The organism is Desulfobacterales bacterium, from assembly GCA_030066985.1.
GTDB lineage: Bacteria > Desulfobacterota > Desulfobacteria > Desulfobacterales > JAHEIW01 > JAHEIW01.
In genome coordinates, this window is record JASJAN010000029.1 from 1 (window position 1) to 43,663 (window position 43,663).

Annotated in this window: 30 protein-coding genes, 2 tRNA genes and 1 pseudogene; 22 read left to right on the forward strand and 11 right to left on the reverse strand. The window is 49.6% G+C overall.

Going from position 1 to position 43,663, the window contains the following annotated elements:
- Window positions 1–557 precede the first annotated feature (557 nt).
- Window positions 558–2,450 carry a response regulator gene (locus QNJ26_15140; protein ID MDJ0986875.1) on the reverse strand — a complete coding sequence of 631 codons (1,893 nt, stop codon included), beginning with the start codon at window positions 2,448–2,450 and terminating at the stop codon, window positions 558–560.
- Between the two features lie 434 nt (window positions 2,451–2,884).
- Entirely contained in the window at window positions 2,885–5,506 is a 2,622-nt protein-coding gene (locus QNJ26_15145) for a response regulator (protein MDJ0986876.1), read from the reverse strand.
- Between the two features lie 510 nt (window positions 5,507–6,016).
- On the opposite strand from QNJ26_15145, the gene QNJ26_15150 reads away from it, so the two are divergent.
- The 15 genes from QNJ26_15150 to QNJ26_15220 all read left to right on the forward strand — a co-directional run bounded on the left by QNJ26_15150 (window position 6,017) and on the right by QNJ26_15220 (window position 26,539).
- On the forward strand, window positions 6,017–6,670 hold the full coding sequence (locus QNJ26_15150) for a response regulator transcription factor (protein MDJ0986877.1): 654 nt from the start codon (window positions 6,017–6,019) through the stop codon (window positions 6,668–6,670).
- 788 nt (window positions 6,671–7,458) lie between these two features.
- Entirely contained in the window at window positions 7,459–7,788 is a 330-nt protein-coding gene (locus tag QNJ26_15155) for a PilZ domain-containing protein (GenBank protein ID MDJ0986878.1), read from the forward strand.
- Window positions 7,789–7,896: 108 nt separating this feature from the next.
- Window positions 7,897–8,937, forward strand: a complete 1,041-nt coding sequence (locus tag QNJ26_15160) for a sigma-54 dependent transcriptional regulator (protein MDJ0986879.1) — start codon at window positions 7,897–7,899, stop codon at window positions 8,935–8,937.
- A gap of 1,680 nt (window positions 8,938–10,617) precedes the next feature.
- The gene (locus tag QNJ26_15165; GenBank protein MDJ0986880.1) at window positions 10,618–12,528 is read left to right on the forward strand and encodes a hypothetical protein; all 1,911 of its coding nucleotides are present in this window, start codon (window positions 10,618–10,620) and stop codon (window positions 12,526–12,528) included.
- Window positions 12,529–12,576: 48 nt separating this feature from the next.
- The gene (locus QNJ26_15170) at window positions 12,577–13,101 is read left to right on the forward strand and encodes a hypothetical protein (GenBank protein ID MDJ0986881.1); all 525 of its coding nucleotides are present in this window, start codon (window positions 12,577–12,579) and stop codon (window positions 13,099–13,101) included.
- A 136-nt stretch (window positions 13,102–13,237) separates the two neighbouring features.
- The gene (locus tag QNJ26_15175) at window positions 13,238–13,756 is read left to right on the forward strand and encodes a hypothetical protein (GenBank protein MDJ0986882.1); all 519 of its coding nucleotides are present in this window, start codon (window positions 13,238–13,240) and stop codon (window positions 13,754–13,756) included.
- A gap of 18 nt (window positions 13,757–13,774) precedes the next feature.
- Window positions 13,775–15,301, forward strand: a complete 1,527-nt coding sequence (pilQ, locus tag QNJ26_15180; GenBank protein MDJ0986883.1) for a type IV pilus secretin PilQ — start codon at window positions 13,775–13,777, stop codon at window positions 15,299–15,301.
- 359 nt (window positions 15,302–15,660) lie between these two features.
- Window positions 15,661–17,442, forward strand: a complete 1,782-nt coding sequence (locus QNJ26_15185) for an AAA family ATPase (protein MDJ0986884.1) — start codon at window positions 15,661–15,663, stop codon at window positions 17,440–17,442.
- A gap of 78 nt (window positions 17,443–17,520) precedes the next feature.
- Window positions 17,521–19,224 (forward strand): GspE/PulE family protein, encoded by a 1,704-nt coding sequence (locus tag QNJ26_15190; protein MDJ0986885.1) that lies wholly within the window; start codon window positions 17,521–17,523, stop codon window positions 19,222–19,224.
- 311 nt (window positions 19,225–19,535) lie between these two features.
- Window positions 19,536–20,756, forward strand: coding sequence for a type II secretion system F family protein (locus QNJ26_15195; GenBank protein MDJ0986886.1), 1,221 nt, complete (start codon window positions 19,536–19,538; stop codon window positions 20,754–20,756).
- A gap of 170 nt (window positions 20,757–20,926) precedes the next feature.
- Complete coding sequence (locus QNJ26_15200; GenBank protein MDJ0986887.1) at window positions 20,927–22,264, forward strand: sigma-54 dependent transcriptional regulator; 1,338 nt, start codon at window positions 20,927–20,929, stop codon at window positions 22,262–22,264.
- A 279-nt stretch (window positions 22,265–22,543) separates the two neighbouring features.
- Window positions 22,544–22,930 (forward strand): prepilin-type N-terminal cleavage/methylation domain-containing protein, encoded by a 387-nt coding sequence (locus QNJ26_15205; GenBank protein ID MDJ0986888.1) that lies wholly within the window; start codon window positions 22,544–22,546, stop codon window positions 22,928–22,930.
- A 41-nt stretch (window positions 22,931–22,971) separates the two neighbouring features.
- Entirely contained in the window at window positions 22,972–23,352 is a 381-nt protein-coding gene (locus tag QNJ26_15210; protein MDJ0986889.1) for a prepilin-type N-terminal cleavage/methylation domain-containing protein, read from the forward strand.
- Between the two features lie 332 nt (window positions 23,353–23,684).
- Complete coding sequence (locus QNJ26_15215) at window positions 23,685–24,440, forward strand: carbon monoxide dehydrogenase accessory protein CooC (protein MDJ0986890.1); 756 nt, start codon at window positions 23,685–23,687, stop codon at window positions 24,438–24,440.
- Window positions 24,440–26,539 (forward strand): DEAD/DEAH box helicase, encoded by a 2,100-nt coding sequence (locus tag QNJ26_15220; protein ID MDJ0986891.1) that lies wholly within the window; start codon window positions 24,440–24,442, stop codon window positions 26,537–26,539. Before QNJ26_15215 ends, QNJ26_15220 begins: the two co-directional genes overlap by 1 nt.
- A 208-nt stretch (window positions 26,540–26,747) precedes the next feature.
- Here QNJ26_15220 and QNJ26_15225 read toward each other — a convergent pair whose 3' ends face one another.
- Complete coding sequence (locus QNJ26_15225; GenBank protein ID MDJ0986892.1) at window positions 26,748–28,541, reverse strand: PAS domain S-box protein; 1,794 nt, start codon at window positions 28,539–28,541, stop codon at window positions 26,748–26,750.
- 569 nt (window positions 28,542–29,110) lie between these two features.
- Here QNJ26_15225 and QNJ26_15230 point away from each other — a divergent pair.
- From QNJ26_15230 to QNJ26_15255, 6 genes are all read left to right on the forward strand, one after another.
- On the forward strand, window positions 29,111–30,616 hold the full coding sequence (locus tag QNJ26_15230; protein ID MDJ0986893.1) for an SPOR domain-containing protein: 1,506 nt from the start codon (window positions 29,111–29,113) through the stop codon (window positions 30,614–30,616).
- 16 nt (window positions 30,617–30,632) lie between these two features.
- On the forward strand, window positions 30,633–32,471 hold the full coding sequence (locus tag QNJ26_15235; GenBank protein ID MDJ0986894.1) for a tetratricopeptide repeat protein: 1,839 nt from the start codon (window positions 30,633–30,635) through the stop codon (window positions 32,469–32,471).
- Between the two features lie 153 nt (window positions 32,472–32,624).
- Window positions 32,625–33,134, forward strand: coding sequence for a NifB/NifX family molybdenum-iron cluster-binding protein (locus tag QNJ26_15240; protein MDJ0986895.1), 510 nt, complete (start codon window positions 32,625–32,627; stop codon window positions 33,132–33,134).
- A 30-nt stretch (window positions 33,135–33,164) separates the two neighbouring features.
- A complete protein-coding gene (locus QNJ26_15245) occupies window positions 33,165–34,025 on the forward strand; it encodes an ATP-binding protein (protein MDJ0986896.1) in 861 nt (286 codons plus the stop codon).
- A gap of 16 nt (window positions 34,026–34,041) precedes the next feature.
- Window positions 34,042–34,908 (forward strand): 4Fe-4S binding protein, encoded by an 867-nt coding sequence (locus QNJ26_15250; GenBank protein ID MDJ0986897.1) that lies wholly within the window; start codon window positions 34,042–34,044, stop codon window positions 34,906–34,908.
- Between the two features lie 25 nt (window positions 34,909–34,933).
- The gene (locus QNJ26_15255) at window positions 34,934–35,266 is read left to right on the forward strand and encodes a NifB/NifX family molybdenum-iron cluster-binding protein (protein MDJ0986898.1); all 333 of its coding nucleotides are present in this window, start codon (window positions 34,934–34,936) and stop codon (window positions 35,264–35,266) included.
- Between the two features lie 52 nt (window positions 35,267–35,318).
- Here the strand turns inward: QNJ26_15255 and QNJ26_15260 are convergent.
- The 6 genes and pseudogenes from QNJ26_15260 to QNJ26_15285 all read right to left on the reverse strand — a co-directional run bounded on the left by QNJ26_15260 (window position 35,319) and on the right by QNJ26_15285 (window position 39,694).
- Window positions 35,319–35,406 (reverse strand) — tRNA-Leu (locus QNJ26_15260).
- A gap of 390 nt (window positions 35,407–35,796) precedes the next feature.
- Window positions 35,797–36,441 (reverse strand): L-threonylcarbamoyladenylate synthase, encoded by a 645-nt coding sequence (locus tag QNJ26_15265; protein MDJ0986899.1) that lies wholly within the window; start codon window positions 36,439–36,441, stop codon window positions 35,797–35,799.
- 303 nt (window positions 36,442–36,744) lie between these two features.
- Window positions 36,745–37,236 (reverse strand): annotated as a pseudogene (purE, locus tag QNJ26_15270) (5-(carboxyamino)imidazole ribonucleotide mutase).
- A gap of 139 nt (window positions 37,237–37,375) precedes the next feature.
- The gene (locus QNJ26_15275; GenBank protein ID MDJ0986900.1) at window positions 37,376–38,131 is read right to left on the reverse strand and encodes a hypothetical protein; all 756 of its coding nucleotides are present in this window, start codon (window positions 38,129–38,131) and stop codon (window positions 37,376–37,378) included.
- Between the two features lie 4 nt (window positions 38,132–38,135).
- Entirely contained in the window at window positions 38,136–39,080 is a 945-nt protein-coding gene (locus QNJ26_15280; GenBank protein MDJ0986901.1) for a D-alanine--D-alanine ligase, read from the reverse strand.
- Window positions 39,081–39,295: 215 nt separating this feature from the next.
- Window positions 39,296–39,694, reverse strand: coding sequence for a DUF1992 domain-containing protein (locus QNJ26_15285; protein ID MDJ0986902.1), 399 nt, complete (start codon window positions 39,692–39,694; stop codon window positions 39,296–39,298).
- A 367-nt stretch (window positions 39,695–40,061) separates the two neighbouring features.
- On the opposite strand from QNJ26_15285, the gene QNJ26_15290 reads away from it, so the two are divergent.
- Entirely contained in the window at window positions 40,062–41,567 is a 1,506-nt protein-coding gene (locus tag QNJ26_15290) for a hypothetical protein (protein ID MDJ0986903.1), read from the forward strand.
- A gap of 100 nt (window positions 41,568–41,667) precedes the next feature.
- Here the strand turns inward: QNJ26_15290 and QNJ26_15295 are convergent.
- Both QNJ26_15295 and QNJ26_15300 read right to left on the reverse strand, forming a co-directional pair.
- Window positions 41,668–41,744, reverse strand: a tRNA-Met gene (locus QNJ26_15295).
- 89 nt (window positions 41,745–41,833) lie between these two features.
- The coding region (locus QNJ26_15300; protein ID MDJ0986904.1) for a DUF3426 domain-containing protein at window positions 41,834–43,663 on the reverse strand (1,830 nt) is incomplete at its 5' end.

The following is a 43,663-nucleotide window of genomic DNA, read 5'->3' on the forward strand; positions in this document are numbered from 1 at the left end:
TACGGCCCAGCGGGTTGTTAATTCTATCAAAGGTTTTTTGGGATAGCCGCCACAATTTTTTATTAACCGCGACTAAAATACCCTTTTGTCTTTTGACAGGATTAACAGGATTTTCAGGATTATATTTTTCTTTCTCACTTTCCGGATGGAAGTGAGAATACTCAATCCGCCTGCGGCGGAAATCTACCCATTTATCTCCGGGCCAGTAGTATAATTTTCCTAAACATTATCACTTTCACACCGCGTTTTTATATTTCAAAATAGATGAAGCTATTGGATTACTGAAATTACTATGTTTCATTACTACACAGCTTGTTTTACTTTAGCTGTATGTTGTGATTCCTTTTTTATTCGCCGCAGGCGATTGGGGTTTGGTCGCTCTCATCCGGAGAGCGACCAAAAGGAAAAATCCAATTTATCCTGTAAATCCTGTCTAAAAAAATCCTAACATCTACACTCTGTTTGCCTCTGGTATATTGTTACTTTGTTTATGCTCAGTCCACAGTCCTCAGCACTCAGTCCTTTTTTCCCTGACACCTGAACACCGAAACCTAGTCTTATTGTTTGAGCATCTGAGATAGCGTGCTGCTGAGGTTGGCAAGCTCCACCGGCTTGGTGAGAAAGGTTGACACCGCATTTTTTACACGGTCGCCGAATTCATTCAGACTCGTGACTTCATATCCGGTAACAAAGGCGATCCGGGCATCCGGATTCAGATCCAGAATCTTTTCGGCACAGCTGCCCCCATCCATTTCCGGCATATTGATATCCAGCAGGACGATATCCGGTTTGTTTGCGCTGTACTGTCTAATGGCTTCCTGGCCGCTGATGGCAATTGCCGATTGATATCCCAGGCTGTCGAGCAAATTCTGCATGGCCCTTAAAATTTCTTCTTCGTCATCGACCACCAGAATGGTCTCACCGTTGCCGTAGGCAATTTCTTGCGTCCGATACGGCATGTCCGCAATTTCAGCACCGGCGTCCACCAGAGGAAATGTCATCACAATGCGTGTGCCCTTTTTGGGTTTGGAATCAATATGAATCAGGCCGTCATGGCTTTTGATGATACCGTATGTGGTTGACAGCCCCAGACCTGTTCCCTTGCCGATGGGTTTCGTCGTAAAAAAGGGATCAAAGCATTGCTCGACAGTTTTGCGGTTCATCCCCTGCCCGTTGTCGGATACGATCAATTCAGCGTGCTTGCCTATCTGCCGGGCCTGGAGGAGCAACTGCCCTCCGGCAGGCATAGCATCGCGAGCGTTGTTGCAAAGATTCATCAACGCCTGGCTCAGACCGGAATAATCGCCGCGTATCGGTAGGGAATCGGGTAAATCAATTTGAATATCAATTTTCTTTTCAAATGATTTTTTGATGAGCTCATAGGTTTCCTCGGTCACCTTGACCAAATCCACCGTGCTGAATTCTTTGGCCATTTGTTTGCGTGAAAATTGCAGCAAACCGTCGACCAGACCGGCGCCGCGCCTGACAGATTGGCTGATGCGCTCGGTGATCTCAGTGATATCCTTATTTTCCTTGTTGTTCATCTGAATCACCTGCGTGTTGACCAATACCTCGGTTAGGGTGTTTCTGAAATTGTGGGCCACGCCGGCAGCGATGGTGCCGATGGCCTCCATTTTCTGAACATGCTGCAGACGCATTTCCAGCTGTTTGCGCTCGGTCACATCGGTGATCAGCAGAATGGTGGTCAGGGGCTCCCCCTTTACAGGTATGCATGAGATGGCCACCAGACGACCGCCCAGTTCAATCGGATTTTTGGCACCGATTTCAATTCGTTTTTCGTCTCCGGACTTTAAAACGGCAGCCAGTTTATCCCGAATGCTGCTATCAAATAAATCCGGTGGGTAGGAAGCCAGCAGATCCCCTTTATCCAACCCGAACATCTCGACCGCACTGGCATTGGCGTACACCACCTTGCCCGAAAACACCTCCAGGATACCTTCGGACATGCTCTCCAGAATGGTTTCCAGGTGGTGGTTGCGAGACAGCAGCTCTTTGGTCAGCTGCCGGGCATAGACGTTTTCAAGACCCTTGATGGGTTTGGATTCATCATCCTGGCTTGGCGTTTCCGAGGCTTCGATGGCGGCCAGCACATGCTTGCCCATTTTGTCAAAAGGCCCTTTGGCGATGTAAGCATCAGCGCCGATTTCGGTGTGGTCAAAATCGAGCTCGGCTACCGCAGCCGACAAAATCACCAGATAGCAGTCTTTCAGGTGGGGCATTTTTCGGACAATATGGCACAACTTGTCCCCATCGATCTTGGGCATGATCAGGTCAAAGAACATGATATCCGGATAAAAGGACGTCAGCAGGTTCAAGGCGGCAAACCCGTCCTGGGCCGTCGCCACTTCGTGACCTTCTTTTTCCAGCAAATCACTTGCAAATTTTAACAGCACCCGATCATCATCAACCAGCAAAATCTTCTTCTTCATAAGCTCAAAACCTTATTGTCTTTGACAAGAACAAATGTTTGTTTTTAGACAGGATCAACAGGATTTTCAGGATTATATTTTTCTTTCTCACTTCCCGGATGGAAGTGAGAAAACTCAATCCGCCTCCGGCGGAAATCTACCCATTTATCTCCAGGCCAGTAGTATGATTTTCCTGAACATTATCCCTTTCACACCGCGTTTTTATATTTCAAAATGGATGAAGTTATTGGATTACCGTAATTACTATGTTTCATTACTACACAGCTTGTTTTATCTTAGCTGTATGTTGTGATTCCTTTTTTATTCGCCGTAGGCGATTGAGTATTTTCAGTTTCTTCTGGAAACTGAAAATAAAAAAAATCAAATCTTGTTAATCCTGTTAATCCTGTCAAAAGAACATCATTTCGTCGTTACTTTGAGCAGTTTGCAGCGCGCTAGCCGCTTCGAGCTATCTCCCGCGCCAGCTGCTGCAGCTTTTGCGCGACCCGCTCCAGCTGGTCGGCCAGGCTGTTGACGATCTGATCGGCATCGTCCAGTGTCTCCTCACGACCCATTTTTTCAAGGGTGTAAGCTGTATCGGCGGCAGCTTCGGCCTGGAAATTACGCAGCATTCCCTTTAGGGAATGTGCGGTGCGGGTCAGGGTTTTGGCGTCACTGTTCTTGAGAGTATCGCGCAACGTATCGAGCATTTGCGGATAGTCGTTCATGAAGATGTCAACCAGCTCTCCAAAAAGGCTATGATCGTTTTCAAATGACTTCAGCAACCCATCGAGCTCGGGGCTGCCTGATTTTTGCCCATCGCCGGCCGGGTCAGATTCTTCTTCAGGTGCAGGCGGCACCAGGGCTTCAATGGCTTTAAAAAGCTTGTTGGCCGAAATGGGTTTGGACACATAGCTATCCATACCGGCTTCAAGGCAGCGCTCGCGGTCTCCCTCGGTTGCGTATGCTGTCATAGCGATAATCGGTATGTGACTGCCGGTCTCAGCTTCAATTTTGCGTATTTCCCTCGTGGCCTCAAAACCGTCCATTTCAGGCATCTGGACATCCATCAGGATAACATCAAACATATCCGGGTCAAATGCGTCCACGGCCTGACGCCCGTTTTCAACCAGAATCGGCTGGAAATTGTTTTTCTCAAGCAGCCGCAAGATAAAGGTTTGGTTAAAAGGGGTGTCTTCAGCCACCAGAATTTTTAGGTTCTGCATGAGCGCTCTGATTTTGGATACAGGCGCTTTTGGCGGCTGCGGCTGCGCTGCCGGTTTCAGATTCAGGGCAACCTGCAACAAATTCAGCATCTCCGGCGGATTGAGCGGTTTTGTGGCACTGGCTTTAATGCCAAGTTCCCCGAACTCCGCTTTGCGCTTAAGGTGCGGAAAGGTTAGCATCATGGCCACCCGCAGATCCTCCATATGACGGTTTTTTATCCAGCGTGCCAGGCTGAAGCCATCTGAGCCGGGCATATCCGAATCAAGAATCACCAGATCAAAGGGCTCCTCGGCAGCGCTGCTTTCCGAAATGATCTGGCGAGCCTCCTCAGCATTGGTGGCAAATTGTGCTGTCAGCTGCCAGCTTTCGAGCATCTCTTTGATCAACCGCCTGGCGGCCGCATTGTCATCGACGACAAGGATGCTCGCCCGGTTGAGCCCGTCGACCGTCGGCCCTACCGTTGCCAGCGGCTGCTCGGGCAGCCGGCTTAAGGCGGCGGCAAATTCAAAACGGCTCCCTTGTCGGGGCTCACTGGCCACAGTTAGCTCACCGCCCATTAATTTGACCAGCTGGGACGATACCGCCAGACCCAGTCCGGTTCCGCCATATTGATTGGTTGTTTTGGCGTCCACCTGTTTAAATGCGCTGAAGATGTCCTTGTGCTTCTCTTTGGGAATACCGATGCCGGTGTCTTCGACCGAAAAATTCAGAACCGCTTTTTTATCGGTGTGCTGCGCGGAGCCTACATTGACAAAGATCTCTCCCTCCTCTGTGAATTTTACGGCATTTTCAATCAGGTTGAGCAGGATCTGGCGCAAACGGTCCGGGTCTCCCACAAGGCGATCGGGAACATCCGCTGCCACGCGATATGCCAGTTCAAGCCCTTTTGTCTGCGTGCGCATACCCATCATACTGAGCGTATCTTTCATAAAATCCCGCAGTTCAAAGGGTGCATTTTCCAATTCGAATTTGTCGGCTTCGATTTTGGAAAAATCAAGCAGATTGTTGATCAGCGATAAGAGCGCATAAGCAGAAGAAATAACCACATCAAGATCTTCGCGCTGGTCCGAGCGCAGGTCTGTTTCCAGCATCAGCTCAATGAGACCGATGATCGAATTGAGCGGCGTTCGAATTTCGTGGCTCATATTCGCCAAAAAACGGCTTTTTTCGCGATTGGCCGCTTCGGCTGCCATTTTGGCCTGTTTAAGGGCCTCCGCCTCTCTGCGCTCAGTAACATCGCGCAAAAAGCCGCCAAATCCGGTCAGTTCCCCCTTGGCATCGGTTATGGCAACGATGGAAGTCTCCGCAAAGCGGCGTGAATCGTCCCGTCTGATGAAAATGAGATCCAATGCTTTAACCGCATCCCTTGTGCGATAAACCTGATTAATGCCATTGAGCAGTTTCTGGGAACTGTCTTCATCCAGATAGGCGCTATGACTCATATCCGTCATTTCGACCCGGGAATATCCAAGCAGGTCGCACATGGCGTCATTAAAAAAGGTGAGGTTGCCGGCGATATCAAGCTCGTAGTACCCGTCCGGGGTGGTTTCAACGATCCGCCGGTAGCGTTCCTCGCTGTCGCGCAGCGCCTGCTCGGTTAATTTGCGCCGATTGACCGTATACTGAGCGTGGGCGCCAAAAATAATAAACAGACATAAAATCGTTAATCGGCTCCATATTTCACCGATCCCCGGCCCGACCAGCCGCTGGAAAAAATTAACGTCATATTCGGTGAAAAGGTATAGAACCGAATCGAAAATAGTGTAGAACAGCGCCAGTCCAAATCCGATCAACACCATTTGATCCCAGATGTGGACCCTTATTTTCCGTTTGATTTCGATGGCGGTCATCTGGCAATTCCCCTTATCGATACCTTATTATTCGGGTTTGGTTGATATCGTTTTCTATTGAAGAGTTGATATATATTCTATAGCGTTTTGAAAATCCAGCCATTGTGCATAAGGTTAACTAGAAATATTTATCAGGGAACAAAGAGATTTTCAAGTGCTCATGGGTTCAAAGGTTCAGGGTTCTGGGTTCTGCGTTTGGGAGTTGTCAGGCAACCTTTATAGGTTGACTCTTGTTCTCTGTTCACAAAGATTCTATATCTTTTTCATGGTTTTTAACCTCTGAACCTTGGAACCCTGAACCTTGGAACCTGGCGGCATACACCGGTAGATAGATAAATTTGGTAAAAGGTCAAATATAATATTATTACATATAGTTAGGCTATAAGGGAGCCAATTGAAATTGACAACCCAGACCAGATTTGATATCAATTATATATAATGATTCAGTATACTTAAAATTGTAACCAACTTTTTTTGCAACCCAAAACCGCTGAATAAAAAGGCTGAAATTTGGCTAAGTCAACACCACCGACACAGGTCCATATTGTGGGGCCGCTGATGTTTCAAAACAAACTGATGGCCTGGTACCTGGAAGAAAAAACCGGCCTGGCATGTAGCTGCCTCAAAGAATTGGACATGGCGTCATTATCCGATCGAAATGGGCAGCAGATCGATCTGGTACTATTGGATTGTCTGGGCAGTGATTATAGCAATTTGTGGTCGACCATTCGTCCCTTGTTCGATGCCGATATGAAAAGGATTTATGTCGCCATTTTTAATATGGGCGCCGGACAGCCGTTTGGAAACGATCTGGTCAAACGAGGTGTTCGCGGTGTTTTTTACGATGATGATCCGCTTCCGAATCTCGCCAAGGGGGTCCCGGCCATCCTTGAAGGGGAGCTGTGGTTTTCCCGCAAAGACCTGATGAAATGCATTCTCGACTCGGATTCAGACAGCAAGTTGGCAATGGAGCTCAAAGCACAGCTCACTGCAAGGGAGCGCGAAATTCTCCTGTTGATCGCTTCCGGAATCAACAACAGTCAGATTGCTGAGAATCTGAACATCAGCCGCAATACCGTTAAAACGCATCTGTACAACATCTACAATAAAATAAATGTCCCCAATCGTCTTCAGGCCGCATTGTGGGCCGCCAAACATCTATAAAGGATACCGCGTTACTGGTTATTTGTTAATAGTTATTGGCCTTGACGCATTGATGTTCACACCCGCTACAAAAACATCAAATAAAGAATGGTAGTAGAAGCTGTCCCCAAAACAGGTGATCACAGTCCCCGCGTGAATGGGGGATTTCATATATGATTTTTTAAAATTGTTTGTGCACAATATAAAATCTTCTTAGACAGGATTTACAGGATTATCAGGATCCTTTTGGCCGTTCTCCGGAAGAGAACGGCCAAATCCAATCGCCTGCGACGAGGGTTTCGTGCTTTCATTTAAATGAGCTGGCAATTTATATCATAGGCGCCAGTCCTTGAGTTAAATTGTATCACCAAAGGTATTTACTCCGCTGAAAGCGGATTGAGTTTAGTCGCTCTCGTCCGGAGAGCGACTAAGAAAAAAATCCTCAATATCCTGTAGATCCTGTCAAAAATAAATCATAAACGATGGTATTCGAGCATTTCGAATGGGTTCAACTATTCACCAATTAACGAATAACGATTAACAAATAACACCAAGCGAGCGTATCCGCTCGCTTGAACTAGTACTTTTGTGGTACCTGGCGGTAACCCAATCTAATAAAAAGATAGTCCATTTGCCCGATTGACGTTAAGTTATAAAATTTGCATATTATTGTTGTCAAAATTTAATTTTAACGCTAAAAGGGGTTAAATCGAAGCCTCGTCCGACCAGATCAATTCCGATAGGCTTTTCGTTGAGGGCTTTGGTTTCCCTCCGGCGGTTTTCCCCTGAAAACGCAAAGGAATGTCATCGTGATTGAAAAAAGGAAGGTGCAGCGATTTGACTTAGAATTGGAAGCATTTGTTTCCATGCCCGGCGAAACTGGTCAGACAGACTTGGGAAACATGGTTACCAGAGATGTTTCAATGAGTGGCGTTTATCTGCTTACCGATGCGCCGCTGCCCATAGGCTCAAAAGTAAATGTGGATATGATTCTGACACTGGGGGGCAGAAAAAAGCAAAATGCGCAGCAGGCCTGGATTAAAGCTTCCGGGAAAGTTCTGCGAACCGATAATCAGGGGATGGCCGTCAGCTTTGATGACCAGTCCCGCATCCTGCCGCTTGCGAAAAAAGCGGATTAACTAAAATTGCTGATGAGGCTCAGCTAATTGGGCTTATCAAATATTTGCAGTTGAAATTCAGTAGTCTCTGTGGTGTAAATTAATCGTAGATTTTGCATCTGGATGCCTATGGAACCCAAGTTAATCGGAGTCAGTCAAAATATTCAGCGCATCAGAGCGCTTATCGATCAGATTGCCGATACGGGCCTGAACACCATCATCTATGGTGAAACCGGCGTTGGCAAGGAATTGATTGTTCAAAGCCTATACCATAAGTCCAACCGCGTCGGTAAACCATTTGTAAAGGTCAATTGCGCCGCCCTGCCGGACACCCTGCTGGAAAGTGAAATGTTCGGCTATGAGCAGGGGGCATTTACCGGTGCCGATCGCCGCAAACGCGGCAAGTTCGAGCAGGCTCACGGCGGAGTCCTCTTTCTGGATGAAATCGGCGACATGTCCCTTCCGCTTCAATCCAAACTGCTGCACGTGCTTCAGGGCGGTGATTTTACGCCGCTGGGTTCTGAAAAGGCGATGACCGCAGATACCTGGGTCATCGCAGCCACCAACCACGAGCTCGAGCATGATATGCAAAATGGCGAGTTCAGGGAAGATTTGTATTACCGTCTCAGCACCATTAAAATTTATATTGAGCCGTTGCGCAATCGCTCAGAGGACATCCCGCATCTGATTGAACACTACATTGAAGAATACAGCCAGATGTTCGGTGATAAAAAGCTTCAAATCCCAAGCCAGAACATCATCTCAAAAATGGCCAGCTACCAATGGCCTGGCAACGTCAGAGAACTGCAAAACGTGCTCAAGCGGTTTATGATCCTGGGAGAAGGTGAAGAAACCATCGACGACCTGCTCAACACGGCAGCCCCCCGGCAGCGTGGTGCCGACTTTCCGCCAGGCGAAGCCAAGCCCTCTATCCCGGTCGACCTCTGGGGGGCTGATGGTGATAAACCACCGAATCTGTCATCATTGTCTTTGAAGAAAGTCCGCAAAAAAGCGTTGGATCGGGTTGAAAAAGAAGTCATATCCTACGTGTTAGATAAAACGGGCTGGAATCGCAGCAAAGCCGCTAAAATCCTCAATATCAGCTACAAAACCCTGCTATATAAAATCAAAGATCTCAGCATCGAACAGCCACCGGATGCATCTGATTAATCCCTAAGGCTCAAGGTTCACCGTTCTGCGTTCACCCGCCTTCGCGAATGCTACGGCGCGGCGAGCAAGGTTCAAAGGTTGTGGCACTAGCTACTGGCGGCTGGCTTATGCAGTAGCGCTGGAATTCCAGGCGGGAGTGCGCCGTGTAAGTCTTAAGCCCAATTGGATAAAAACCGAGGACGAGTACGATGAATAACTGGATCTTTCGTCCTCGTCGTCGTCCTCGTGCTCGTCCTCGAAAACGCAGACGACCTAATATTGCACAAATCGCGACCTTGGAACCTCTGAACCCTGAACTCTGAACCTTAGAATTCCGAAGGAATTCTTTTTCACATCTTTGGGTAAACCAATACCCATTTCAGCCCACAAACAGAAGCAGGCTCAACACCTTACAGATTCGAGGTCCCGAAGAACGTGAATCTATCCTAATGAAGTTACAGCCAATTTAAACGCGGTTCGCAGCAACCGTAATTTTCCGGACAAAAACAAATATCATGGAATAAAACTTGCTATACATTTCATCTGAGGTTGAAAATTCTCAACACGACCTATCTGGCCTGGATAAAATAGCCTGCATGCGAAAGTGCCAAACGGAATTCCGAAGGGCAAACACAGAGGAGCACAGACCCGGCAAACACATCTCAAGGTATCATTGGGGAGAGCCATTTTGTCAGATAACCCCATATGATCCGGCTGGACGGCTGTGCCGCATACTGAAAATTCCTTTTAGAATCTTTGAATGAGTGCGTGGATGACGAGAGAATTAAAATGGAATCTCAAGCGGAAAAAACTATGAACGAGCAAAAGCAAAACCTCACATCAACCGACAATGGCGGAAGGCGTTCCGGGGGGGATCGTCGAACTTACTCTTATACTATGCATTTCCCTGAAAGGCGCAAAGGAGACGATCGGCGTAAAAGTAAAGATCGCCGCAAAACGCCACGCTATAAACTCCCGACAGATTAGAATTATTTCAAATTTTGAAATTTTGATGCTACATAATTTGTAAAATTCGCCTTCAATGCCATGCTTGTTTGGTTTAGTAGCCATCAATCGGAATCAGATGACTCGGCGGGACCGGACAATTATTCAATGCATGGCGCCGGTATGATGGCATCAACAAGGAAAGCAGCCCGCGAGCATGTTTAATTAGCAGATAAAGTTTGCAAATTATTTGTTTTACTTATAAAGTCGCATAGATATGGGAACGGCCTTGAATCCCGAATTTAAGGCAACTTTCAAGGTCATATCAGATTCTGCAAAGCGCTTGAAAACCAATGGTTTTCGCTAAGGTGTTATTTCTTGACAAAAAGCTAATTTTATGAATTAATTAATGTAGTTACTTGTTACTCGTCATTATTTGATGAGACCCAACTCAAATATGAAATTTTATCGGCACGACGAATTCGCGGGTAGTCGAGCTGATCAGCGGTAGTGATTGGATAAAGGCGCGGCTGCACCGCATGGCAGTATTTTGCACCATGCGCATAAGCGGAATCATATGTGCCGTTTTTGTTGCCGATCATAGCGCAAGCGGCGCCGGTTGCCCGTTTTGGCAAATAGCAGGCAGGCCCTTCAGCGGCTGTGTTGCCAGGTGATGCCACAACGCAGCCCGCAACCCGTTGCAGTTTTATCAGGACAAAAGATTGACCCGCTTTGATTTTTCAGGGGAGAGCAGTTTTGGCCAAAAAGAATGAGATTTCTTCAACAGAGAGACTTCTTGAGCTAATCCGCACCGACAGAGAAGTCGACATAGAGGGCGCCGCCAAACCGTCGCGAAAAAAAAGCAGCGGCGTCAAATCATCGGTTCTGAGCTCATTTTCAATCGGGAAAAACATCACCGTCGGTGTCGATATCGGATATGATGACCTCAAGCTGGTTAAGCTGAAACGCATATCGGATCAAAACCACGAACTGCTCGAATATGCTCGAATACCCTTCGATCCTAAAATCCCCAGAGAGAACCCGGATTTCTATCAGTTTTTGAGACCGACACTGTTGGACTTTTGCGGAGCGGACAAAAATGCCGACATGTGGTGCACCATTTCTTCTGCCCGGGTGGAAACCCGTCAGTTCCGAATACCGAAAGTCGCCTCCCGCCAGATTCCAAACGCCATCTATTGGACGTACCAGCGAGAATCGGCTTTTGATGAAGAAGAAAAACTATTCGACTTTGAAATTTTGAGCGAAGTACTGGATGAACAACCTCCCCAAATGGATGTGCTCGCCTATACCGTGCCGCAAGTCGAAGTCGTCGCCCTGCGAGATATGTTTGCCAAAGCCGGATTTCCTTTATCCGGCATATCCATCGTTCCGTTTGCATTTCAGACCCTAATGCGCACGCGTCGCGTAGAGGCTTTAGGCGAGTATGTGGCCAGCCTCTATATCGGGCGCGACTGGTCGCGGATTGATATTTTCCGAGAGGGCAATTTGACGCTGTCACGCGGTATTAAGGCGGGTGTGCGCACCATGATGGAGTCTCTTCAGAAAGAAATTGAGGGCACTAGCAAAGGTCTTTCATTGGTCAAGTCGCCCGATGAGGAGGTCGGCCGGATTCGAGCCGTAAAGAAAAAGATGAAGCTCGATTTGAAATTAGCCCAGGAATATTTCTTCGGTCACTTTCAGACGCCGGGCACGGGTGATGCGAACAGACAGAGGCCTATCATCGATGAAAACAAGGTGTTTCAAATGATCCAGCCGGCGCTGGAACGACTGGTGCGGCAGCTGGAGCGCACCATTCGCCATTACGCCTTGAACTTTGAAAACGCCAAAATCGGCAAAATATATATCTCCAGCGGGGCAACACCGCATCAACGGATTTTGAATTATATCGGCGAAGAGTTGGGCATGCCTACTGAAGTATTGAACCCTTTTCAGAGCAGTTCAAACTTTCTGCCGCTGGTGCCGATTCCGGATTCGGTATCCGAACAAAGCTCCTTTGCGCCGGCGGTGGGCATGGGACTGGCGGATAATTCGCGGACACCGAATTTTTTATATACTTATAAGGACAAGCGCAAGGCCGAACGCAACCAGCTGATTAACCGCGGTGTGTTTGCGCTCTTTACACTCCTGATGGTGGCCTGTGTCGGGTTCTCGTTCTGGCAGGAGCGGCTCATTCGCGAGAAAGAGGAACAAAAACTGAAAATGACCCAACACATAGAGCAATACAACCTGCGGGTTGATCAGAACTTGATCCTCAAACTGGTTGAGCAAATCCGTCAGAAAAACAAATCTGACCGGGCTATTGGTCAAAAATATTTAAATCTTGCGGTGATTAGCGAAGTCGTTGACCTGACGCCGCCAAATGTTCGTTTACTGAGCATATCCACGCAATTGGGCCCTTTGCAGAAAAAAGCACCGCCGCAAGAGGGCAAAAAGAAAAAGGCCAGCCCTCCACCGCAATCTAAATTACTGATTCTGGAAGGCATCGTTCAAGGCGATCGCCTCACGCTGGAATCGACGCTGGCCGGTTATTTAATGGAGTTAAAAAATTCGCCGTTATTTGATCAGCCGGATATCAGCACCAAATCATTTGAGTTTTCAGGAAACAATGAGGTCTTGCGGTTTAAGGCCCAACTGAATCTGGTATAGACAAACGACCGGCAAACCATACGAAAAAGAATTAAAATGGCAGATCGAATGTTAAAAAAACCCTTGGCCCAAAGCCTGATGATACTCGCTGTATGCGTGGTGGGAATTCTGGCCTTTTTCCTGCTGATCATTCTGCCCTCGGAAAGAGCAGCCGGTGAATTGGACCAGGAAATCAAGGAGTTAAATGCGCGTATTGAAGAGCAGCGCATTTTGACGCCGGTATTCCACAGCCTGCTGAAACGGTCTAAGGTGTTGCCGCCTTCGGATCTACCCGTTCCGGAACGAACAAAATTGACCCATGGCGATATCAATACCATCTCGAGCGTTTTTCAGGAAATTGCTGCCCGTCACAATTTAAAACTCGAAGACGTTAAAACCGATGTCAGTTCGATGGTGGAGGATGCCGGCTACCTGTCAATGCAGCTTCGACTCAACGGCAATTTCTATAAGTTCCGTGAGTTTTTAGTTGATTTGGGATCGATTCCATCTCTGGAGCACATCGAGGAAATCAGCATACGTCCTCAAAAGGCGTCGAGAGAGCTTGAAATAAAACTCTGGCTGGCGCAGGAATAATTTCATTTTTAATTGCGAATTGTGAATTAAAAGTTAAAAATCGTTGAAAGAATTATATTCTAATCTCGGTTTGTGAAAGGTAGGAAGCTTAACAGCAACCTGACACCTGACACCCGAAACCTGAAACCTTAAGATTATGAGCCAACGGGAAAAAATAATTGTCGGTTTGATGCTGCTGAGTGTGGTATACGGTATTTATGCTCTTTTCTTCGAGGGCAAGGGTAATAATAAAGCCTCACAGCCGGGAGTGGTCAGCGCCGCTGTCCAGCTGGACAATTTAAATGCCTTTATTACCAAGGTTGCCGACGCATCCAAGGCAGGGATGTCAAAAGAAGATAAATATATCATTTCGCGGGCCGAAACCAAATGGAAGCAGGACCCGATGATAACGGCCGAGTTAACCGACAAGCCCAAGGAGGAGATAGACCGGCAGAAAAAGGTCATCCAGGAAACCGGCCCTCGACCCGATCTTACTTACACCGGCTTTATGCAGATGGGCGATAAAAAGTTTGCCATCATAAACGGTTTTGAATACGCCCCTGGTGATCAACTTATAGTGGGCGACTATAAGGTGGCCAGCATCACACCGACCAAAGTGGTCATTGTTTCGACAGACGGCAGCAAAAAAAGGTTTATTTATCCATTGGAAGAATAACCATTAGGGTGAAAACTTATGAATTGCGTCAAACTAAACAACAGGCTAGGGTATATCATCGTCGCAGTGGGAATCTGTTTTTTGCTGATCGGCGGCTGTGCCAGCCCCAAACTGGAAAAGCAGGACCCATTTTTTGACGAATGGAAAACCAAGGCGGAAACTTCTAAGGGCTTTTCGCCGGGCAAACCCAAACCCATCGACGAGCAGCCGAACATCATCAAGCCTAAAGTAACACCCAAAGAAATCAAAATTGATGATATCGCCGAAAAACCGCTGCCCACGCGCAAAATCAGCCTCAAGATGACCGACATCGATGTGTCGGTGGTATTGCGTGCACTGGCCCGTGCGTCGGATCAAAATATTATCGTCAGCGAGGCGGTATCCGGCAAGATCAACATCAATATCGCCCAGGCGCCCTGGGACCAGGTTTTTTTAGGCATTCTGCGCACACAGGGCCTCAGCTACGCCTGGGAGGGTGAGATTATTCGCATCATGACCGCCGATGATATGGAAGAGGATCTCAAACGCCAGGCCCGGCAGCGAGAATTGACACTGACCGAGCAACCGCTAACCCGCATCGTTCCCGTTCGATATGCCACCGCCGACAATTTGAAGGATAACCTGGAAAAATTTCTGACCGCCGATAAGGACGGCAACCCCATCGGCTCCATTCTGGTCGACAGCCACACCAACTCTCTGATCATCCAGGCCATCCGCAGCGACATGAAAACCATTGTTGCGGTTGTTGACCAGCTGGACAAGCCGACACCCCAGGTACTGATCGAAGCTTATATCGTGGAAGCCAACAAGGATGTGGCCCGTGAACTGGGTATCCAGTGGGGCGGGCTGATACGAACCGGTAAAGGCACCGGCGTTGGGTTTGGCACCGGCCGCGACAGCGGCGTGCTGGGCGATACGGTGGGCTCGGCCGTAGACCCGACCTCAGACACGGTGGTGGATTTACCGGCCCAGGCGCTGGGCGGTTATGAACCTTTTTCGCTGGGGCTCATTTACCAGAACCTCGGCGATGTTCTTTTGGCCACCCAGCTGTCTGCCCTGCAGGACAAAGGCAAGCTCAACATTCTCTCCAGCCCATCGATTACCACCCTGGACAATCAGACCGCGTTTATAGAAAGCGGTGAGGATATTCCCTTTCAAACCGTAGAAGACGGTGAGGTCAACGTTGAATTTAAAAAGGCGGTGCTGAGCTTGAAAGTCACGCCGCACGTGATCGATGACAATACCCTTAAAATGTATGTCAATGTTCATAAAGATGAAGCCGATTTTTCCAGAACCGTCCTCGGCAATCCGACGATCATTACTAAAAATGCCGAGACCAACGTCATTCAACTGGATGGCCAAACCATCGTCATCGGTGGTCTGAACAAAGAAACCACCAGTCGCTCGGACACCGGGGTTCCGTTCTTGGAAGACATCCCCGGACTGGGCTACCTGTTTAAACGCAAAAGCACCGATGATCGGCTCGAGGATCTGTTGATTTTCATTACACCGCACATCCTGGAGGCGGCGCCACCGCGCAGTTAGACCATCGGGTAAGGACGCGGATCAGTATTGATCCAAACAGCAGGAGGAAAAGCAAAAACCAAAAATCGAGTGCCTGAATGAAATATGCCTCAGGGCCGCAGGCGAACATCTGACGTATTCAACAAATCTCCCCGCACCTTTTAGATGACATCAATCGTTTCCGGCACTCCTTTTCCCGACACCCTTTTGGCACCTGGGATCGCAAAGGGCAATTTGGGCACCTTGGGACCATCCCCGGCATTATCTTAACTTTGTCATACGGTATTACGGTGCGATGGGTTGCGCAAAAGACCGTTTAGCAGCAAAACGTTCTTTGCAGGTACCAAAACCACAAGCCGGCGATTAGGCCATAGACCGCGATGGATTATTTTAATATTTTAAATTTAAAGCAGGAGCCGTTTTCAAACTCACCGGACCCTGATTTTTTCTTTCATTCCCGGGAGCACCAGGAGTGCCTGCAGAAGCTGGAATTGTCGTTGCTGCTGCGCCGCGGCTTAAATGTCATTATCGGCGACGTGGGAACCGGTAAAACCACGTTGTGCCGCCAACTCATCCGGCGTTTTGCCCGCCGCGATGAGATTACCACCCACTTGATTTTAGACCCTCACTTTGCCGATGCCCAGGAGGTACTGACTACGGTCGGTAAGTTGCTGATGGGCAATGATGTGAAGCTGCCCAGCAACGAATGGCAAATCAAAGAGCAGATCAAACAGCACCTGTTTAAAAGCGGTGTCCAGCAAGATAAAACCACTGTGCTGATCATCGACGAGGGCCAGAAAATCCCGCCTTTTTGCCTCGAGATTCTGCGCGAATTCTTAAATTATGAAACCAACGAATACAAATTGCTGCAAATTATTATATTTGCTCAAAAAGAATTCGAGAACACGATTAAAAAATATGCCAATTTCGCCGACCGCATCAATCTGTATCATTATCTGAAGCCTTTAAATTTCCGCGATACGCGGTTGATGATCAAGTTCCGTCTGGAAAAGTCAAAGGATACCCATAAGAAGCTTGACTTTTTCAGCTACCCGGCCATGCTCAAAATCTATCGGACCAGCGGTGGGTATCCCCGCAAAATCATTAACTTATGCCATCATTGCATTCTGGCCATGATCGTCCAGAATCGCAAACGGATTAGCGCCGGGCTGGTTCGCTCCTGCATCAAACGCGCCTTTCCGGGTGAGCCGCGCCGCTGGAAAGGGGCAGTTGCCACTGCTGCTCTGGCCGTCGCAGCGGCCCTGATCTTTTTTGCTTTCCTGATGCCGGAAAAAATAAAGGCGCTATGGCCCCAGGGGCTTATGCTCAGTCAGAAGCAAACATTGCAGCCGGTCATTGCGCCGCCTGAAGGTAATCCAAGTGCTGCTGCTGAAACAACCGCCCAGCAGAACAACCCATCGGCATCGGAACCTGCCGTCGATTCCAATCAAGATACCCTTGCGGCCCAAGAAACCAGCCCTACTGATTCTCAAATCACGGTAGCCGAACAGACAAGCGTCGCGGAAAACACGCAAACGTCAACTGCGCCTGCTGCAAGCGGCGAAATGCCTTCAATAGCGGCATTAAGCACGACGGTTCAGCAAGCTTCCAAACCAGCCAATCCGATTGAAGGCCAAAAAACCTATGGGCCTATTTTGGGCAATATTACGCTGAAACGCTATGATACCCTGTCGTTTGTGATTCAGATGGTATACGGCAGCTTCAATTCAAAGTATTTTCGCTCTGTGATTCTGGCCAATCCGGCAATAGATGATCCTGATCTGGTGGATGTGGATCAGGCGATTGCCATGCCGGCCATTCCGGTTTCGGTGAGAACTGCAGACCAAAGCGCGTGGTGGGTCCTGCTCGATGAAAAAGACGATCTGGACAAAGCCTATCATTTTTTACGCGACTACCCGGCCACCGCACCCCCGGCGCGCATGATACCCTATTGGAACCCTCAGTCAGGTAACCGCTTTGCAATTGTTCTCAAAGCGTATTTTTACAGTGCGGATGCTGCGCTGGAAAAATTAAGCGGCCTGCCGGAAGAGTTGGCGCCGGGAGGCAAAGTGTTGTCGAGTTGGAATGACAATAGCGTTTTTTTTGCGAACCCGTTTGCACGCTTTTCGCAGGATACAACGCTCCAGGCTCAGGAAGAGTAAGACCGGCCGGCCAAAGATGCCGACCGTCTGATAAGCTTGTGTGAGTATCCGACACGTTAACCATAAGAGAGATCTAAAGTGAAAGCACGTAAAAAATTAGGAGAAATTCTGGTTGAAGGCGGGTTGCTCACCCAGGAGCAGCTCGAAAAAGCACTACCATATCAGAAAAAGAGCAAACTGAAACTGGGCCAATTTCTGGTGCGCGAGGGCATCGTCAGCGAATCCCAGATCGTGGATCTGGTATCCAGCCAGTTAAAATTGGAAAAATACCGGCCGGATAAATTTACGGTGGACGTGGAGCTGGCTCAGCTGCTCTCAGCTGAAATTGCGCATCGCTGCCAGGCGGCACCGTTGAAAAAAAGCGGGCTGTTGCTCACCGTTGCCATGACCGATCCGCTGGACATCAATTCTCTGGATACGATCGAAGTCTATACCAACTGTGAAGTGGAAGCGGTTATTTGCACCGAGCAGCACCTTAACCAGCTACTGACTACTGTCTACGGCACCTATTCCGGCATCGGCGATGTTCTCGAGGACATGGAGGAAATGGAAATTGACAAGAGTGCCGAGAAAACCACCAGTCTTGATGATGTCGAGGTCAGCTCACTGCAGGGTATGGCCGAAGAAGCCCCGGTGGTCCGTCTGGTCAACTCCATTCTTTCACAGGGCGTTCGTGAAGGCTGCAGTGATATCCATATCAGCCCAGAGAAACAATATGTTCAGGTACGTTTCCGCGTGGACGGCAAGCTTCACGAGGTGCCCGCCCCTCCCAAGGGCATGTTTCTGCCGATCATCTCGCGTCTGAAAATTTTGGCCAACATGGACATTGCTGTTTCCAGAATTCCCCAGGATGGGCGCTTCACAGTAAAGATGAAAAACAAAGACATTAATATCCGTGCGTCCACCATTCCCTCCATTCACGGGGAAAACATGGTGCTGCGTCTGCTGGACACCAGCAACAGCATCTATTCGTTGGAGCGGCTGGGCATGACAGAAAAAGATCGCGCCAATCTTGAAAAAATGATTGTCAAACCCCACGGCATGATATTGAGCACCGGGCCTACGGGAAGCGGAAAAAGTACCAGCCTGTATTCGATCTTGAAGAAAATCAACCAGCCGGAAGTTCACATTATCACCGTTGAAGACCCGGTTGAGTACCGCATCGAAAAAATTAGACAGGTACAATTAAATCGCAAAGCCGGCATGTCGTTTGCCAGCGGGTTGCGGTCCATTCTACGCCAGGATCCGGATGTTATCATGGTAGGTGAGATTCGTGACAGTGAAACCGCAACCCTGGCTGTGCAAGCGGCTCTAACCGGCCATATGGTGTTCAGCACGCTGCATACCAATGACGCTGCCGGCGCCATTACGCGCTTCATCGACATGGGCATCGAGCCGTTTCTGGTCTCTTCGACCATGACGGTATCTTTTGCCCAACGGCTGGTTCGAAAAGTATGCCCCAATTGCATGACCAACTATGAGCCCTCAAAAGAAATATTGAAATCCTGGGGGATTAACAACAAAGCCCACGCTAATTTTGTGCAGGGCAAAGGTTGTTTTAACTGCATGCACACCGGTTATAAGGGACGTACCGGTGTCTATGAGGTGATGACCATCAATGATGAGATCAAGGACCTGATTTTAAAACGGCAATCCTCGCATGCGATTCATCAGGCCGCCATAAATTCCGGTAGCTTTACGTCGTTGAAAGAAAACGCCGCTGAAAAAGCCCTCAAGGGCATTACCACACTGGAAGAGGCTGGGTCAGCGGTACTCCTTTAATCTAAATTGATCGTTTCAAATTATAAAATAGGACTATTTATAGGAAAGGAATTCTGCCTTATTTTTGTTTTTTTAATTTGAAACCCTTCGGGCTTGCCGATCTCACCGCATCTACTGTGTTAGATGCCGTTCCGCATAGAAAACTATAGCGAAACGACATCTGCAGTGTAGCTGCGGCAACCTCGACAAGCGCTCAACTTAGATTTAATTTTGCGGGTTGCGCGTTTTCGCTGCCAGCAGCTACTAACCCAGTAACAAATGACCTTGGATAAGCAACCTCTGAACCTTTGAACCTCTGAGCGAGGAACGAGATGCCAACATATCAGTACGAGGCGATTACCGAAACCGGCGCCACCACCAGCGGTGAGATCGAAGCCGATTCTCCGGAAGCTGCAAACAGCCTGCTGGCAGCCCGGGGCTACATCCCCACCCAGGTAAAAACCGAGCAAGCGGCCATTAGTAGTTTTCAGATGTCGAAAATCAGGGAATTGTTGTCGCCGGTCAAGGCGCCTGAATTGATCCTTTTTACCAAACAGTTCAAAACCATGTTCAACGCCGGGGTGTCCATGATCAGCATGCTCGAGATCCTGGAAGAACAGACCGAAAATCCCCGCCTGCGGGCTATCCTCGGTAGGATGCACCAGGATATCAAAGAAGGCGCCAGTCTTCATGAAGCTTTTAGCAATCACCCCAAGGTGTTTTCACCCTTGTACTGCAGCATGATCAAAGCCGGCGAGGCCAGTGGGGCGCTGCCGGATGTGCTCGACCGCTTGGTCTATATCATCGAACACGAGCATCAGGTCAAATCGGATATCAAATCCGCCTTTACATATCCGATAATCGTGGTGGTCTTTTTGTTCACGGCATTTTTGATCCTGATCACCCAGGTGATTCCCAAATTTGCCAAGATTTTTGAAAACGCCGGGCTGCAATTGCCCCTGCCGACCCAGATTTGCATTCTGCTTTACAAACTTTTATTTAATTACTGGTATATCATTATCGGCGCTGCTGTCTTGATCGCGATGGGTTTGTATTATTATTTAAAAACAAAGCAGGGCAAATTCGCGCGGGATACGTTATTCATGAAGATTCCGCTGATCGGGCCTTTGTTTATCAAAAGTGCCGTGTCACGCTTTGCCAGTATTTTTTCAATCCTACAGGCCAGTGGTGTCGATGTGCTGGAATCGATGGACATGCTATCGGAAACCATTGGCAATGCCGCCATCGGCAATGAGCTAGAGAACATCAAAGATCGTCTGGCTGAGGGACGCGGCATTGCAGGCCCTTTGAGCGAGACTAAGTACTTCACGCCCATGCTCATCAATATGGTGGCCATCGGCGAGGAATCTGGCAATCTGGAATCCATGATGCAGGAAGTCGCCAGCCATTATGATACCGAAGTGGAGTATTCAATGAAAAAAATGTCAGAGGCCATTGGCCCGCTGCTGACCATCGGGCTGGCGGCAGTGGTCGGTTTTTTCGCCTTGGCGATATTCCTGCCGATGTGGGATCTGACGTTGATTGCCAGATAGTAAAGCGGGTTTCAGGTTTCAGTGTTCAGGTGTCAGGGCACTAATGTTCATACAGGAGCCTGAAATCACTACTTGTTTTTGTTTAAAGCCAACGGGTAAAGAGGCTAGCAAAAGGCCATGGGGCCCGAGAGCCTGACACCTGACATCCGACACCTGACACCTAAATTAAGATGCGTCAATCACGATTTTATATCAGCCTCTACATCATCATTCCTTTTATTATCACCGGATTGACGGTCCTGGCGGCCATCATTTCCTTCCGGCTGACCAAATACAGCCTCACCCAGGGTTTGGAATCCGCCCAGCCGATTTTCTGGTTGATTCTCATACTGGGTGCTACCGCCTTTGCCACTGGATTTTTGCTCGTTCGATTTATATTGAAACCCGTTGAGCTTTTTGTGAGAAAAGCGCGCAAGCTGGCCTCGCTTTCCGGCGAGAAAACCAACACCAAAAAGGACTGGTCGATTGATCATATCGATCAATTCGCCAGCGTGTTTGATCGGGTCACATCGGTTCTCAGCCGCATGGATGCGCGCCATTTTTTTCCGGATATTATCGGCGAGAGCCTGGCCATGCGGGGCTTGCTGGGCCTGATCAAAAAGGTCGCGCCCTCGGATTCGACGGTCTTGATCCTCGGCGAAAGCGGCACCGGCAAGGAGCTGGTGGCGACCAGTATCTTTGAAAACAGCGACCGCCAGGGCAAGCCCTTTATCAAGCTCAACTGCGCCGCGATTCCCGAGGAGCTTCTGGAAAGTGAATTGTTCGGCCACGAAAAGGGCGCCTTTACCGGCGCCACCAAGTTCAAGCCCGGTAAATTTGACATGGCGCACAAAGGCACCATTTTTCTGGACGAAATCGGTGATATGCCCTTAAACCTGCAGTCCAAAATTCTGCGCGTCATCCAGGAAAAGGAGTTTTACCGTGTGGGCGGCAGCAGCACCATCAAAGTGGATGTGCGCTTTGTCGCTTCCACCAATCAGAACCTGGAAAAAATGGTTCAGGAAGGCCAATTCAGAGAGGACCTCTTCTATCGCCTGAACGTCTTTACCCTGCACCTGCCACCGCTGCGCGAGCGTAAAGAAGACATCCCTCTGCTGGTTGATTATATTTTGCAGCATCTTTCCAAAAAGGTCGAGATCTCATCGGTGGCCCTGCAAATGATCATGGCCTATGCCTGGCCGGGCAATATCCGGGAGCTCAAAAACGTTGTCGAAAGCGCGGCCGTGATTGCCGAAGACGGATTTATCGAGCCCGCCCAGCTGCCCGCAAAAGTCACCGGTGTTTTCAATAACAGCGAATCCAACAGCGTATCACTGCCCGCCGCCAACCTGCCGCTGGACGAGCGTCTCAGGGAAATCGAAAAAAGCATGATCATCGAAGCCCTACGCAAAACCGGTGGTGTCCAGGTCAGGGCCACCGAGCTGCTGGGAATCAACCAGCGCAGCCTGTGGCACCGCATCAAAAAACACGGTATCGATGTCAAAAGCATCAAAAACAACGAAATTTGATGCTTTGCCCTGCCAATATTCTTCAAATTTTGAAGAATACTCACAAATTGTAAACTAGGGTCAAATCATCATTTATTGGTGTTATTTTTATAACTAATTGAAATTTATATATATAAGTTTAATTCAACGAATCTTCAAGATTATTGGCATTATTTATGCAGATATGTGGCCTGTCAGCACCCGCAGATCATCCGAAAAGGGGGAATTTTGCGGTTGAATCTGCGAGGTTATTACGCTATTGATTGCAATGGCATACCATGGAAGGAAGGAGTAGGGGTTATGAAAAAGCAAACTATCTTAGACAATGAGCAGGGTTTCACGCTGGTAGAAATTATCGCGGTTTTGATCATACTGGGAATTCTGGCTGCTGTGGCCGTACCGCGCTATATCGACCTGGAAGCCAATGCGCAGGAAAGAGCCATTGACGCCGGCATATCGGAACTAAACGGCAGAGAAAGTCTTACCTGGGCAGATGAAAAGATTAATTCCACCGGTTATGTTGATGATGCTACAACTTTTGGAAGAGTCGACACTAGTTTGGGAACTGAATACAGCTGGTCGGTAGGACCTGCCGCTACCGGTGGCACCCTGGATTTTAAAAATGCATCGGTAGCTTTGACCCGATCAGCATCAACGGTGAGTCAGCCAGCAGTGTGGAGCCGTTAACAGCTTAGGAACCCTGTTTAATAAGTCTGCACACACCGAGAATGGATACGCTTAGAGCGGACAGGGGATTCACCTTACTTGAAATTATCGCCACTTTGGTGATTTTGAGCATACTGGCGGCGGTGGCCATTCCTCGCTATATCAGCCTGGATGAAAGCGCCAAGCAAAAGGCCATCAATGCCGGCATCGCCGAGCTCAACGGACGCGAAATCCTGACCTGGTCGAATCTGAAAATCGGCAACAGTTATCAGGACGACGCCTCCTTATTTCCGCTGATGGATACCTCTCTGGGTATCGATTACACCTGGAGCGGCGTCGGCCCGGACGCCAGCGGGGGAACGCTGAGCTTTCAGCAAAGCGCCGGTGTATCTTTATCCCGGACGATATCCACCACCGTTCGGCCCGGGGTTTGGTCGCGCTAACTTTATGGCCGATTAAGCCTGAACAAATTAGCTTCAGCATGAAAAAGAGCAGCGCATCTACGCTGCTCTTTTTTTTGTGGGGAGCAAGCGGCGATAAGCGGCAGAATCGGATGCCCGCTCGCGGGCGCTTTTGGGCTTGCCGGAATGGATTCCTGTGTTATATTTGGAACAGATTTCTTCACGCAAAGACGCCAAGGCGTAAAGATCATTTGGTTTTTCCCCTTAATTCATTTCTTTGCGATCTTTGCGGCTTTGCGAGAAAATAAACACCAACAAATCCATAGCCAACAGGAAACCAATACGGTATCCTGAATTATTGAAAGGGTCCTTTTATGAAACTGGCAGTCAGCGGTAAGGGCGGTGTCGGAAAAACCACATTTGCGTCTTTGATGATTCGAACCCTCAACGCCGAAGGAAAACGCGTTCTGGCCATCGATGCCGACCCGGACGCCAACCTGGCGGCCGGCGTAGGAATTGCCGATGCGGATAAAATCGTGCCCATCGCCGAAATGGAAGACCTCGTCTTTGAAAGAACCGGTGCCAAGCCCGGCAGCATCGGCGGATACTTCAAACTTAACCCCAAAGTGGATGATCTGCCCGATGAGATCTCGGTTAAGTTTGACGGCATCAAGCTGATGCGCCTGGGTGGCATTAAAAAAGGCGGCTCCGGCTGTATCTGCCCGGAAAGCTCGCTGCTCAGGGCCCTGGTCATGCACATTGTGCTGGCCCGCGACGAAGTGGTGGTCATGGATATGGAAGCCGGCATCGAGCACCTGGGGCGGGCAACGGCCAAAGCGGTGGACAAACTGATTGTGGTCGTGGAGCCAGGCCGGCGTAGTATCGATACGGCCGAGCACATCCGCAAGCTGGCCGGCGAAATCGGGTTGAGCCACATAGCGGTGGTCGGCAACAAAGTGCGCGGTCCCCAGGATGAAGCTTTCTTGAAAACTCACCTGGATGATTTTGAATTTTTGGGTTTTCTGCCCTATGACGAGGCGCTGATTGAAGCGGATCTCAACGGGGCCTCCCCTTTTGATGTGGACTCACCTTCTAAAGCCAAAGTCCAGACGATGATCTCAAAACTCTGATGGCAAAACGCAGCAAACGTTTCTTCCGGCCCAAGCGTTATCCCCGCAAGAAACCCAAAACATTCCACCTCAAGCCGGGCGCCGATACCAGACTGCGTAAAGTTTTTGCAGAAATCGGCGTGCCGGACAGCCCGGCCTTCACACCCGATGCCTTTCAACTGGATGCACTGGCCGCCATCGCTCAAAATGATTGCCTGGTTTCCGCACCTACCGGTTCGGGAAAAACCTGGATTGCAGAAAAGGCCATCGCGAGTATTCACGGCGAGGGCGGTAAATCCTGGTACGCCTGCCCGCTAAAAGCGCTGAGCAATGCCAAATACGCAGAATTCTGCACCATTTTCGGTCAACAGGAGGTGGGCATTCTCACCGGCGACCGCAAAGAAAATCCCGATGCTGCCATCATCGTCGGGACTACAGAAATCCTGCGCAACCAATTGTACGATGCCATGCACCGGGGGCAATTGTTGGCGGCTGATTTTGTGGTTTTGGACGAGGCCCATTTTTTAGGAGATACGGACCGCGGCGTGGTATGGGAAGAAATCATGATATATCTGCCGGACCGCATCCCGCTGTTACTGCTGTCGGCCACCATCGGCAATGCCGATCAAATTGCCGGCTGGCTGAGTTCGATCCGCTCCACCCGCTGCACGGTGATCAGGGAAACCAAACGCCCGGTGCCGCTGGTCCCCCTTTTTCTGCACCCCTCCGGCACCCTGCTGCCTCTGACCGAACCGTCCAAGTCGTCTGGCAAAGAAAAGATCACCAAAAAGGTCAATGAATATCTAAAAAAAAAGCGCTCGCGGCAACGCCGGCTGCCCGATCACCGCGTGCCGTTTGACGATGTCTTGCGAGTACTGCAAACATATGACCTGCTGCCGGCCCTTTTTTTCCTCAAATCCCGAGCAGACTGCGACCGTGCCCTGGAGCTGTGCCGGGGCAAACGCATGGCCGGGCAGGAGCGCAAGGCCGTTATCCGGGAGCGTGTCAGCGCATTTGGCCGTCAGAGCCCGCATATGTTAAAGCACCGACAGCGTTGGTTTTTGGAAAACCTGGCACTGGGCTCCCATCATGCCGGTCAGCTGCCCACCTGGAAACTGATGCTTGAACGGCTGATGAGCGATGGACTGCTGGATGCAGTGTTTGCCACATCCACTGTCGCCGCCGGTGTCAATTTTCCGGCCCGTACGGTGGTTTTTCTAAATTCCGACCGCTTTAACGGCACCCAGTTCCTGCCGCTGGACGCCACTGAATTTCACCAGATGACGGGTCGTGCCGGCCGCCGGGGCATGGACCATATCGGATTTGCCCTGCTGCTGCCGAATAAATATATGGATGTCCGCTGGCTGGCACAGTTATTTCAGCGCCCGCCGGAGGGTGTCAGTAGCCAGATCAGAATTAATTTTTCGATGGTGCTGAATTTACTGCTTTCGCATGATCCCGACCAGATCAGGGATCTACTCGAACGATCTTTTGCCGCTTATCTGATGGTCAAAGGCGGCCGCAAAAAATCCGGCCGCAAGCGCCGCCGTCTTTTGTGGGATGATTTTTCCAGCCACCTCAATTTTCTAAAAAAAACCGGTTTTGTGGACAAAAACGGCACCTTGACAGATGACGGCAAATGGGCCAGTCAATTGCGGGTGGACCAACCCCTTTTGATCGCCGAGGGCTTTCGACAGGGCCTTTTGCCGCAAAAAGATGCGCACCTTCTGGCCGGTGTGATCGCAGCCTTTGTCAACGAACGTGAATTTGACAGCAAAATTCCCAAAAAGCAGGTGCCCAAACGGCTTTGGGGCGCCTTTGACCGCGTGGTCAAAGGGCTGCGGCCGTTTGCCTGGCAAATGCTTGAAAAGGGATTTGAAGCCCGTGTACTGCATTTAAGGCCCATGATGGCTATTTACGCCTGGGCCAACGCCGAGCCGTGGGAAAAAGTACGGACTGTGGCTGAAATGGAGGAAGGGGATCTGGTGATGCTGATCCTGCGAACGGCGGATAACCTGCGGCACATTCGCAGACTCAAACGCGCTTTTCCGCAAGCCGCAGCAGCAGCCGATCAGGCCATCGAGCTCATTCTGAGGGAGCCGGTGATGTTCGAGTTGTAGGTTCTGGGTTCTGCGTTCAGGGTTCCGAGGTTCAAGGTTGCGGGGTGGATGTTGCATGTCTAAAGATAGATACAACAATGTTATTTCTGACTCAGTCCTCAGTTTAGCGCGGCGGAGCTTGCAAAAGCGAAGACGGATCCTCATCGCTCAGTCCTTCTGCAACCCTAAACCCATGAACCCTGAACCTTTGAACCTTGAACCTTGAACCCTATTTTTTAGCGATAATCCCCTGAATTTTCTCGGACAGCTGATTGATGTTAAACGGTTTCTGGATAAACCCGTCACAGCCACGCTCCAAGATTTTAGCGGCCTGGCCGTTGATGCTGTAACCGCTGGACAACAGCACCTTGACATGGGGATCTATTTCTTTGAGGCGATCAAAGGTCTCGCCCCCGCTCATACCGGGCATAATCAGGTCCATGATGACCAGATCGATGTCAGCAGACTTCCGGTGATAAATATCAATGGCATCCGGACCACTGGCGGCGGTCAGCACATCAAAACCCAGCTCTTGGAGCAGCTCCTGGCCCACGTCGATAATCATTTTCTCATCATCGATCAACAGGATAGTGCCATTGCCGGTCACCACGGTAGGCGCAACCGTTTCGACCTCGGGTTGGACTTTTTTGACCGAGGCCGGCAAATATATGGTAAAAGAGGTGCCCTGACCGAGTTCACTGTAAACATTGATATAACCACCATGATTTTTGATGATGCCATAGACCGAGGCCAGACCCAGCCCTGTCCCGCGCCCCATTTCCTTGGTGGTAAAGAAGGGTTCAAAAATCCGGGTCTGGGTCTCTTTATCAATGCCGATGCCCGAGTCGGTTACCGTTATCTTGATGTAATCTCCGGCTTCAACTTTATACGGCTGGCTATTGATAAAATCGGCACCGAGTACGATATTTTCGGTTTTTAAACTCAGCCGGCCGCCCTCGGGCATGGCCTGCCAGGCGTTGACGTATAGATTTAACAGGGCCTGTTCAATTTGACCGCGATCCACTTCAACCGTCCACAGCTGCGCGCCCAAATCCGTTTGAATTTGGATTTCCTTTTTGGTGCGGCCGAACATACTGGCTGATTTGTCAATCACATCGTTGATTTCCGTGGTAATCGCATGATATTTGCCCCGGCGGGCAAAGCCCAGCAACTGACGGGTTAACTCCGTGCCGTTTTCCACATAGGTCTCGATATTTTTAATTTTTTCGTAGCTCGGATGGCTGGATTCGGTCTTTATGGCCATCAATGAAGCATTTCCCTGAATTCCCATCAGAATGTTGTTGAAATCATGGGCAATCCCTCCGGCCAGCGTACCGATGGATTCCATCTTCTGGGCCTGCTGGACTTGGATTTCAAGTTTCTTTTTTTCAGCCTCGGCCACTTTTCGATCGGATACATCCCGCATGATGCCCCGAAAACCGCTAGGTGTATCACCGGTGTCTCGCAGCAAAGATACCGTCAACTCGAGCGCAACTTGCCGACCATCTTTGCCCAGTGCATCATAGTCGCCTACCCGTATGTGCTCGCCTGTTTTTTTGACCTGCTCGTAGATATCATCCATTTTGCGGCGGGTGGCTTCAGTGGTGAAGATGCTGATATTTTTGTCTTCCAGGTCCGAGCGCTCAAATCCTAAGATTTTACACAGCGGCTCGTTAAAAAAGGTCAGGTTGCCGTTCAGGTCAATTTCAAAATAGCCCTCTTCCAGGCCCTCGACGATCGACCGATACTTGGCCTCGCTTTCCATAAGTGCTTTGTCGGCCAGGCGACGCTTATTAAAGGTGTGCTGAAAGTGGGATGTGAATATGGCAAGCAAACATAATACCAGCAGACGGGTAAATACCTCAAACCGGTTGGGTCCCAGCAGATGCTGGATAAAGTTGGCCTCGGGCGCCATAAAAAAATACATAAAGGATTCGCATACCCAATACAGGGCGGCCAGTGCAATTCCGGTGACGACCATCGAATCCATAAAGGCATTTTGCTTTTCGGGTTTTCTCTTCACGCAGTCTTTCTCATTTTGAAATTTCGGGGTTGAAGCGTTCTTGCTTTCGTACTCTGGCTACTTGCTGCTAGCTGCTGGCAGCAGTAGAGCGCTACCTGCGCACAGATTCTTATCTGTCAATTTCGATCTGACTTCTGACATATGTCTTCTGTCTTCTGAACCTTGTAACCCTTTAATTTTATAATGAATGTGTGCAACTGTCAAATAAAATACAGACCGATCGATGTATGTCCCCGAAAATGCACCACTTAACACCATCAAAGATCACAATCCGCCGATGCACCATAGCTTAGCGCAAATCCGGTGCCGTTTGCATCAATATGAATTGCATTTCCACTAAATATTCGATATTCTAGCGTTACGTTTTAACAAATATATCAATCCTTTTCCCCAGAGTGCCCCAGCCGCAAAAATGTAAAGATATCCAGTTTTTTTACCTGGCCTTACAACAAATCACCGATTGAGCGGCTGTAAAGAGGTGTCATTGGGCTTAACATAAGGCAGACCTGAGATGCGCTGCCTCAGTTGCCATCGTGGGCACGTTTAAGACCTATCGTTTGGAGACCATTATGCGATCAATCAAACTGATTTTGGCCATTATCGCGATAGCCGTATGTTTAATAAATTCTGGAGCCCAGGCTCAGGATGAAGACTGGCACACAAAAGGCCGCAAGCTGCTCAGCCAGCACCGGTATGATGAGGCCATCGAGGCCTTTTCAACTGCCATCGATATCATACCGCGCGACTATCAGTCCTATAATTTCCGGGGCGTCGCCTATGCCCTAAAAAAAGATTTTGACAAGGCCATGGCCGATTACAACAAAGCAATAGACATTCGTCCTCGGTATGCAGAAGCGTATAACAATCGTGGATTCGCCCATACGCAGACCGGTAATTTGAAAGCCGCGCTAAACGACTATACCCGCGCGCTTGAAATCAATCCTTTCTTGGTCGATGCTTACAATAACAAAGCCTGGGTGCTGGCCACGGCCTCCGATCAGCGCATTCGGAACGGGGGAGAGGCCGTCCGCCTGGCCAAAAAGGCCGTTGAGCTTAAAGCGGATATCAATTCCATGGATGCCCTGGCTGCTGCCCATGCAGCCGTTGGTAATTTTGATACGGCTGTGGATGTCCAGAGAAAGGCCATTCAAAAACTGATGCTGGAAAATAAAACTGCAGATGTGCACAAATACCTGCTGCATTTGAAAAGCTATCGGGCACAGCAGGCGCTGCTGATCGATTATTCAGCCAGGGCCAAAATTACCGGTTCCCAAACGGCAAAGGCATCGCCCAAATCCAGCACTCCAAAAACGCCCGCATCAACGGACAAAGCACTGAAAACCGCATCCGCTAAAAATCCGCCAAAACCGAAAACCGCTCCAGCGAGCGGCAAAAAGCAGTCTAAACCGACTCAACCCGCGGTGTCTGCCAAATCAAAAAAAACCGTGGCTACAGCTAAGAAACCAACGCCAGCGGCCGCATCGCAGGACAAGATCGCCCCGACCAGAGCCGCCAAAGCAGCGCCGCCCGCTAAAGCTCAGAAAAAGCCTGTCGCCGCTAGAAAGCCTGAACCGGTAGTTGCGGCACCCGCCCGAAAAACAGCGGCCACGATAGTCAAACCCTTACCGTATACCATTCAAATCAGCTCATTTCGGGACCCGCAACAATCCATTCAGGTGGCCCGCAAGCTCAATACCAATGGTGACCCGGCTTTTACCAGTCCGGTGGATATTTCCGGAAAGGGAAGATGGTACCGTGTTTTTGTCGGCAACTATACAAGCCTGGCAGAAGCCCGCAGCGCGGCTGACGAGTTGAAACGCAGAAAATTTCGCTATGTGAATATCGCCAAAAAACCTTATACCGTTCAGATCGGCAAGCCAATCCCCCGGAATAAAGTCCGGCAAATTCAAACCGATCTAAAAGCCAAGGGCTACTTCAGCTACCAGCTGCCGTCAAAAACCGACCCGAATCAAATTCGTATTTTAATCGGCGCCTTTGCAAACAAAAAGGCCGCCGCAGGCCTTGTGCGACAGCTTACAACAGACGGCTTCAATCCTGAAATTGCTATAAAATAAATGCGGTGTCCGAGCGATGAATGCCAAAACAGATTTATCCGCGTTTCTCACCAAATACGAAAATCTGTGCCTGTTGTCCCTTGTACTTGTGGTTGTCGTCATTTACGCCCATACCCTTGACGGTCCGTTTGTTTTTGATGATAGACCCAACATTGTTTCAAATCTTCATATCCGCATGTCCGAGTTCTCGTTTAAGAACCTGGCGGATGCGGCCTTTAAAAGTCCGGCTAACCAGCGGCCCCTTTCCAACATCAGCTTTGCGCTGAACTACTACCTGCACGGCTACAACCGGACAGGCTTCCACCTGGTCAACATCCTTATTCATATCGGCAGCGGTATATTTCTATATATTTTTGTCAAGACCACCTTGGGTACCCCGAACATAAGGTTAGACGCCGATCAGCGATTATGGATCGCGTTCTTCACCGCGGCCATCTGGATGGTTCACCCACTGCAAACCCAATCTATTAGCTATGTTGTACAGCGTATGAATAGTATGGCCGCCATGTTCTATGTCTTATCGATGTTGCTCTACGCCCGCTTTCGACTCTGCGAACGTCGGAAACAGAAATGGAGCTTGCTGGCAGGCTGTATTATAGCCGCATTACTGGCGCTGGCATCAAAGCAGATCGCCGCCACGCTTCCCTTTGTGATTTTGGCCTATGAGCTGTATTTTTTCCGACAGGCACGCTCCAAGATTTACATCGCATCATTGATAGGATGTTTTCTGCTGACAATCGTGACCGTCCTCATTTTGCTGGGTGGCGATCCAATCGATCGAATCTTGATGGGTTACGAACGTCGTGAGTTTACGCTTATCCAACGCCTGTTGACACAGCCACGGGTCGTCCTGTTTTATCTGAGCCTTTTGATTTGGCCGTCTCCGTCCCGGTTGAATCTGGATCATGATTTTGCACTCTCCCACTCACTGATGGATCCGATCAGCACCGTTTTGGCCATATTGGCTCTTGCAGTCATGATTCTGATAGCTGCCATAACGGCTAAAAAACAACCGCTGGTGTCATTTGGTATCGTCTGGTTTTTTACCAATTTGGTCATTGAGTCCTCAATTATTCCGCTTGAAATCATTTTTGAACATCGCACCTATCTTCCGTCGATGATGTTGATCCTGACGATGGTTAGTGTTGCCTTTAAGGTCATCAGACTCAAATGGCTTTGTGTTGCTTTACTGAGCATCTTGACTGCTGCAGGATCGATTGGAACTTATACGCGTAACCAGGTTTGGACAAGTGCCGTTACCATTTGGCAGGATAGCGCATTAAAATCACCGCAAAAGGCACGTCCCTATAACAACCTGGGTGTCGCTTTAGCCTCTGTCGGTCGGGTGAATGAAGCATATCAAATGTACCGGCGGTCGTTGCAAATCAAGCCGGATTATGCAACAGCCCATTATAATTTGGGCTATACTTTGGCCAAGAACGACCATTTCAAAGAGGGCCTGGTTCACCTCAATGAATCTTTACGCCTCGAACCGAACAACAAAGACACTCTCAATGATATAGGCGTTGTCATGGTCATGCAGGGACGTTTGAATGAAGCCGTTGATCACTTTAAAGAAGTGTTGCGACTTAACCCTACCTATTCTCGCGCCCATAACAATTTAGGAATTGCACTGGGAAGACAAAACAATCTTACCGAGGCCATTTATCATTATCAAGAAGCCTTAAGGCTATATCCCGATTATGCAGAAGCACACAACAATCTTGGATTAGCTTTGCAACGTCAGGGTAAATTTGAGGCTGCCCACCATCACTTTGATAAAGCCCGACGCATTGACCCTGGCAATTCTGCCGCCCACAAAAACTACAAAGACAATCAGAAAAATCTAAAATAAAATCAATCAGGGCAACCGGCGAATTCATTCAAATACGATACAAGCGCCCTACTCTTCCTATTTTCATCGACTGGTCCATAATATTTCTTGACATTCAACCCGCTTGGGTTTATTTTTATTATGAGCATATGCCCATAACAAGGAGGTTGTGTCATGAAAATTGCCATCAGCTCTTCAGGTAACAGTCTGGATTCTGCCCTTGATCCTCGATTCGGCCGCTGTGCCTATTTTCTGATCGTCGATCCGGCGAATATGGACGTTGAGATTTTTGACAACCAGAGCGCTGCCCAGGGGAGTGGCGCCGGTATCCAGGCCGCTCAACTTCTGGCCGGCCAAAACGTAGACGTCATCATTACCGGTCATGTAGGCCCCAATGCGGTCCAAACACTAACCACCGCCGGCATCGACATTTTTACAGAGCAACAGGGCACCATCAAGGAGGTGATCGCACGCTTTAACAGCGGCAGTCTCAAGCCCACGAGCCAAGCCACGGTCGGCAGTCATTTTGGCATGGGAACAGTCAGCTCAGCAGGCGGTCGTATGGGTGCTGGAAAGGCATCAGGTGGCTACGGCGGCCGCGGAATGGGCCGTAGCGGCACCAGTGGAATGCGTCAGGGCACCGGCCGCGGACAGGGGCGCGGCGGCGGGATGCGGCGCAATTAGAAGCGCATTCAAACAAAAGGATGAGGTCACATGATCGTCAGCATTGCCAGCGGAAAAGGCGGAACTGGTAAAACAACCGTGGCGACCAATTTGGCTCAATCGTTGGGTGCCCGCGTTCAATTGCTGGACTGTGATGTGGAAGAGCCCAATGCCCACCTGTTTATCAATCCAACGTTTGATGAAACAGAAACGGTATATTTGCCGGTTCCAAAAATCGTCGACGATAGGTGCACCTATTGCGGCAAATGCGCTGAAATCTGTCAGTTTAACGCCATCGCGGTGGTCAATCAAACCGTATTGGTTTTTAGCGAACTTTGCCACAGCTGCGGCGGCTGCCAGCAGGTATGCCCGGAGGGTGCCATTCAAGCGGGCCGGCGAGAGCTCGGCGTGATCCAAAGAGGACGCAGCAACCGCATCGAATTTGTTCACGGCCGGTTGCGGGTGGGTGAAGCCATGTCTTCGCCTTTAATAAAAAAAGTGCGCGCCTATCAAAATTCTGAAAAACTGACCATTATTGACGCCCCGCCGGGGACTTCATGCCCGGTAATCGCAGCGATGAGAGAGAGTAATCTTGTGCTCCTGGTCACCGAGCCCACGCCTTTTGGTCTTTACGACTTAAAATTGGCGGTTGGCGCGGCTGAGATGCTCAGAATCCCTCTGGGATTGGTCATCAATCGAGCGGATCTGGGAGATGACAGGGTCAAAGAATATGCCCAAGCAATGAATTTGCCGATATTATTGGAAATCCCTTTTGATCGTGACATTGCCGAGGCCTATTCAAGAGGAAAGATGATCGTGGACATAATGCCGCAGTGGAAAAACCGCTTTTTAGAGCTCCACGACAAAATCAGGCATCTTTCCAATAACCGAACACCAAACACGAAACATTAAACACCAAATACCAAACATGAAAGAACTCATTGTCATCAGCGGAAAAGGCGGCACCGGTAAAACCAGCTTTGTTGCTGGATTTGCATCATTGGCCGAAAACAAGGTTCTGTGTGATGCTGATGTGGATGCTGCAGACCTGCATTTGATTTTGAACCCGCTGGTTTCTGCCCGGGCGGATTTTAAATCGGGTCACACGGCGGCCATTGATAAAAACACTTGCGACCAATGCGGTCTGTGCAGGGATATTTGCCAGTTTGGTGCCATCGATGAAAATTTTAACATCAACCCCATTGATTGCGAGGGTTGCGGCGTGTGTGTCTATTTTTGCCCGCAAAAGGCAATTGATTTTCCGGAAAATACCTGTGGTGAATGGTATGTTTCCGGGACGCGCTTTGGCCCCCTGGTGCATGCCCGCCTCGGAATTGCTGAGGAGAATTCCGGCAAATTGGTGACACTCGTGCGACAGGAATCCAAAAGACTGGCAGAAATGAAAGAGATTGGCCTAATTCTAACAGATGGCCCGCCCGGTGTGGGCTGTCCAGTCATCGCCTCGATCGGCGGTGCCAGCGCCGTGCTGATTGTGGCTGAACCGACCCTTTCAGGCATTCACGATATGCAGCGGGTCATCGAACTGGCAAATCATTTCAAAGTCCCGGGTATGGTGTGCGTGAATAAATACGACCTTAATTTGGATCTGACTGGCGATATTGAAAATTTTGCTCGCGGGGAAGGCCTGGCCTGCCTGGGAAGGATACCGTTTGATCCAATATTTACCAAGGCCATGGTTCAAGGCCAATCCATTTTTGAATACCAAAAAAATTCAAACGCCGCCCAGGCTTTAACGATAATCTGGAACAGCTTATCAAAAATACTCAACATCTAATAATTAAAGCAGGAGGATATTGACTATGAAAATTGCCATACCATTGGCCAATGGAAAATTAACTGTCCATTTTGGGCATTGCCAGGAATTTGCACTTGTAGAGGTTGAAGGCGAACAAATCAGAAAACAGGAAACGCTTGTTCCTCCGCCGCACGAGCCCGGAGTGCTGCCGAATTGGCTGCACCAGCTGGGCGCCGACGTGATCATTGCCGGCGGCATGGGGCAACGCGCTGTTGGCCTTTTGGGCGACAAAGGTATCAAAGTGATTACCGGTGCACCTGAGCTGCCGCCGGAGAAACTCGTTCAAAGCTACCTGGACAACACGCTGATGACCGGTATTAATGCCTGTGACCATTAGTGAAGAACAAACAAAGGGTTGGCGACAGATCGCCAACCCTTTTTGGTTTTAATGGTGCCGGGGGCGGGAATCGAACCCGCATGGACGTAAAGTCCGCTGGATTTTGAGTCCAGTGCGTCTACCAGTTTCACCACCCCGGCAATCGGAGCTTATATAGGCAACTTGAAGGTAGTTGTCAATACTTCGGTTTGGGATCTGCTTTACAGATTGGATTGAATCTTATTTTTATTTATCTGACAGGATTTACAGGATTTTGAGGATATATTTCTTAGTCGCCCTCCAGACGAGAGCGACTAAACTCAATCCGCTTTCAGCGGAAAAAAACCTTCGGCCATGCAATTTAAGCTTAAAATGGGCTCCTTAGTATTAAAACACCATCTTTGATGGCAAAAGCTCGGTGAAACTCGCCGCAGGCGATAGGGTTTGGCCGTTCTCTTCCGGAGAACGGCCAAAAGAAATCCTGATAATCCTGTAAATCCTGTCTAAAAGCCTTCTACGAGTCGTGTGAGCATTTATTTTTTAGTTGACGCCTACCTTTGAGAGAGGCAATACCGGATTTCTTCAGCAGAAACCTGCCCTTCGCGGAGGATTTGTGGTGGGTTCTGGGTGATGTCGATGACCGTGGATCCGACACCGCCTTTGAGCATGCCGCCATCCAGAATCAGATCCACCTGCCCGGCGATGGGGTCGTCCAGATCTTCGACCCGGTGACATCCCGGACGTCCCGATATATTTGCACTGGTGCCGGTAAGCGCCGTGCTGCTCTGACTGGTTAGCGCATATGCCACCGGATGCCCGGGCAGACGCACTCCGATTTTACCGCTGCCGGCGGTTAATTGCTGCGACAGGCTTTTGCGGGCTTCAAAGACCAGGGTCAGCCGGCCGGGCCAAAATGCCTGCATCAGAACATCGGCGACCGGCGGAATGCTCGCCGCCAGCTCGTCAAGCCGCTGTTTGGAATCAATCAACGTCAGGATCGGATTGTCGGCCGGGCGCTGTTTGATAAGAGATACCCGCTTGACCGCGCTGGCATCAAAGGCGTTAGCGCCCAACCCGTAAAGGCAGCGGGTGGGAAACACCACCACCCCACCCTGCTGAATCACATCAGCCGCCTCTTCGATAATTGCAGGCTCGGGCTTTTCGGAATTGATCCTTCGAATGTTTGATGGATTCATAGAGTGGATTGATTTTTTTATTAACCGCAGACCCACGCAGACGGACGCTGACCTTTTTGCCGGTCGACTCGCCCGGCAAAAAACACGTCAATCGCTGCGCGATAATTTTTTAATGTATCTTTTGAATTTAGGTGGTCACTTTAAAATATCGCGGTTATTTGCTCCCATATAATAAAACCTGTTTGCCCGCAGGGTATGCAGGTTTTCCTCCCGACAGGTCGTCGGGAGGAAAGAATACTGTCTGCGATTGCCTGCGTGAGTCTGCGGTTAAAATCGCTTCCCCAAATTCCTGTCTAAGAAATTCTACAAGGATTCTTCGAGTTTTTTGGCTTTTTGCTCGACTTTGATGGCCATGTCCTGCTTAAAAGCCTCGAACCGGGCAGCCAGATCGTCATCTGCCAGGGCAAGGATCTGTACAGCCAGTATGCCGGCATTTCTGGCGCCGGGTTTTCCGATGGCCATGGTCGCTACCGGGATACCGGGCGGCATTTGCACCGTGGCCAGTAGAGCATCCAGCCCCTGCAGGCAGGAAGAATCAATAGGGACACCGATGATCGGAAGGCTGGTGTGGGCGGCCATGGCGCCGGCCAGATGGGCGGCATGCCCAGCACCGGCAATGATCACTTTGATACCCCGCTCGCGGGCGGTCGTCGCCCAATTGGCAGCCCGTTGCGGGCTGCGGTGGGCGGATGCCACCGTCATTTCAAATGCCACGCCGAATTCCTGCAAGATGTCCGAGGCTGCTTTCATCACTTCCAGGTCAGAATCGCTTCCCATGACAATGCCAACTTGTGGTTTAGTTTGCGCGCTCAATTTTCCTCCTTCTTTGAATTTAAAGATAGCATGAATTTTCTCTCGCAAAGGCGCAAAGGCGCTAAGCACTTATTGCATTTTTATTTTTTTTCTTTGCGATCTTCGCGTCTTTGCGTGAGTTTTAAACATCTATACTTTTCCCTGCTAATTTTTCCAGCACAGCCATTTTTTTCTGATCCAGCTCCGGCCTGCTGATCTGGGCCCCTCTGATACCGCCGTTTAATGCGATCTCCGACAGATAACAGGTGTCGTTTTCCAAAACCATCAGATCAAGGTGGGCATACGGAAAATTTCCGCGCTGCATGATCGTGCGGCAAAACGCTTTTTGATGTGCTTTTAACGCATACACTGAACTGGTACCGCCCTGCGTTATGTTTACCCTGAAGTTGTGGGGATTATGGCGCGTATAGGCTTCAACATAATCTTCCACGATGATGATGCGAACATCGGTAAATTGTTCCTGAAAGGGCTGCAGCACAAACGGATAGGACGATTGATCCAGGGCCATAAAACTGTACAGGGTTTCCATGGTTTCCCAGCGGCGGATACCATGACCGCAGTGCATGCCGTCTTGCTTGGTGACCACCGCCCCGATATCCTGCCGATTATAGGCATTCAAGGCTTCGATTAAATCGCTGCGACGCGGAATCACCCGCGTGTGCGGCAGCATCCAATCTTTTAAAACAAACGCCTGGGCAACTTTTGAGCTATTTAAAATTTGCGCCAGAGCTGAAGGCAGACAGCGAATACCGCGCTCAAGCATATCGATCAGCATCGTCTGCTTCAGATATTTCAGCGACAGAATGCCAATAAAAACATCGCCGCCGGACAGTTCATGGTAACGCGCCTTTAGTTCCCGGTTACTTTTGACTATCATAAGCTTACCGTCTGTTTTGATGATCTTCGATGCACAGCGTGATGAGTTCGTCGAGAAGCCCGCTGAAGCTGAATCCGGCAACCTGAGCTGCCTGGGGCAAGAGGCTGGTTGCGGTCATCCCCGGAATGGTGTTGGTCTCCAGAACGTAGATCTGATCTGCTTTTAATATCATATCCGTGCGGCTGTAACCCTTGCAAAAAAGGGCGCGGTGGGCTGTTTTGGCATATTCCTGGGCGGTTGATGTAATTTGATCATCAACTCGCGCCGGGCAGATTTCCTGGGTAACGCCGGCCGTATATTTGGCCTCATAATCGAAAAATTCATGTTCATCATCTGGAATGATCTCAATCAACGGTAAGGCCTGCAGTTCTTGGTTGCCAATCACACCAGCGGTCAGCTCGATACCGTCAATGTAACTTTCGAGCAAAACGGTGCTGTCGTGGGTAAATGCTTTTTCCACTGCCGCAGACATCGCATCTTGTGATTTTACAATGGTCATCCCCACACTGGAGCCCGCCTCGTTGGGTTTGACAACCAACGGCAGACCGAGCTGCTTTTCCCAGGCCGTCGGATCCATCGAACCGCCTTTTTGCAGCGCCAGATAGGGCGGCACCAGCAGACCGGCTTTTTCATACAGATATTTGGCAGCCAGCTTATTCATGGCAAGCGAGCTGCCCAGCACGCCCGACCCCTGATAGGGGATATTGAGCAATTCAAGCAGGCCCTGAACCGTACCATCCTCTCCATAAGGGCCATGCAAAATGATCAGCGCCGCATTGATTTGGGGCGCATCCTCAACCAGGCGCGCCAAATCGGTTTTCGGGTCATAGCGGATGATCTGATATTTGTCCTTATCCAAGGCCGCATACACCTGATCCCCGCTGTTCAAAGAGACTTCGCGTTCTGAAGACACCCCGCCTGATAGTAAGGCCAACGTCAATTTCCCCATGGCTTCTACCCCTTCATAAAAGGTTTCAGGTGTTCCGCCGTAGGCGGATTCAGATGTCAGTCTGCTGGATTCTGGCTAATAGACTCTGGCTGCTGGCTTCTGATCGCTAACGGCTGGCTGTCAGTTACTGATCACAGGCTCTTAGCCAGTAGCCAGCAGCGAGAAGCCAGAGGCAAAAATAGCTGGAACCTGACACCCGCATTAAACCTTAATAATTACTTGCGTTTTTTGCGATGTGAATCGGATGATTCGAGCTTATCAATCAGTTTTTCCGAATATTTCTGAGGTTCTTCGAATTCGATGGAGGTGCCCCGCAGGGTATTTAGCTTCATGATCAGAAAATTGAGCTTTTTAATCGCACGATATTTCTCGGTGGTATCCGTCATTGCGCCCAGGAGTTCTTCCGTTTGCCGAATCTCCTTCTTTAATTCGAGCTCGGGGGGGATGCAATCGGCATTTTTTAAAATCTTATAAGCCAGACGCAATTCTTCGGCCACGGTTTGATCGTTTAAAAGATCTAATGGCTCACCACTGCCTTCCAGATTTTCGAATTCACCCTTCTTTTGTGCTTTGCGAATGCGCTCTTCGACAATTTTGGTAAATCCCGGTAACATATTCGTTCCAGAGTGTTGTGTATTTGGTGGTTGGTGTTTCGTACCTGGTGTTTTATACCATTTTTATGAATTTTATCAAACAAAATTAAACCACCTATATGGCTCCAGGCCTCTTGCGGCTTGCTTCTCGCTTTTTGCTCTGACAAACAACGATTGTGTATTTATTTTAATCAATTATGATAGGTTTAAATGAGAGCAAGAACTCGATTGCCATATGCTGGCAGCCAGTATCCGGTAATCAAAAGCCAGCTGCCAGAAACAAGTAGCCAGCAGCCAGAAAATAGATTTGACCCTGCCGCCTGCAATTTGTTAATGAAAGCCTTGTGTGTTTCGCAGTTTGAAAAAAATGCCCTGAAAGGAACCGTTCATGAAAAAAATCGCCTTTGCCGGTACTGATGGCCGAACCCTGTTGAGCGCGTTGGTCGTATCCACTGCCACCAGCGAAATTTATGAAGAGTCCTATCAAGGCGTTGTCGTTCGAGGAACCCCCTCGATGCCAAAATTTGCAGAAACCATGAATTGGCCGATTGTGTTCATTCCAACAGAGGGAAATTCTTACGATGAATATGCAGCGGCCATCATTGAGGCCCTCAAGTCCGGTGCCATCGACTATGTTGTTCCGATGCCAGAGGCGCTTTTATTTGACGGGCTGGTGGATGAGGTGGAGTCCGCCGGTTTTGGCGATCGCATCGTCGGCCTTAAAAAAGATGCCGCTTTCATCGAAGGGGATAAAATCAAATGCAAAGAGCTGTGCCAACAGGCCGGCATCCCGGTGGCGACTTCCTGGGAGGCCGTGGATGCCAAAGCGTACGACACCATCCTGCATACCTGTCTGGACTACATTCAGCAATATGGCGGGGCCGTCTTAAAATATCCATACAGTGCCGGAGGAAAAGGCGCCCGCATCATTTTAAATTCCTGGGAAATCAGAGAAGTCTACGATACCTTAATTAAGGATTATAAGCGCGATTATAAGAAAATGTACGGCGCCAAAGGGCACTGGCCACTGCTCATCGAAAGTCTGATGTCCGGGGTTGAGATTAGCTTTACGATTTTGGTGGACATAAACGGCAACTTCCAGATCCTGCCCACTGCGATGGATTACCCTGAACGTTTTGAGGGGCCGGCCAGCAAGACCAACCCCATCACCGGCGGAATGGGCGCCATCTCACCGCACCCGATGGAAACGCCCGAATTGATTCAAATGGCCGGCGATCTGATCGCCCGACCCCTTGTTGACATTATGAAGGAAAATGAATACCTGCGCCCGTGTATCCTGTACCCGGGGTGTTTCGTCTCGCTGGACAACAACAAACAACCCACCCATATCCGGGTTTCTGAAATCAACATTCGGCCCGGCGAACCCGAAGCCCAGCCGGTTGCCCGCCGCTTGAGAAATCTGGGCGTGCTCATCGAGGCCATGTTTGATGGCCGTCTTGATCAGGTCAGACCGGAAGTCAGGGAGGATCAACTGGCGATCTGTGCCGGTCTGGTAACCGGCCCCGGTGGGCCGGACGGTCAAAAGGGTTATCCGTGGTCCTGTACCAAAGGTGAGCCGGTTGAGATTGATTTTAATTATATTCGCAAAAAGAGCATCCAGATTATTCCGTCGGCAATGACCTGCAATGCGGATGACAATCAATTCAAGTCTGACGGTACCCGTGTCGCCTGGTTGAATGCCAATGTCAGAATCAAGCCCGATGAAAACCGGGGTGAAGTGGCGGAACGGTTTCGCAACAAACTCCTTTCCGCCTTTGACAATGGCAAAATCCGCGTCATACCTAGAGAAGACCCTGATGGCAATCGATTGGATTTGAGGCGGGACATTGGAACACATTATTTGGTGGCTGAGAAGATATTCCCGGAAAAATAAAAACCCTTCAGGATTTCGTTTATCCTAGAAGGGCTTACAAGCTTTAAACGTTCTGCACAAAGTTTGATCGGGTTTTATCGGGCCGCCACCAGACGGTAAATGGTGGCGATGCAGGGACTTGAACCCCGGACACTGCGGATATGAGCCGCATGCTCTGACCACCTGAGCTACATCGCCACAACCACCCGCCAACGGTATACTTCACCGGATTTCCGGCGAAACCTCCTCTTAACAACTCACCGGTGGCAAGTCAAGCTAAAAGGGTGTCAGGATGAGGATCCAGCCACCTCCACGGTATATTCATCCAGGTTAGGCGGCAATTGATTGAATACAATTAAGAAAGGAATTGTCTTGCCGGTCTGGACTTTCACGTTAGAACGCTTGTCCCCAGATCGATTTTGCAGCCGTTTTTTAATGTCCGCCATACCCATGCGTTGAAGATCACCGTCGCTGATCGTATTGCCGGCATAAACAGTGGCTGAGTTGGCCAGGCTTTTACCTTTTTGAAAAATTTTACCGGTAACTTTGATATTGCTGCGGGGATGATCATATTCGTTGCGGACTTGGCCGGTGATCACTAAAATCCTGCCCACCCTATTATTGTCAACAAACTTATATGAGATCGTCCGGCTCATGGGTGTAATCATCAGGTTGCCAGCCGTATCCTGGACTTTGGGCTTTGCCAAATCGCTTAGATAGGGAATTTTGATATCGCTGATATACGGAATATGGACATCGCTGACGTATGGAATTTTAACACCCAGGGTGTTGGTCACGATGATGCCGACCAGGCACAGTAGAAAAATCAGCGCGACTGCCATTAAGGGCTTGCGGGCGCTTCGCTTTTTCGCGGGAGCCCCCATTAGCACATCCATATCGTCCATCGCATCGGTTTGCTCATAGATATCATGGGTTTCAGCAAATTCTTCGGTGGCAAACTCTTCGCTGGTGGCTCCCAGGTCGGCGCTGTCTGACAGATCATCCTGGATCTGGGTGGCGGCTGCCTGGGTTGCGCCAAATTGCAAAGTTTCTTCATCCGAGTCCAATAGATTGAAATCGAGATCTTCTTCGCCGGATGCTGCACCTTCCAGCTGCGCGTCGCCTTCTTGCACATCCGCATCCAGGTCTAAATTCAGCTCAAGTTCGGAGTCCACAGACTGGGTCGCCTCATCCATGACCGCTTCTAGATCGAGTTCGACGACTTCTTCAGCATCTGAAGCTGCATCGTCACCGCCCTCAAGCATTTGTTCGATATCTAAGAATTCGGCATCGTCACCCGCCCCAGGCTCAGCGCCGGCTGTCTCAGGCTCCAGATCCAAATCCAGTTCCAGCTCATCCGCATCTTCAGTAGAAGGCTTTTCATCGGATTCCAGCATTTGTTCAAGATCTGACATATCCAGTTCATCGGAGGCCTGGGCGGCTTCAGCTGGAGCTGCGTCGCCTGCATCTTCATCGACTTCAAATTCAAGTTCCAGATCATCCTCCGCAGCAGCTTCCGCCGGTTCGTCTGAATCCATAATTCCTTCAAGATCTGAAAAATCCAATTCATCATCGGCATCGAGACTTTCCTCAGCGGCCACCGCTGACGCCTCCTCAGGCAGTTCTTCATCCAGATCAATATCCAGGTCAAGACTATCTAAGGCTTCAGCACTCTGATCTTCCTCGGCTGGTTCTTCAGTGGATTCAATAATACCTTCTAACTCTGATAAATCCAGTTCATCACTATCTGGTGCGCCAGCATCCAATTCGGCGGCCGGAGATGCCGTTTCCGGCTCCGGTTCTAAATCAAGATCCAGGTCTAAATCGTCCGCAGCTTCGGAGACGACATCTTCGATCGGGGTATCGGTTTCGTCTTCGACCAGGTCGTCAAGATCCGCCATATCAAGCGCTTCACTGCCATCGTCAGCAGCAATAGCCTCGGTGGCGGCAGGTTCAGCTTCATCAGGTTCAAGTTCCAAATCCAGGTCTGGGTCGGCTTCCGCAGCTGCTTCGGACGTTAGACCCTCCAATTCAATATCATCATCGGTGGCGACAGGTTCAGCTTCATCAGGTTCAAGTCCCAAATCCAGGTCCGGGTCGGCTTCCACTGCTGCTTC

Excerpts from the sequence above, each read along its gene's own strand:
- QNJ26_15140 (MDJ0986875.1), bottom strand. The coding sequence starts at position 2,450 with ATGAAGAAGAAGATTTTGCTGGTTGATGATGATCGGGTGCTGTTAAAA.
- QNJ26_15145 (MDJ0986876.1), bottom strand. The coding sequence starts at position 5,506 with ATGACCGCCATCGAAATCAAACGGAAAATAAGGGTCCACATCTGGGAT.
- QNJ26_15160 (MDJ0986879.1), top strand. The coding sequence starts at position 7,897 with ATGGAACCCAAGTTAATCGGAGTCAGTCAAAATATTCAGCGCATCAGA.
- QNJ26_15170 (MDJ0986881.1), top strand. The coding sequence starts at position 12,577 with ATGTTAAAAAAACCCTTGGCCCAAAGCCTGATGATACTCGCTGTATGC.
- QNJ26_15175 (MDJ0986882.1), top strand. The coding sequence starts at position 13,238 with ATGAGCCAACGGGAAAAAATAATTGTCGGTTTGATGCTGCTGAGTGTG.
- pilQ (MDJ0986883.1), top strand. The coding sequence starts at position 13,775 with ATGAATTGCGTCAAACTAAACAACAGGCTAGGGTATATCATCGTCGCA.
- QNJ26_15185 (MDJ0986884.1), top strand. The coding sequence starts at position 15,661 with ATGGATTATTTTAATATTTTAAATTTAAAGCAGGAGCCGTTTTCAAAC.
- QNJ26_15195 (MDJ0986886.1), top strand. The coding sequence starts at position 19,536 with ATGCCAACATATCAGTACGAGGCGATTACCGAAACCGGCGCCACCACC.
- QNJ26_15200 (MDJ0986887.1), top strand. The coding sequence starts at position 20,927 with ATGCGTCAATCACGATTTTATATCAGCCTCTACATCATCATTCCTTTT.
- QNJ26_15205 (MDJ0986888.1), top strand. The coding sequence starts at position 22,544 with ATGAAAAAGCAAACTATCTTAGACAATGAGCAGGGTTTCACGCTGGTA.
- QNJ26_15210 (MDJ0986889.1), top strand. The coding sequence starts at position 22,972 with ATGGATACGCTTAGAGCGGACAGGGGATTCACCTTACTTGAAATTATC.
- QNJ26_15215 (MDJ0986890.1), top strand. The coding sequence starts at position 23,685 with ATGAAACTGGCAGTCAGCGGTAAGGGCGGTGTCGGAAAAACCACATTT.
- QNJ26_15220 (MDJ0986891.1), top strand. The coding sequence starts at position 24,440 with ATGGCAAAACGCAGCAAACGTTTCTTCCGGCCCAAGCGTTATCCCCGC.
- QNJ26_15230 (MDJ0986893.1), top strand. The coding sequence starts at position 29,111 with ATGCGATCAATCAAACTGATTTTGGCCATTATCGCGATAGCCGTATGT.
- QNJ26_15235 (MDJ0986894.1), top strand. The coding sequence starts at position 30,633 with ATGAATGCCAAAACAGATTTATCCGCGTTTCTCACCAAATACGAAAAT.
- QNJ26_15240 (MDJ0986895.1), top strand. The coding sequence starts at position 32,625 with ATGAAAATTGCCATCAGCTCTTCAGGTAACAGTCTGGATTCTGCCCTT.
- QNJ26_15245 (MDJ0986896.1), top strand. The coding sequence starts at position 33,165 with ATGATCGTCAGCATTGCCAGCGGAAAAGGCGGAACTGGTAAAACAACC.
- QNJ26_15250 (MDJ0986897.1), top strand. The coding sequence starts at position 34,042 with ATGAAAGAACTCATTGTCATCAGCGGAAAAGGCGGCACCGGTAAAACC.
- QNJ26_15255 (MDJ0986898.1), top strand. The coding sequence starts at position 34,934 with ATGAAAATTGCCATACCATTGGCCAATGGAAAATTAACTGTCCATTTT.
- QNJ26_15265 (MDJ0986899.1), bottom strand. The coding sequence starts at position 36,441 with ATGAATCCATCAAACATTCGAAGGATCAATTCCGAAAAGCCCGAGCCT.
- QNJ26_15275 (MDJ0986900.1), bottom strand. The coding sequence starts at position 38,131 with ATGATAGTCAAAAGTAACCGGGAACTAAAGGCGCGTTACCATGAACTG.
- QNJ26_15280 (MDJ0986901.1), bottom strand. The coding sequence starts at position 39,080 with ATGGGGAAATTGACGTTGGCCTTACTATCAGGCGGGGTGTCTTCAGAA.
- QNJ26_15285 (MDJ0986902.1), bottom strand. The coding sequence starts at position 39,694 with ATGTTACCGGGATTTACCAAAATTGTCGAAGAGCGCATTCGCAAAGCA.
- QNJ26_15290 (MDJ0986903.1), top strand. The coding sequence starts at position 40,062 with ATGAAAAAAATCGCCTTTGCCGGTACTGATGGCCGAACCCTGTTGAGC.